Here is a 57,068-nt window from a genome sequence, read left to right on the forward strand (position 1 = left end):
GCTCCTACAGGGGTGTAGGTCAGTCGATGTATTCGAACAGCTTCACGATCTTCTGCACGCCGGAAACGCTTTGCACCAGATTGGTCGCCTGTTGAGCTTCCTGCTTGGTCAGCAGGCCCAGCAGATAGACGATGCCGTTCTCGGTCACGACTTTGATGCGCGAGCCGGGAATGTTGGCGTCGGTCAGCATCTGAGTCTTGATCTTGGTGGTCAGCCAGGCGTCGTTCTGGCGTGCCAGCAGGGAGGAAGGTTGCAGCACTTGCAGCTCGTTGTGCACCTTCTTCACGCGCTGGACGTTGGCGGCGGCCTGTTCGGCCTTGGCTTTGAGGTCTTCGCGCGGCGTCTGGCCGGCGAGCAGCACCACGCCGTTGAAGCTGGTGACGACGATGTGCGAATCGTTGTCCAGGGCCGGGTCGGCCTTGGCCACGTTGACGCCGACTTTGGTCTCGATCAGCGAGTCATCGATTTTGCTACCGAAGGTTCGGGTGCCGCGGTCGTCTTCAATCGGCGCTTCACGGCTGGCATTCACCACCGAGGTGCAGCCACTGATGCCGAGGCACAGGGTCAAGGCCAGAAGGCCAAGGCGATTAGGGGTCATTCTTCACTCCCGAACAGTTGGCTGTCGATCAGATCGCAGAGGCAATGGATCGCCAGCAGATGGACTTCCTGAATACGTGCAGTGACATGGGCCGGTACGCGAATCTCGACGTCTTCAGGCAGCAGCAGTGATGCCATGCCGCCGCCGTCGCGGCCAGTCAATGCTACGACAATCATTTCGCGATCATGTGCGGCCTGGATCGCTTGAATAATGTTTGCCGAGTTACCGCTGGTCGAAATGGCCAGCAACACATCGCCTGGCTGACCGAGCGCGCGGATCTGCTTGGAGAACACTTCGTTGTAGCTGTAGTCATTGGCGATCGAGGTGATCGTCGAGCTGTCGGTGGTCAGGGCGATGGCGGGCAGGCTCGGACGTTCGCGCTCGAAGCGGTTCAGCAGTTCGGATGAGAAGTGCTGGGCGTCGCCGGCAGAGCCACCGTTGCCGCACGAAAGCATTTTGCCTTCGTTGAGCAGGGCATTGACCATGATCTGGCTGGCTTGCTCGATGTGCGGTGCAAGTACGTCCATCGCCTGTTGCTTGGTGTCGATACTGGCCTGGAAAAGCTGGCGAATTCGGGATTGCATGTCCATCTGTGTGACCTTAAGTAGCGCGGCTGTTCGGCACGTGAATGTGCAGCCCGCAAAGCAAAGAGCAAAAGTTGTCGGTGAAAGTGTCCGGGGTGGTGTGCAGAGAATCAACCATCGAACGCATTCTGCAGCCAGTTCAACTGATCCGGGTGCCTGTCGATGGCCACCACGTCGAAGCGGCAAGGGGAGTCGGCCCAGCGCGACTCGCGCTGAAGAAAATACTGTGCGGCGAAAATCAGTTTCTGCCGTTTGCGCTCATCGATGCTAGCGAGCGCGCCACCCCATTGAGTGTTTTTTCTGTAACGGACTTCCACGAATACTACTGTATCGCCATCAAGCATGACCAGATCAAGCTCGCCGCGTTTGCATGACCAGTTCTGCGCCAACAGGCGCAGACCCTGATGTTGCAGATGATCGAGCGCCTGGCGCTCGGCATCTTTACCGCTTTGCAGGTGCGAGCTGTCGGGCATTAGCGCGGGGTGTCCGGCAGGCGTTGAACCTGACCGTTGACGAACTGCGCCCAAGGCAACTGGCGTACCACGCGTTGGGTCTGGGTCATGCCCAGGCTGCCCGACTGACCTTCGATGCGGCTGTCCGGCAGGGCCTTCAACTGACCCAGGCGCGGTGCCAGGCGGTAGGCGTCGACACCCATCGCGTACAAACGGCCGAGGCTGCCGGCCGCTTGTGGCCATTGTGCGGTGACTTGTTGGCGCAGCGGGTCATTGGCTTCGAGCAACCATGGGGTTTCGCAGAAGCGAACGCCGTTCATGTCGTTGTACTGGTTCACATCACCGCTGGCGCTGTAGACGTGAGAGGTGGCGTAGACCGGAACGTCACCGGCGTACTGGAAGTTCAGGGTCGGCTTGATCTGCTGCGCCTGTTGCGGAGTGGCAGCCAGGAAGATGAATTCGATGTCCTGACGACGCGAAGGCTGTGCGGCTACGTTGGTGCCGGCGGCATTCTGCAGACTCTTGGCGCGGGCTTCGCTTTGACGCAGCTGGAACATGTCGGCGATCTGCTGGGCCAGTTGCACCGGCTGATCGACACGCTCGGTGGCAACGATGCTGCCGCCATTGGCCTGCCAGTCCTGGCTGAACGCACGCAATACGCGGTCGCCCCATTCGCCCTTCGGCACCATGATCGCTGCGCGGTGCAGGCCGTCGGCACGGGCCCGACGCGAGACTTCGCGGGCTTCGTCTTCAGCGGCCAGACCGAACTGGAACAGTTGTGCCGGGCCTTGATCGCCCTCGCTGTAGTTCAGCGCGAGGGTAGTGATCGGCAGTTGCGGGCGAGTGCTCAGTTGTTTGACCAGCGGTTTTTCCAGCGGGCCGACTACCAATTGCACGCCATCGGCCTGGGCCTTGCGGTAGAACTCGTCCATCGAGGTCAGCTTGGAGCTGTCGTAGAACTCAATGGCTGGCGGCTTCTGACCGGCCTGTTGCGCCTGGTAGTGCGCCGCCATGAAGCCTTCACGAAGCGCTTTGCCGACCGAAGCCAGCGGGCCGTCTTGCGGCAGCAGCAGTGCGATCTTGCTCAGGGGCTGGCTGGCCAGTTCCTTGAGTTTGGTCAGCGGCAACGGCAGGTTGATCGCGGCCGGGTGTTTTGGATTCTGCGCGCGCCAGGCATCGATCGCGGCTTGCTGCTGCTCCAGGGTGCCGGCCGTTTTCACCGCCAGGGCCAGGCCCATCCAGCCACCGAGATCGTCGGCGGTGTTGGGTTGCAGTTGATCTGTCGGCAGCGAGGCGATCAGGGTCCAGATCGCTTCGTGGTTCTTGCTGGCGGCTTCGCCTTTGAGCATTGGCGCGATAAAGATGCGCTCGCGAGCGGCTGCCAGGGTCTGGCCGTCGGCTTCCAGCGCGCGGGCATGCACGGTGCCCGTGCGCACCTGCTGCTCTTCCGGCATCTCGCTCAGGTGTTGCAGGCTCGGATGGCTCAGGGCGGTCAGCGCAGCCTTGGGCTGATTGCGCGTCATCGCCAGTTCAGCAGACAGGGTGCTGGCGAAGATCTGCTGGCCAGGCTTCAACTGCTCCATCGGCACTTGTTGCAAGATCTGCGCGGACTGGCCGGCGTTGCCTTGGCGATAAGCCAGGTCTGCCGCGCTCAGGCGCAACAGGGCGGCTTTTTCCGGCGTCTTGGCCTGGGTCGCCTGTTCGAGCAGTTGCTCGATGCTGGCATCCGGAGTCCGTGGAAGTTCGCCAAGGCTGGAGGAAGGGGAGCTGGCGCAGGCCGCCAGCAAGGCAGCGAAGCAGAGGGCAGTGAACAGCCGCAGGCAAGCGATCATGTAAGTGTTCCTGATACTCGATCAAATTAGCGTGGAATTGTACCCAAGCGCTGGCCGGGGCGCGATGTTACTGGCGTGAAACCGTCAATTTAGCTGAAGCAAATGTTGCGGCATCGCACAAAGACGCGCAAAACCGGCGTCGGCCGGAACGCATCGCAAGTCTCGTGACGCGTTACAATGCCGGCTTTTACCGATCATGAGGTGTGCGCTTTGACTGCTCCAGGTCCTTTGAATTCCGCTGCTGGCTCGCTTTATGTGGTGGCGACGCCCATCGGCAACCTGGACGACATCAGCGCCCGGGCCCTGAAAATCCTTCGCGAAGTAGCGCTGATCGCCGCTGAAGATACGCGTCACTCGGCGCGGTTGATGCAGCACTTCGGGATTGCCACGCCGTTGGCCGCGTGCCATGAGCACAACGAGCGTGATGAAGGTAGCCGTTTTATTACCCGCTTGCTGGCGGGCGACAACGTTGCGCTGATCTCCGATGCCGGTACCCCGCTGATTTCCGATCCGGGTTATCACCTGGTGCGTCAGGCGCGGGCGGCAGGGATCAATGTGGTGCCAGTACCGGGTGCCTGTGCGTTGATCGCGGCGTTGTCGGCGGCGGGGCTGCCGTCCGATCGCTTCATCTTTGAAGGGTTTCTGCCGGCCAAGTCGGTGGGGCGCAAGGCGCGTCTGGAAGCGGTCAAGGAAGAGCCGCGCACGCTGATTTTCTATGAAGCCCCGCATCGCATTCTTGAATGCCTGCAGGACATGGAGGCGGTGTTCGGCGGCGAGCGTCAGGCGTTGCTGGCCCGTGAAATCACCAAGACTTTCGAGACGCTTAAAGGTTTGCCGTTGGCCGAGCTGCGGGCGTTTGTCGAATCCGACAGCAATCAGCAGCGCGGCGAATGCGTGGTGCTGGTGGCCGGCTGGTCCGCGCCGGAGTCCGAAGACGCCGTCAGCAGCGAGGCGATGCGCATCCTTGATCTGCTGCTGGAAGAGATGCCGCTCAAGCGTGCCGCGGCGCTGGCTGCGCAAATTACCGGTGAGCGCAAAAACGTGCTGTACCAGGTCGCACTGGACAAGCAGAAGGGCGAGTAGCCCGTCGCGCAGACAGGTTTCGCGGCTATTAGCGCTTGTTCTTCGGGCGCTCTGCCGTTAACCTGCGCGGCGGAGAGTCGATCGGACAGTCGCTGCCCTCTATGAAAATTAGGGGGGGGAGGAAAGTCCGGGCTCCATAGGGCGAAGTGCCAGGTAATGCCTGGGAGGCGTGAGCCTACGGAAAGTGCCACAGAAAATAACCGCCTAAGCGCTTCGGCGCCGGTAAGGGTGAAAAGGTGCGGTAAGAGCGCACCGCACGTCTGGCAACAGTTCGTGGCTAGGTAAACCCCACTTGGAGCAAGACCAAATAGGGTCCCAAGGCGTGGCCCGCGCTGGGACCGGGTAGGTTGCTAAAGATGTCCAGTGATGGCCATCGTAGACGAATGACTGTTCAAGACAGAACCCGGCTTACAGATCGACTCTCCACCTTTTTCTTTCCCTGCTTGAATCAAAGGCATCAGGGCTGTGTATTATCGGCAGGCCTGCGCTAAAGTTCGGCAGCGGCAAATGCAGTAATAGCCATTTCCCACCTTGCTTCAATCAACAGCAGAAGCGCTTTTGTAATACCGAAAAAATCTTACTCTTAACAAATTACTTTAACTTTCGAGCGCAGCTCTCAGTGCTGCATCAAGTTATTGGTCAAAAGTATCCGTCAGATTCTCGTTACCCCTCCTTTTAAGCTCCTAAATCTCCGTTCTGTAAGGGTTTTCCTTTAATCCGCGCCTTGACGGTGTGGTGGGCGCATTCCTATAGTGTGCGCAAGTGGCGGAAAGTGGCATGAAGTGGGTTTTTTGAGCTCAAAACGATAAAAATTGGAGAAACGCTGACGTGTTTCGCGGAGCTAACGCTATCAGTCTCGATGCAAAGGGCCGTCTCGCCATGCCGAGCCGGTACCGTGACGAGCTCGTTTCGCGTAGTTCCGGCCAATTGATCGTGACCATTGATGCCGTTGATCCATGCCTGTGTGTCTACCCGCTCGACGAGTGGGAAATTATTGAAACCAAGTTGCGTGCACTCCCTTCGCTTCGCGAAGAGAACCGTCGCCTGCAACGTTTATTGATTGGTAATGCCGTCGACCTCGAACTCGATGGCAGTGGTCGTTTTCTGGTTCCACCGCGTCTGCGCGAATACGCCAAGCTGGACAAGCGCGCGATGCTGGTAGGCCAACTGAACAAGTTCCAACTGTGGGACGAGGATGCATGGAACGCGGTATCTGCCGCTGACCTTGCTGCTATTCAACAACCGGGCGCCATGCCTGACGAACTGCGTGATTTGATCCTGTGACTATTGATAGCGGCTTTAACCACATCACCGTACTGCTTGACGAAGCCGTCGAGGCTCTCGCCGTACGTCCTGATGGCTGCTATCTGGACGGTACGTTCGGGCGCGGCGGGCACAGTCGGTTGATCCTCAGCCAGCTCGGGACGGACGGTCGGCTCATCGGATTCGACAAAGATCCACAAGCGATTGCCACCGGGCAAACGCTAGCGGCCGAAGACGGCCGCTTTGTCGTTGTGCAGCGCAGCTTTGCCGAGCTGGGTTCGGAAGTGGCCGAGCGCGGTCTGGCCGGCAAGGTCAGCGGGATCCTGCTGGATCTGGGCGTGTCTTCGCCGCAGCTTGACGACGCCGAGCGCGGCTTCAGTTTTCTCAACGACGGCCCGCTGGACATGCGCATGGATCCGTCCCGAGGCATCAGCGCCGCCGAATTCGTCAACACCGCACCGGTGGAAGAAATCGCCCGGGTGTTCAAGGAATACGGCGAAGAACGTTTCTCCGGCCGGATGGCCCGTGCCGTGGCCGAGCGCCGCGATATCAAACCGTTCGAGCGCACCGCCGACCTGGCCGAAGTCTTGAAAGTCGCCAACCCGGCGTGGGAGAAGGGCAAGAACCCGGCTACCCGTGCGTTCCAGGGTTTGCGCATTCACGTCAACAACGAACTGGGCGATCTGGAAACCGGCCTCGAAGCCGCGCTGGATGCGCTGGAGGTGGGTGGCCGTCTGGTGGTCATCAGCTTCCACTCGCTGGAAGACCGCATCGTCAAGCTGTTCATGCGCAAGCTGGTGAAAGGCGAAGCCGACAACTTGCCGCGCAATCTGCCGGTTCGCCACGTGGCGTTCGAACCGAAAATCAAGATCCATGGCAAAGCGCAGACGGCCTCCGACGCCGAACTCAAAGCCAACCCACGTTCCCGTAGCGCTGTCATGCGTGTCGCGGAGAAGTTGCGGTGAGCAAGCTTTTCGCCAAACCCCTGCCGGGCGGCAGCTTTATCATGCTGCTGCTGTTTATCGGCGTGCTCGTGTCGGCCATCGGCGTGTCTTACAGCGCGCACTGGAACCGCCAGTTGCTCAACACTCTTTACAACGAACTCAGCGTGCGCGACAAGGCGCAGGCCGAGTGGGGGCGCCTGATTCTCGAACAAAGTACCTGGACCGCCCACAGCCGGATCGAAGTGCTGGCCACCGAACAACTGAAAATGCACATCCCGGGCGCGGCTGACGTGAAGATGGTGGCGCCATGATGAAACTCGAAGGGGCACTCTTTCCGTGGCGCTTCCGTCTGATGGTGGCACTGCTTGGCGTCATGGTCGCGGCGATCTGCTGGCGCATCATCGACCTGCAAGTGGTTGACCGCGATTTCCTCAAGGGGCAGGGCGACGCGCGCAGTCTCCGTCACATTCCGATTCCGGCTCACCGTGGTCTGATCACTGACCGCAACGGCGAGCCTTTGGCCGTGAGTACCCCGGTGACCACCCTGTGGGCCAACGCCAAGGAAATGCAGACGGCCAAAGAGAAGTGGCCGGCATTGGCGGCAGCGTTGGGTCAGGATCCGAAAGCCCTGGCAGAACGCCTTGAAGCCCAGGCTAACAAAGAATTCATTTATCTGGTGCGCGGGTTGACCCCCGAGCAGGGCCAGACCGTGCTCGACCTGAAAGTGCCGGGCGTGTACGGCATCGAAGAATTCCGCCGCTTTTATCCGGCCGGTGAAGTCACCGCGCACATGGTCGGCTTTACCGACATCGACGATCACGGGCGCGAAGGCGTCGAACTGGCCTACGACGAGTGGCTGGCCGGGGTGCCGGGCAAGCGGCAGGTCATCAAGGATCGGCGCGGTCGGCTGATCAAGGATGTCCAGGTCACCAAGAACGCCAAGGCCGGCAAGCCCTTGGCGTTGTCGATTGACCTGCGTCTGCAATACCTGGCCAACCGCGAACTGCGCAACGCGATCATCGAGAACGGCGCCAAGGCCGGCAGTCTGGTGATCATGGACGTGAAGACCGGCGAGATCCTCGCCATGGTCAACCAGCCGACCTACAACCCGAACAACCGTCGCAACCTGCAACCGGCGATGATGCGTAACCGCGCGATGATCGACGTGTTTGAACCGGGTTCGACCATGAAAGCGATCTCGATGAGCGCTGCCATCGAGTCCGGCCGCTGGAAACCGACCGACACCGTCGAGGTGTATCCGGGCACGTTGCAGATCGGTAAATACACGATCAAGGACGTTTCCAAAAGCGAAGGTCCGGTGCTGGACATGACCGGTATTCTGATCAATTCCAGTAACGTCGGCATGAGTAAGGTCGCGTTCGATATCGGTGGTGAAACCATTTACCGCCTCGCACAGAAAGTCGGCCTGGGCCAGGACACCGGCCTCGGCTTCCCGGGCGAGCGCGTCGGCAACCTGCCGAACTACCGCGACTGGCGCAAGGCTGAGACTGCAACGCTGTCGTATGGCTACGGTATTTCCGTGACTGCGATTCAACTGGTGCACGCGTTCTCGGCGCTGGCCAACAACGGTCGTCTCGCGCCGCTGACCCTGATCAAAACCGACAAGGCGCCGCAGACCACCCAGGTGCTGCCGGAATCGGTCGCGAAAACCATGCAGGGCATGCTGCAGCAAGTGATCGAAGCACCGCGCGGCGTGTTCCGTGCGCAGGTGCCGGCGTATCACGTGGCTGGCAAGTCCGGTACTGCACGTAAAACATCGGTGGGCACCAAGGGCTACGCCGAAAACTCCTACCGCTCGCTGTTCGCCGGTTTCGGTCCGATGAGCGATCCTCGTTACGCCATCGTTGTGGTGATCGATGAACCGTCCAAGGCCGGCTACTTCGGTGGTCTGGTTTCGGCGCCGGTGTTCAGCCGTGTGATGTCCGGCACCCTGCGTCTGATGAACGTGACCCCGGACAACCTGCCGACCACCCAACAGGCCAACGCTACGCCGGTCGTTCCGCTGAAAGCCAATGGAGGGCGCGGCTGATGTCTCTGAGTCTGAACAAGATATTTCCCCACGCCGGCCACGATCTGTTGATCCGTGAATTGGCGCTGGACAGCCGCAACGTACGCGCCGGTGATTTGTTCCTCGCCGTGCCGGGCGGCAAATTCGATGGCCGTGCGCACATCGCCGATGCCTTGCAGCGCGGCGCGGCGGCGGTTGCCTACGAAGTGGAAGGCGCCACCGTGCTGCCGATCACCGAAGTGCCGTTGATTCCGGTCAAGGGTCTGGCTGCGCAGCTGTCCGACATTGCCGGGCGTTTTTATGGCGAGCCGAGTCGTCACCTGAACCTGGTCGGCGTCACAGGCACCAACGGCAAAACCAGCGTGACCCAACTGGTCGCGCAGGCACTGGATCTGCTCGGTCAGCATTGCGGCATTGTCGGGACTCTGGGTTCCGGCTTCTATGGCGCGCTGCAAAGCGGTCTGCACACCACGCCGAACCCGATTGCCGTGCAAGCCACCCTGGCCGACCTGAAAAAGGCCGGGGCCAAAGCCGTGGCCATGGAAGTTTCGTCCCACGGTCTGGATCAGGGCCGGGTCACCGCGTTGGCGTTCGACGTGGCGGTGATGACCAACCTGTCCCGCGATCACCTGGATTATCACGGCACCATGCAAGCGTACGCCGAGGCCAAGGCCAAGCTGTTCGCCTGGAATGACTTGAAGTGCCGGGTGGTCAACCTCGACGACGATTTCGGCCGGCAACTGGCCGCTGAAAAACGTGACTCGCGTCTGATCAGCTACAGCCTGCTCGACAGCAGCGCCTACCTTTATTGCCGTGAAGCGCAGTTCGATGATCACGGCGTGCGCGCCACGCTGGTCACGCCACAAGGCGAGCATCATCTGCGCAGCACACTGCTCGGCCGTTTCAATCTGAGCAACGTGCTGGCAGCCGTCGGCGCCTTGCTCGGTCTGGACTATGCCCTCGACGAAATTCTCAAGGTGCTGCCGAAACTCGAAGGCCCGGCCGGACGCATGCAGCGTCTGGGTGGCGGTACTCAGCCGCTGGTGGTGGTCGATTACGCCCACACCCCGGATGCCCTGGAAAAAGTTCTGACCGCGCTGCGCCCACACGTCAAAGGCCAGTTGCTGTGCCTGTTCGGCTGCGGCGGTGACCGCGATCGTGGCAAGCGTCCGCTGATGGCCGAAGTGGTCGAGCGTCTGGCTGACCGCGTACTGGTCACCGATGACAACCCGCGCACGGAAGATCCGGCGCAGATTTTCGATGACATCCGCGCAGGCTTCACCGCTGTGGATAAAGTCACCTTCGTTGCCGGTCGTGGTCAGGCGATTGCCCAGTTGATCGCCGGTGCTTCGGCGGATGACGTGATTGTCCTGGCCGGTAAAGGCCACGAGGACTATCAGGAAATCAACGGCGAGCGTCACGATTTCTCCGATCTGGTCGAAGCCGATCATGCCCTCACTGCATGGGAGGTGGCCCATGCTTAAGGCCCTGACATTGAGCGAACTGAGCAACGTGCTCGACGCACGTCTGGTCAGCAGCGATGCCAGTTTCGACGGCGTCAGCATCGACAGCCGCGCGATCAAGCCCGGGCAGTTGTTCATTGCCCTGACCGGTCCGCGTTTCGACGGTCATGACTACCTGAACGAGGTTGCCGGCAAAGGCGCCGTCGCGGCGCTGGTCGAGCGCGAAGTGCCCGACAGCACCTTGCCGCAATTGCTGGTCAAGGATACCCGTCAGGCCCTCGGCCAGTTGGGGGCGTTGAACCGTGCCGCGTTCACACAGCCGGTCGCTGCCATCACCGGCTCCAGCGGCAAGACCACGGTCAAGGAGATGCTGGCGAGCATCCTGCGTACGCGTGGGCCGGTACTCGCTACCCGTGGCAACCTGAACAATGATCTGGGCGCACCGCTGACCCTGCTCGAACTGGCCCCGGAACATACCGCGGCCGTGATCGAACTGGGTGCCTCGCGCCTGGGCGAAATCGCCTACACCGTCGGGTTGACCCGGCCGCATGTGGCGATTCTGAACAATGCCGGCACCGCACACGTCGGTGAATTCGGCGGCCCGGAAAAAATCGTCGAAGCCAAAGGCGAGATCATCGACGGGCTGGCGGCGGATGGCGTTGCCGTGCTCAACCTCGACGACAAGGCCTTCGGTATCTGGAAGACCCGCGCCGGCGCACGCAAGGTGCTGACCTTCTCCCTGAGCAATTCTCAGGCAGATTTCTACGCCAGTGACCTGAGCACCGACGCCCGTGGTTGCCCGGCCTTCAAACTGCATACACCTGAAGGTGTCGAGCACGTTCAGTTGAACCTGCTCGGCACGCATAACGTCGCCAACGCCATGGCTGCTGCCGCTGCCGCTCACGCCTTGGGCGTGTCGCTGTTCGGCATTGCCACCGGGCTTGGCGCCGTGCAACCGGTCAAGGGTCGCACCGTCGCGCAACTGGCGAGAAACGGCATGCGCGTGATCGATGACACTTACAACGCAAACCCCACCTCCATGTGCGCTGCCGTTGATATACTCGCCGGCTTTTCCGGCCGCACCGTCCTGGTGCTCGGAGATATCGGCGAGTTGGGCGACTGGGCGGAGCAGGGGCACCGCGACGTGGGCGAGTACGCCCGGGGCAAGGTTTCCGCGCTTTACGCGGTCGGACCGAACATGGTTCACGCCGTAAACGCATTCGGTAAAGAGGCGCATCACTTCGGCACGCAAGCCGAACTGATCCAGGCCCTCGACGCCGAGCAGGACACAAACACCACCATTTTGATCAAGGGTTCGCGCAGTGCAGCGATGGAAAACATCGTTGCGGCTCTGTGCGGGTCCAGTCTGGAGAAACATTAATGCTGCTGCTGCTAGCGGAGTATCTGCAACAGTTCTACAAAGGCTTCGCGGTCTTCCAGTACCTGACCCTGCGCGGGATCCTCGGTGTGCTGACTGCGCTGGTCTTGTCGCTGTGCTATGGCCCGTGGATGATCCGCACCCTGCAGAAGCGTCAGATCGGCCAGTCCGTTCGCAATGACGGCCCGCAATCGCACCTGTCCAAGTCGGGTACACCGACCATGGGCGGCGCACTGATTCTGTCCTCCATCGGTGTCAGCACCCTGCTGTGGGCTGACCTGAGCAACCGCTACGTGTGGGTCGTATTGTTGGTGACCCTGCTGTTCGGCGCCATCGGCTGGGTCGACGACTACCGCAAGGTGATCGAGAAGAACTCCCGTGGCCTGCCAAGCCGCTGGAAATATTTCTGGCAATCGGTGTTTGGTCTGGGCGCGGCGATCTTCCTTTATATGACCGCTACCACGCCGGTGGAAACCACGCTGATCCTGCCGATGCTCAAGGACTACAGCATTCCGCTGGGTGCCGGTTTCATCGTGCTGACCTACTTCGTGATCGTCGGTTCGAGCAATGCGGTCAACCTGACTGACGGCCTCGACGGCCTGGCAATCATGCCAACCGTGATGGTCGGCGGTGGCCTGGGCATTTTCTGCTACCTGTCGGGTAACGTGAAATTCGCCGAATACCTGCTGATCCCTTACGTGCCGGGCGCGGGCGAACTGATCGTGTTCTGCGGCGCGTTGATCGGTGCCGGCCTCGGTTTCCTGTGGTTCAACACCTATCCGGCGCAAGTGTTCATGGGCGACGTCGGTGCACTGGCGCTGGGCGCGGCACTGGGCACCATCGCGGTGATAGTGCGTCAGGAAATCGTGCTGTTCATCATGGGCGGTGTGTTCGTGATGGAAACCCTGTCCGTGGTTATCCAGGTTGCTTCCTTCAAGCTGACCGGTCGCCGTGTGTTCCGCATGGCACCGATTCACCACCACTTTGAACTCAAGGGCTGGCCCGAGCCACGCGTGATCGTCCGTTTCTGGATCATCACCGTGATTCTCGTGCTGATCGGCCTTGCCACCCTGAAGCTGAGGTAGAACGAGTGTCTCTGATCGCTTCTGACCACTTCCGCATCGTTGTCGGCCTCGGCAAGAGCGGCATGTCCCTGGTTCGCTTCCTGGCGAACCGGGGCGTGTCGTTTGCCGTCGCCGATACGCGGGACAATCCACCGGAACTGGCCACGCTCAAGCGTGACTATCCGCACGTGGAAGTGCGTTGTGGCGAGCTGGACGTCGAATTCCTGTGCCGTGCCGACGAGCTCTACGTGAGCCCCGGCCTGGCGCTGGCGACCCCGGCCCTGCAAGCCGCTGCGGCCCGTGGCGTGAAAATGTCCGGCGACATCGAGCTGTTCGCGCGTAACGCACGGGCGCCGATCGTGGCCATTACCGGTTCCAACGCGAAAAGCACCGTCACCACCCTGGTCGGCGAGATGGCGGCTGCGGCCGGCAAACGCGTCGCGGTGGGCGGCAACCTCGGTACGCCGGCGCTTGAGTTGCTCAGCGACGACGTCGAGCTGTACGTGATGGAGCTGTCGAGCTTCCAGCTGGAAACCACCGACCAGCTCAACGCCGAAGTGGCCACCGTACTCAACATCAGCGAAGACCACATGGACCGCTACAGCGGCCTGCCGGCGTACCACCTGGCCAAGCACCGGATTTTCCGTGGGGCGAAGCAGTTCGTGGTCAACCGCCAGGACGCGCTCAGCCGTCCGTTGATCGGCGAAGGTCAGCCATGCTGGACCTTCGGTCTGAACAAGCCGGATTTCAAAGCCTTCGGCCTGCGTGAAGAAAACGGCGAGAAATACCTGGCCTTCGAATTCCAGAACCTGATGCCGGTGCGCGAACTGAAAGTGCGCGGTGCGCACAACCAGGCCAACGCCCTCGCGGCGCTGGCGCTCGGTCATGCGGTCGGTCTGCCGTTCGACGCCATGCTGGATGCGCTGCGCAACTTCACCGGCCTCGAACATCGCTGCCAGTGGGTTCGTGATCTGGACGGCGTCGGCTACTACAACGATTCCAAGGCCACCAACGTCGGTGCGGCGCTCGCGGCTATCGAAGGCCTGGGTGCGGACATCGACGGCAAGGTCATTCTGATCGCCGGTGGCGACGGCAAAGGCGCCGAGTTCAACGACTTGCGTGATCCGGTGGCGGCCAACTGCCGCGCCGTGATCCTGATGGGTCGTGATTCCGACAAGATCGGCGCCGCCATCGGCGACGCTGTGCCGCTGATTCGCGCCACGTCGCTGGTCGACGCCGTCGAGCAATGCCGTGCGGTCGCCCAACCAGGTGACGTGGTGCTGCTGTCGCCGGCCTGCGCCAGTTTCGACATGTTCAAGAATTACGAAGACCGTGGTCACCAGTTCGTCCGCGCCGTGGAGGATCTGGCATGAGCCTGCGCAATATCATCAAGCCGTACCCGTCGCCGATCATCACTGGCCGTGGCATTGACCTCGACTTCCCGATGCTCGCTGGTTGCCTGGCGCTGCTGGGCCTGGGCCTGGTCATGATTGCCTCGGCGTCCACCGAAGTGGCGGCGGCGCAATCGGGCAGCGCGCTGTACTACATGATTCGCCACCTGATCTATGTGGCGCTGGGCCTGGGTGCCTGCATCGTTACCATGATGATTCCGATCGCCACCTGGCAGCGTCTGGGCTGGATGATGCTGATCGGCGCATTCGGTCTGCTGGTGATGGTGATCGTCCCCGGGATCGGCCGCGAAGTGAACGGTTCGATGCGCTGGATCGGTTTCAGCTTCTTCAACGTGCAGCCGTCCGAGATTGCCAAGGTGTTCGTGGTGATCTACCTCGCCGGTTACCTGGTGCGTCGGCAGAAAGAAGTGCGCGAGAGCTGGATGGGCTTCTTCAAGCCGTTCATCGTGCTGCTGCCGATGGCGGGCCTGTTGCTGATGGAGCCGGACTTCGGTGCCACCGTCGTGATGATGGGGGCTGCGGCAGCGATGCTGTTCCTCGGTGGGGTCGGGCTGTTCCGTTTCTCGCTGATGGTGGTGTTGGCGGTCGGGGCCGTGGTCTTGCTGATTCAGATGCAGCCATACCGGATGGCGCGTCTGACCAACTTTGCTGACCCGTGGGCCGACCAGTTCGGCGCCGGCTATCAGTTGTCGCAAGCGTTGATTGCCTTCGGTCGCGGTGAGTGGCTGGGCGTTGGCCTGGGCAACAGTGTGCAGAAACAGTTCTACCTGCCTGAAGCGCACACCGACTTCGTGTTCTCGGTGCTCGCCGAAGAGCTGGGCGCCGTCGGTTCGCTGTGCACCGTGGCGCTGTTCGTCTTCGTGTGTATCCGTGGCATGTACATCGGTCTGTGGGCCGAGAAGGCCAAGCAGTTCTTCGCGGCCTACGTGGCCTACGGTCTGTCGTTCCTGTGGATCGGCCAGTTCCTGATCAACATCGGGGTGAACGTCGGCCTGCTGCCGACCAAGGGGCTGACCCTGCCGTTCCTCAGTTATGGCGGCAGTTCCCTGGTGATCTGCTGCGCCTGCCTTGGCTTGTTGCTGAGGATCGAGTGGGAGAGTCGAACCCACCTGGGCAGTGAAGAGATGGAGTTCCATGAGAGCGACTTCGCCGAGGAGCCGAACCATGGGCGCTAACGTATTGATCATGGCCGGCGGTACCGGCGGCCACGTGTTCCCGGCGCTGTCCTGTGCCCGCGAATTCCAGGCGCGCGGCTACACCGTGCACTGGCTCGGCACGCCACGCGGGATCGAAAACGATCTGGTGCCGGCTGCAGGTCTTGAGCTGCACCGCATCAATGCCACGGGGTTGCGTGGCAAGGGCAAGCTGTCGCTGCTCAAGGCACCGTTCATGCTGCTCAAGTCGGTGTGGCAGGCGCGGGCGGTGATTCGCAAGCTGCGTCCAGTCTGCGTGGTCGGCTTCGGTGGTTATGTGACCGGTCCTGGTGGTATCGCCGCCAAATTGGCCGGTGTGCCGGTGATCGTTCACGAGCAGAACGCCGTGGCCGGCACCGCCAATCGGTTGCTGGTGCCGTTCGCCGCCCGGGTGTGTGAAGCGTTCCCCGACACCTTTACTCTGTCGGACACCCGCCGTACCACCGGAAACCCGGTGCGCAGCGAGCTGTTCCTCGAAACATCGCGACCTGCCCTGGCCGGTCGCAAAGCGCGTTTGCTGATCCTTGGCGGAAGCCTGGGCGCAGAACCGTTGAACAAGTTGCTGCCTGAAGCCCTGGCGCAAGTCCCTGCCGATTTGCGCCCGGAAGTGTTTCATCAGGCCGGCAAAAACCACGATGAAGTGACTGCAGAGCGCTATCGCGCCGCCGGCGTGGATGCGCAGGTGCAGCCGTTCATCAAAGACATGGCCCAGGCCTATGGCTGGGCTGACCTGGTGGTGTGCCGCGCTGGCGCGCTGACCATCAGTGAGCTGGCTGCCGTCGGTCTGCCCTCGATACTGGTGCCTTTGCCCCACGCGATCGACGATCACCAGACCCGCAACGCCGATTATTTGGCCCGTGAAGGCGCAGCCTTCCTGATGCCGCAAAGAACGACTGGTGCCGCGGACCTTGCCGCGCGCCTGACAGAGGTCTTGATGCAACCGCAACGACTCGAAGAAATGGCCCAAGCGGCCCGCCGTCTGGCCAAACCCGATGCCACCCGTAGCGTGGTCGATACCTGTCTGGAGGTGGCCCATGGTTGAGAATCAGAAAGCCATGCCGCAACCGGAAATGCGCCGCATCCGTCGCATTCACTTCGTCGGTATCGGCGGCGTGGGCATGTGCGGTATCGCGGAAGTGCTGCTGAACCTCGGCTATGAAGTGTCCGGTTCCGACCTGAAAGCTTCGCCGGTGACCGAGCGTCTGGAATCGTTTGGTGCGCACATTTATATCGGCCACCACGCCGAGAACGCCGCGACCGCCGATGTGCTGGTGGTCTCGAGCGCCGTCAACACCTCCAACCCGGAAGTGGCGACCGCGCTGGAGCGCCGCATTCCAGTGGTCCCGCGTGCCGAAATGCTCGCCGAGCTGATGCGCTATCGCCACGGCATCGCCGTCGCCGGTACCCACGGCAAAACCACCACCACCAGCCTGATCGCTTCGGTGTTCGCGGCCGGTGGTCTGGATCCGACCTTCGTCATCGGTGGCCGTCTGAATGCTGCGGGCACCAATGCCCAGCTCGGCACCAGCCGCTACCTGATCGCCGAAGCCGACGAAAGCGATGCCAGTTTCCTGCACCTGCAACCGCTGGTGGCGGTGGTGACCAACATCGACGCCGACCACATGGCGACTTACGACGGTGACTTCAACAAACTGAAGAAAACCTTCGTCGAATTCCTGCACAACCTGCCGTTCTACGGTTTGGCGGTGATGTGCCTGGACGATCCGGTGGTGCGTGAAATCCTGCCGCTGGTCAAGCGTCCGACCGTGACCTACGGCTTCAGCGAAGACGCTGACGTGCGCGCAATCAATGTGCGCCAGCAGGGCATGCAGACGTTCTTCACCGTGCTGCGCCCGGACCGTGAGCCGCTGGATGTGTCGGTGAACATGCCGGGCAACCATAACGTGCTCAACTCGCTGGCAACCATCTGCATCGCCACCGACGAAGGCGTCAGCGATGAAGCCATTGTCCAGGGCCTGTCCGGGTTCCAGGGCGTTGGCCGACGCTTCCAGGTCTACGGCGAACTGCCGGTGGACGGCGGCAACGTGATGCTGGTCGACGACTACGGTCACCACCCGACCGAAGTCGCCGCCGTGATCAAAGCCGTACGCGGTGGCTGGCCGGAGCGCCGTCTGGTGATGGTCTACCAGCCGCACCGCTACAGCCGCACCCGTGACCTGTACGACGATTTCGTCAATGTACTGGCCGACGCCAACGTGCTGCTGCTGATGGAAGTCTATCCGGCCGGCGAAGAGCCGATCCCGGGTGCGGACAGCCGCAAGCTGTGCAACAGCATCCGTCAGCGCGGTCAGCTCGACCCGATCTACATCGAGCGCGGTGTCGACCTGGCGCCGCTGGTCAAACCGCTGCTGCGTGCCGGCGACATCCTGCTGTGCCAGGGCGCCGGTGATATCGGCGGTCTCGCGCCGAAGCTGTTGAAAAGTGAATTGTTCGCCGGCGCCGTGGCCGCGTCGGTCGAGGGGAAGTTGAAATGACTGCTGCCTACGCCAACCTGTTCTCCACTATCGCGCCGAAAGACTTCGGCCGTGTCGCCGTGCTGTTTGGTGGCATGAGTGCCGAGCGTGAGGTTTCGCTGAAATCCGGTAACGCTGTACTCGACGCGCTGCAAAGCGCCGGCGTGGACGCGTTCGGGATCGATGTCGGCGAGGATTTTCTGCAGCGTCTGCTGAATGAAAAGATCGACCGCGCGTTCATCATCCTCCACGGTCGTGGCGGTGAAGACGGCTCCATGCAGGGCCTGCTCGAATGCGCCGGCATTCCGTACACCGGCAGCGGCATTCTTGCCTCGGCACTGGCGATGGACAAACTGCGCACCAAGCAGGTCTGGCACAGCCTCGGGATTCCGACGCCGCGTCACGCCGTACTGTGCAGCGAAGCCGATTGTATTTCCGCCGCGACGGAACTGGGCTTCCCTTTGATCGTCAAACCGGCGCATGAAGGTTCAAGTATCGGGATGGCCAAAGTGAGTTCTGCGTCCGAGTTGATCGACGCATGGAAAGCGGCCAGTACCTACGATTCGCAAGTCTTGGTTGAGCAATGGATTCAAGGTCCGGAGTTCACCATCGCCACCCTGCGTGACCAGGTGTTGCCTCCTATCGCCCTGGGTACACCGCACACGTTCTACGACTACGACGCCAAGTACATCGCCAACGATACCCAGTACCGCATTCCGTGCGGGCTGGATGCCGCCAAGGAACAGGAACTCATGGATCTCACGGCCAAGGCCTGTGAGGCGCTGGGTATTGCCGGTTGGGGCAGGGCGGACGTGATGCAGGACGCCGACGGGCAGTTCTGGTTCCTGGAAGTGAACACCGCACCGGGCATGACCGATCACAGCCTGGTGCCGATGGCGGCGCGTGCTGCCGGTCTGGATTTCCAGCAACTGGTCCTGGCCATTCTGGCCGCCAGTGTTGAAGGCTCCGGTAATAAAGAGGCGCGAGGTTAAGACCATGCAAGGCGCTCAGCTCAGACATCAGCCACCCGCACCCGGCCGCAAGCCGGTGCCGCGGGGTGCCAGCCGAATGGTGGCCAAAGAGCCGATGTCTGCGCGCCTGCCGAAAGCCAATTTCGGTTTTCTGAAAAGCCTGTTCTGGCCGGTGCTGCTGGTGGCGCTGGGGTTCGGTACCTACGAAGGCGCGCAGCGTTTGCTGCCGTACGCCGACCGGCCGATCACCAAGATCGCCGTGCAGGGCGACCTGAGCTACATCAGCCAGCAAGCGGTGCAGCAGCGAATCGCCCCGTACGTGGCGTCGAGCTTCTTCACCATCGACCTGGCCGGCATGCGCACCGAGCTTGAGCAAATGCCATGGATCGCCCACGCCGAAGTACGCCGGGTGTGGCCGGACCAGGTGGTGATCCGCCTCGAAGAGCAACTGCCAGTGGCCCGTTGGGGCGACGAGTCGCTGCTGAACAACCAGGGCCAGGCGTTCACGCCAAAGGAACTGGCGAACTACGAACACCTGCCACAACTGTTCGGCCCTCAACGGGCCCAGCAGCAAGTGATGCAGCAATACCAGGTGCTGAGCCAGATGCTCAGGCCGCTGGGCTTCTCGATTGCACGCCTGGAACTGCGTGAACGCGGCAGCTGGTTCCTGACCACTGGTGCCGGCAGTTCGGGCCCCGGCATCGAGTTGCTGCTGGGACGCGGCAACCTGGTGGAAAAGATGCGCCGCTTCATTGCCATCTATGACAAGACGCTTAAAGACCAGATTACGAACATTGCGCGCATCGATCTGCGCTACGCCAACGGCCTCGCTGTTGGCTGGCGGGAACCAGTAGCGCCGACGACAGCCCAACCCGCTGTCGCAAAGAATTAAGAAGAGGCAGGACCCATGGCAAACGTGCAAAGCGGCAAAATGATCGTCGGTCTGGATATCGGCACCTCCAAGGTGGTGGCGCTGGTAGGCGAGGTCGCGGACGACGGCACGCTGGAAATCGTCGGTATCGGTACTCACCCATCCCGCGGCCTGAAGAAGGGCGTGGTGGTGAACATCGAGTCCACCGTGCAATCGATCCAGCGCGCGATCGAGGAAGCCCAACTGATGGCGGGCTGCCGCATTCACTCGGCGTTCGTCGGCGTGGCCGGCAATCACATCCGCAGCCTGAACTCCCACGGCATCGTGGCGATTCGTGATCGCGAAGTCAGCTCGGCTGACCTTGAACGTGTACTCGACGCCGCCCAGGCCGTGGCGATCCCGGCTGACCAGCGCGTGCTGCACACCCTGCCGCAGGATTACGTGATCGATAACCAGGAAGGCGTTCGCGAGCCACTGGGCATGTCTGGCGTACGTCTGGAAGCCAAGGTTCATGTGGTCACCTGCGCCGTCAACGCTGCACAGAACATTGAAAAATGCGTGCGCCGCTGCGGTCTGGAAATCGACGACATCATTCTCGAGCAACTGGCTTCGGCCTACTCGGTGCTGACCGACGACGAAAAAGAACTGGGCGTGTGCCTGGTCGACATCGGCGGCGGCACCACTGACATCGCGATCTTCACCGAAGGCGCGATCCGCCACACCGCGGTGATCCCGATTGCCGGTGATCAGGTGACCAACGACATCGCCATGGCGTTGCGCACCCCGACCCAGTACGCCGAAGAGATCAAGATCCGCTACGCCTGCGCCCTGGCCAAACTGGCCGGTGCCGGCGAAACCATCAAGGTGCCGAGCGTGGGCGACCGTCCACCGCGCGAACTGTCGCGTCAGGCCCTGGCCGAAGTGGTCGAGCCGCGTTACGACGAACTGTTCACCCTGATCCAGGCCGAACTGCGTCGCAGCGGCTACGAAGACCTGATCCCGGCGGGCATTGTCCTGACCGGCGGTACGTCGAAGATGGAAGGCGCCACCGAACTGGCCGAGGAAATCTTCCACATGCCGGTTCGTCTGGGGGTGCCGCATGGCGTGAAGGGCCTGGATGACGTGGTCCGCAACCCGATTTATTCCACTGGCGTTGGCTTGTTGATGTACGGCCTGCAGAAGCAGTCCGACGGGATCTCGTTCTCGGGCATCGGCAGCCGCGACAGCTACAGCAACGATGAGCCACAGGCGCCGTTGCTGGACCGATTGAAGAAGTGGGTTCAAGGCAACTTTTAAAAGCAGCTCGGAGCTTCAAGCTTCAGGCGGCAAGCAGTAGCAGTAGATGCACCGCAACAAAAATGCAGTAGGCGAAAAAACTAGAGAATGTAAGGAGAGGGAAAATGTTCGAACTCGTAGACAACATCCCCGCAAGCCCGGTAATCAAAGTTATCGGTGTTGGCGGTGGCGGCGGCAACGCTGTCAACCACATGGTCAAGAGCAACATCGAAGGCGTTGAATTCATCTGCGCCAACACTGATGCTCAAGCGCTGAAAAACATCGGCGCGCGGACCATCCTGCAACTGGGCACCGGCGTGACCAAAGGCCTGGGCGCCGGCGCCAACCCGGAAGTCGGCCGTCAGGCTGCGCTGGAAGATCGCGAGCGCATCGCTGAAGTGCTGGCCGGCACCAACATGGTGTTCATCACCACTGGCATGGGCGGCGGTACCGGTACCGGTGCTGCGCCGATCATCGCCGAAGTGGCCAAGGAAATGGGCATCCTGACCGTTGCGGTCGTGACCCGTCCGTTCCCGTTCGAAGGCCGCAAGCGTATGCAGATCGCCGATGAAGGCATCCGCATGCTCTCCGAAAGCGTCGACTCGTTGATCACCATTCCTAACGAGAAGCTGCTGACCATCCTCGGTAAAGACGCCAGCCTGCTGTCGGCTTTCGCCAAGGCTGACGATGTACTGGCCGGTGCCGTGCGCGGTATCTCCGACATCATCAAGCGTCCGGGCATGATCAACGTCGACTTCGCCGACGTGCGTACCGTGATGAGCGAAATGGGCATGGCGATGATGGGCACTGGCTGCGCCAGCGGTCCGAACCGTGCACGTGAAGCCACTGAAGCGGCGATCCGCAACCCGCTGCTGGAAGACGTGAACCTGCAAGGCGCGCGCGGCATCCTGGTGAACATCACCGCCGGTCCTGACCTGTCTCTGGGTGAGTACTCCGACGTGGGTAGCATCATCGAAGCCTTCGCTTCCGAGCACGCAATGGTCAAGGTCGGTACCGTTATCGATCCGGACATGCGCGACGAGCTGCACGTGACTGTGGTTGCCACCGGTCTGGGCGCGAAAATCGAGAAGCCTGTGAAGGTCATCGACAACACCGTTCACACCTCCATGGCCGCCGCTCAGGTTCAACAACCGGCCCCTGCGCGTCAGGAAGCACCGGCGGTGAACTACCGTGACCTGGACCGTCCGACCGTCATGCGCAACCAGGCTCAGGCCGGTGCTGCGACTGCCGCGAAGATGAACCCGCAGGACGATCTGGACTACCTGGACATCCCGGCATTCCTGCGTCGTCAGGCCGATTGATGGAATGTATCAGGGCTATGACGGTGATTGGTGTTCAGCAAAGGCTCGGTCTGCTATTATCGCCAGCCTTTGTTGATACCAGTTCGCAATTTGCGCTGAAGCGGCCCAAGCCATGATTAAACAACGCACACTGAAAAATATTATCCGTGCCACAGGTGTAGGCCTGCATTCCGGGGAGAAGGTCTACCTGACCCTCAAGCCTGCGCCTGTCGACACTGGCATTGTGTTTTGTCGCGCTGACCTCGACCCTGTGGTGCAGATTCCTGCCCGCGCGGAAAACGTCGGTGAAACCACTATGTCGACGACGCTGATTAACGGCGACGTCAAAGTGGACACGGTAGAGCACTTGCTCTCGGCCATGGCTGGCCTGGGCATCGATAACGCCTACGTCGAGCTCTCCGCGTCCGAAGTCCCGATCATGGATGGCAGCGCTGGACCGTTCGTATTCCTGATTCAATCGGCAGGCCTGGAAGAGCAGGACGCCGCCAAGAAATTCATCCGCATCCTGCGTGAAGTGACAGTGGAAGACGGCGACAAGCGCGCCACTTTCGTCCCTTTCGAAGGGTTCAAGGTGAGTTTCGAGATCGACTTCGATCACCCGGTTTTCCGGGACCGCACCCAAAGTGCAAGCGTGGATTTTTCCAGCACTTCGTTCGTAAAAGAAGTCAGCCGCGCCCGTACTTTCGGTTTCATGAGTGACATCGAGTACCTGCGCAAGCACAACCTCGCACTCGGCGGCAGCGTTGAAAACGCGATCGTGGTAGATGCCGATGGTGTACTGAACGAAGACGGCCTTCGCTACGAAGACGAATTCGTGAAGCACAAGATCCTCGATGCGATTGGCGACCTGTACCTGCTGGGCAACAGCCTGATTGGTGAGTTCAAAGGCTTCAAGTCCGGTCATGCACTGAACAACCAGCTGCTGCGCAAGTTGATTGAGCAGACAGATGCGTGGGAAGTCGTGACGTTCGAAGACGCGAGCACTGCACCGATCTCTTACATGCGCCCGGTTGCGGCAGTGTAAGTAAAAAACCTCTCTAGTTTTTTGAAGGCCATCCTCGGATGGCCTTTTTTTATGCCCCTGTTAAAAGCAAAAGATCACAGCCTTCGGCAGTTCCTACAGGGAAATGTATTCCAAAAGTAGGAGCTGCCGAAGGCTGCGATCTTTTGATCTTACGAACTGACTACGCGATTGCGACCACTCTCTTTGGCCTGATACAACGCCTTGTCCGCCGCAAACAGCAGTTGCTCCAGCGACATCTCGACCGCCGCCGTCCAGGTGCTGATGCCGATGCTGACGGTCATCGCCACATCCGCGCCCTCGACCCTCGGCATTTGTTCGACCGCCTGGCGAATATGCTCGGCAATCTGCCGAGCGCCGGTGCTGCCGGTTTCGGCGAGGATCACCGAGAACTCTTCGCCGCCATAGCGGGCGACCAGGTCTGCCGGTCGTCGCACGTTCGCTGTGATCACCTTGGCCAGTTCGCGCAGCGCCTGATCACCGGCCTGATGCCCATGGCGATCGTTGAAGGCCTTGAAGTGGTCGGCGTCGATCATCATCACCGACAACGGCTGCCCCGAGCGCTGGGCGCGGAACCATTCGTGGCGCAGCGACTGGTCGAGCATCCGCCGGTTGGCTAAGCCGGTCAGCGCATCGGTGGCGGCCAGTTGCGCCAGTTCGCGTTCGGCGCGTTGGCGCAAACGCAGTTCGCGGGCGAGCAGCCAGGTCAGCCACAGCAGACCCGAACAGAGCACGCCGGTGGCTCCGCTGATCAACATCGCGGTACGGCGCCAAGTACCAAACACCTCTTCGCTGGAGAGCGCAACCATCACCGTCAGCGGCAAATTACCGACCCGCGAATAGGTGTAGAGGCGCTGCTGATGGTCCATGCTCGAGGTGCTGGTGAAACTGCCATTGCCATCCTTGTCTGCGAGGATCCGCACCACGTTGGGCCGGTTGCCGAAGTTCTTGCCGATGGAATCGCTTTGCAGGTACGGCTTCTGCGCCAACAGGATGCCGTCGCTGTTGATGATGTTCAGTGTGCTGTCTTTGCCGATGTCGAGGCTGTTGAACAGCTGATCGAAATAATCGAGCTTCATCGACGCCACGGCCACGCCGGCGAATTCGCCGGTGTCCGAGGAGATCCGCCGGCTGAAGCTGATACGCCACTGGTTGGCTTCGTCGCAACTGCAGCGCGTCTTGAAGGGGCGGCTGATGAACATGCCGGTGTCGCGGTTGAACGCGTGGGCGAGGAAGTATTCGCGGTCGGCGAAGTTGCCCGGTTTGGGTTCGATCCGCGATGAATCGGCGATCACATCGCCATGCTTGTCGAGCAACAGGATGTCGCCCTTGAAGCGCGCAGCGGTCGAGCGGTCGAACAAGGCCAGATGGCGGATCTGCGGGCTGACGTCGCGCAAGTCATCGCGCTGCGCGGCGGCGATCAAGCCTTGCAGGGTCAGGTCGTACAACTCGACGGTGCGCAGGACGTCAGCGTCGATCAACTGCGCGATGGTGGTGGCGCTGCGGGTGGCCGACTCCTGAGCGTTGGCGTGCTCGCGGATCAGCAAAAACGTGACGATGCACAGAATCGCGATCACCGTCAGCGAACTGCCGCAGATCAGCAGCAATTCGGGACGTCCGGTCTTGCCCGCAGCAGGTGGGGTACGGCTCGCGATCATGGTGGGGTTGTCGGTTGGGGAAGTCTTATAAGCGTAGTTGCACAAACACTGAACCATCTGTGGCGAGGGAGCTTGCTCCCGCTGGGGCGCCTGGCGGCCCCCGTTTTTGAAGAGGGGGCTGCTGCGCAGTCCAGCGGGAGCAAGCTCCCTCGCCACAGGTTCTGTGCCAGTCGCGACTGACTTTGGTGGATCTTAGAAGACGTTGATCGGGTAGTCGACAATTACACGGTATTCATCTGTGTCGGTGTCGATCGCGCCGTAGCCGTTGCCGCCACGGTTGGTCGCCCACTGCAGGCGTACTGCGAGATCTTTCGCCTGACCGCTCTGCACCACGTATTTCAAGTCGATGTCGCGCTCCCAGTGCTTGGCGTTGCGACCGTCGGCGCTATACCACGAAGCATAGCCCTTACTGTCCGGATCGACCTTGGTCAGGTCCACGGTGCCGCGCGAATAAGAGACCGCCGAGGTCAGGCCCGGCAGGCCGAGACCGGCGAAGTCGTAGGCGTACTTGAGCTTCCACGAACGCTCGTTCGGGCCGTTGAAGTCCGAGTACTGCTGGGAGTTGTCGAGGTAAACGCTGTCGCCCTGGCTGATGTAGTCGAACGGCGTGTTGCCGTTGACCCGCTGATACGCAGCAGTAACGCTGTGGCTGCCGATGCCGACGGTGAAGTGCAGACTGTAGGTGTTGTTGTCGATGTCGCCCAGCAGCGCGTCACCGGTGTCTTGCGTGTGATAGAAGTGCAGGCCCGGGTTGAGGCTGACCAGATCGCTCAACTGCCACGTGTAGTCGAGGTCGTAGTAGTACTGGTTCCAGATGTCCTTCAGCTCGGCGGCGTACAGGTTGCTGGTCAGGCCTTCGACGCCACTCCAGGAAACCCCGGCCCAGTTCAGGTGGCGGCTTTCGTCGCCGTCGGCGAGTTTGCCGTACGAGGTGCCGATGCGCTGGCGACCGCTCTGGTTGTAAGGCTTGGTGAAGCTGGCCTGGCCACCTTCGAACATCCAGCCGTCGAAGCTGTGGTTGGTCAGGCTGACGCCACGAAAGGTCTGCGGCAGCATGCGGCTGTCACCGCCGGCAATCACCGGGTTGGTCAGGAACAGGTCGCCAGCCTTCAGTTCAGTATCAAACGCACGCATTTTCAGCGTGCCGCCGGCGGTCGAGAACGCGCCCGGGGCTTTGCCGTTGCCATCGCTGATCGGCAGGATGCTCGAACCATCGGTACCGCCACCGCCGTCGAGTTTCAGCCCGAGCATGGCGTGGGCATCGATGCCGAAACCGACCGTGCCTTCGGTGTAACCCGACTTGAAGATCCCGAGAAACCCCTGGCCCCACTCGATGTTGTCGTCCGTCTGCTGCAGACGGTTGCGATTCATGTAGTAGTTGCGAGCGTTGAGGTTGAGGCTCGAGCCTTCGACGAAACCTTCCCTGGCGGTTTCGTCGGCATGGGCGGTGGGGGCAATCGTTGCGGCAATTGCAATGAACAGCGGGGTGAAGCTGACTGGGTAACGCACTTGCGATGGAGCTCCTTGGGTCAACTGACACTCAATGTCTTGAGGGGCGGGATATTTCTTGTTGTTACAGACGAACCAAACGGCTTTCAGACCACAACGAAAAAAAGGCCGCTGAAAGACAGCGGCCTGGAAGGACGACGGTTGAACGGGAAGAGCCGAACCACCGCGTCGAGGGAAATTTTTCGTGGTGCGCGACTCAGCTGTCTTTCTCAGACGCTTGAGCTTGGGAAGTGGCGGCCTGTGGGGCTTGCGAGGCGTCTTGCGACTCGGCCATCACGTCTGCCTGAGACTGTTCGAATGCGTGAGCGCGAGCGGCATTGTGCGCTACGAACGACTGCGATTCTTCAGCCATCGCCATCGGCGACAGGAACAATGAGGACAAAACGAAAGCGCTGGCAATACCCATACTGTTGGACATCTTGAAAACCTTCTTGCTTGGCAAGTGCTGTTTGGTGCGGGCAAAGATAAGGTTGCCGGGCGCCGGGAAACAGCATGATTTTCATAAATGACTGTTACAGCAGAAGCAAAGATAAAGTGCCGAAGCGTACAGAACTCTGTGGCGAGGGGGCTTGCCCCCGTTGGGATGCGAAGCCGCCCCAAAACCTCAAACGCGATTCACTTGAGTAATCGGGGAAATCGGATTCTACGACGGCTTCGCCATCGAACGGGGCAAGCCCCCTCGCCACAACGTCTGGCTGTCACTGGAACATACACCGTCAGACCGGCAGGTGAATCCCGAAGGTATTCATCCCGCGATCACTGCGCACAAACACATCGCCGCCATGCATCAGCGCAATCGCCTTGACGATCGCCAGCCCCAGCCCATGGTTATTGCCGCTGTTGCTGCGCGACGCATCGACCCGGTAGAAGCGCTCGAACAGACGCGGCAAGTGCTCGCTGGCAATCGGCGATCCCGGGTTGGCCACGCCGATGCTGACCTGATGTGCTTCAACCTCAATGTGCACCTCGATCACCTTGCCCGGCTCGGTGTGCTGCACCGCATTGCTCAGCAGATTGATCAACGCACGGCGCAGATGCGCGATCTCGATCCGCACCTGCGCATCGCCACTGACGTGTACCTGCACTTGCGCGTCTTCGAGGATGAAATCCAGATACTCCAGCGTGGTCGCGACTTCATCGGCCAACGAAGTTTCGGTGAGTTTGGTCGCTTTGCTGCCCTGGTCGGCGCTCGCGAGAAACAGCATGTCGTTGATGATCGAGCGCAGGCGCTCCAGCTCTTCGAGATTGGATTGCAGCACTTCGAAGTAGTGTTCGGCGGAGCGTCCACGCGTCAGTGCGACCTGGGTCTGGCCAATCAGGTTGGTCAGCGGCGAGCGCAGTTCATGGGCCACGTCGGCGTTGAACGACTCCAGGCGCGAATAGGCCTGTTCGACCCGCTCCAGCGTCGAGTTGAACGACTCGACAAACTGCTCAAGCTCCGGCGGCAAGGGTGACATTCGCAAGCGCCCGGCCCGTAGTGGCGGCGCCAGGCGCTGGGCTTCGTGGGACAGTTTGATCAGCGGTTTGAGGCCGATCCGTGCGACCCAGTAACCCAATGCCGAGGCCATCAGCACACCGATAATTGCCAGGCTGACCAAGGCGATCAGCAGGTTGTGTTGGGTCTCGTGAAAGGTCTCGGTGTCGATGCCGATCATGAAGCGCAGCGGCGGGCGCTGATCCTTGGCCGGCAATTCAGTCAACAGCACTTTCAGCGGATAAGGATGTTCGGGCAACTGCAGGTCATGCATGCCCGTCGGGCCCTTGGCGAAGTCGCGGATCCGCGCGTCCGGCTCGCCATACTCGTAACCGGGATTACCGCTGACCACCCAGAAACGGATGCGTTTGTCTTCCTCGCCGAGCAGCTTGAGCTTGGCATTGATCTTCACCCAATGCTCGGGGGTGCCATAACGATTGAGGGCCGATTCGAGCACGCTGTAACGCGCGTCCAGCTCGGCTTCCGGCAGCAGGCCCAAGCCCTTGTCGACCTGCTGATACAGCGCGCCGCCGATCAACAGAAACACCAGCAGCGCCACCAGGGTGAACATGCCGCTCAAACGCAGGGCAATCGAATTACTGGACACCACGGCTCTCCAGCACATAACCCATGCCGCGAATGGTGTGCAGCAGTTTTTCGTCAAACGGTCCGTCGAGCTTGGCCCGCAGGCGTTTGATCGCGACTTCGACGACGTTGGCGTCGCTGTCGAAATTGATGTCCCAGACCATCTCGGCAATCGCGGTTTTCGAAAGGATTTCACCCTGACGTCGGGCCAATACGCTGAGCAGCGAGAACTCTTTCGCGGTCAGATCCAGCCGGGTGCCGGCGCGCGTCGCCTTGCGGCTGATCAGATCGATCCACAGGTCGGCGATGCTCACCTGCACCGGTTCATGGCCACCGCTGCGCCGGGTCAGCGCTTGCAGGCGCGCCACCAGTTCGAGGAAGGAGAACGGTTTGCCGAGGTAATCGTCGGCGCCGTCGCGCAAGCCCTTGATCCGGTCTTCGACCCGTTCGCGAGCGGTGAGCATGATCACCGGGGTCTGCTTGCGCGCCCGCAACGCGCGCAGCACGCCAAAGCCATCCAGGCCCGGCAACATCACGTCGAGGACGATCACCGCGTAGTCGCCTTCCAGCGCCAGGTGCAGGCCCTCAACGCCGTCGCGGGCCAGGTCCACGGTGTAACCCTGTTCCGTCAGACCGCGGTGCAAATAATCCGCAGTTTTTTCCTCGTCTTCGATAATCAGAACGCGCATGACCCTGCCTCAGTCTGTGGTCGCCAGTGCCGCCGTGGGCATTGGTTTGGGCCGGTGGAACAGCCGCTCAAGCCACAAGTATATGACCGGCGTAGTAAACAGCGTCAGCATCTGGCTGACCAGCAAACCGCCCACTACCGCGATCCCCAACGGTTGACGCAGTTCGGCGCCGGTGCCGTAGCCGAGCATCAGCGGCAGGGCGCCGAGCAGGGCGGCGAGGGTGGTCATGATGATTGGCCGGAACCGCGTGATGCACGCCTCGTAAATCGCATCCTGCGGTGGCAGTCCACGATTGCGCTGCGCCTCGAGGGCGAAGTCGATCATCAGGATGCCGTTTTTCTTGACGATACCGATCAGCAGCACCAGCCCGATCAACGCCATGATCGAGAAGTCCTGGCCGCAGATCCACAGCATGATCACCGCGCCAAGACCGGCTGCCGGCAGCGTCGAAATGATCGTCAGCGGATGCACGAAACTCTCATAAAGCACGCCGAGAATGATGTACACCGCCACCAGCGCCGCGAGAATCAGCCACGGCTGACTGGCCAGCGAACTCTGGAACGCCTGCGCCGCGCCCTGGAAGTTGCCGCTGATGGCGGTCGGCATGCCGATCTCGGCCTTGGCCTGATTGAGCAGGATCACCGCATCGCCCAACGCCACGCCGGGCGCGAGGTTGAACGACAGGTTGGCGGCCGGGAACATACCGTCATGGGCAATCGACAGCGGGCCGATGGTCGGCGCATCGAATTTGGCCAGCGCCGACAGCGGCACCATCTCGCCACTCAGCGGCGAGCGCAGGTAGAAATAGTTGAGGCTTTCGGCCTTGCCGCGTTGTTGGGTGTTCAGCTCCAGAATCACGTTGTACTGGTTCACCTGGGTCTGGAACTCGTTGATCTGGCGCTGGCCGAAGGCGTCGTACAGCGCCTCGTCGACATCGCTGGCGGTGAGGCCGAAACGCGCGGCGGCGCTGCGGTCGATGCTGATGTGAGTGATGCTGCCGCCCAGTTGCAGGTCGTTGGAAATGTCGCGGAACGCCGGGTTGCTGCGCAGTTTTTCCGTCAGACGCTGGGTCCAGGTGGCGAGGGTCGCGCCGTCATTGCTCTTGAGCACGTATTGATACTGCGCACGGCTCGGGCCGGAACTGAGGTTGATGTCTTGCCCTGCGCGCAGGTACAGGACGATGCCGGGGACTTTCATCAGCTGCGGACGAATCCGGTCGATGAACTGGCTGGCCGAGACATCACGGTCACCACGTTTTTTCAGGGCGATCCAGAAGCGCCCGTTGGCGATGGTCTGGTTACTGCCGGACACACCCACCGAGTGGGAAAACGCCTGCACGGCCGGGTCGGCAGCGACGATTTCGGCCATCGCCAGGTGTTTTTTCACCATGTCGCCGTAGGAGATATCCGCAGCGGCTTCGGTGGTGCCGAGGACAAAACCGGTGTCCTGTACCGGGAAGAAACCTTTGGGGATAAAAATGTAACCGCCAATCGCCATCGCCAGCGACAGGCCGAACACGCCAATCATCAGCTTCTGATGGGCGAGGGCGCGGCGCAGGCCTTTTTCGTACCAGCCCAGCAGGCGTTCGCTGAAGCCCGGTTTGTCGTGGGTGTGATGCACCGGTTTGCGCATGAACAGCGCTGCCAGCGTTGGCGCCAGGGTCAGCGACACCACCACGGAAATCATGATGGTCGAGGTCGCGGTCAGGGCGAACTCCTTGAACAGCCGTCCGACCACACCCCCCATGAACAGCAGCGGAATGAACGCCGCCACCAGCGAGAAGCTGATCGAGACCACGGTGAAGCCGATCTCCCCGGCGCCCTTGATCGCCGCTTCGCGCATGTTGTCTCCGGCCTCCAGATGCCGGTGGATGTTCTCCACCACCACAATCGCATCGTCCACCACAAACCCGACCGCCACGACAATCGCCACCAGCGTCAGGTTGTTCAGGCTGAACCCCAAGAGGTACATCAGGGCGAAACTGGCGATCAGCGACACGCCGAGCACCGCCGACACAATCAGCGTCGCCGACAACTGACGCAAGAACAACGCCATCACCGCGACCACCAGTAGGATCGCGATCAACAGGGTGATTTCGACTTCATGCAGCGAGGCGCGGATGGTCTGGGTGCGGTCGATCAGGGTTTTCACCTGCACCGACGCCGGCAGCATGGCTTCGAGACCGGGCAGGGCGGCTTGAATGCGGTCCACGGTTTCAACAATGTTCGCGCCCGGTTGACGGGAGATCACCAGATTCACCCCCGGCTGATCACCGGCCCACGCTTGCACGTAGGCATTTTCCGAACCGTTGACGACTTTGGCGACATCGCGCAGATGAACCGGGGCACCGTCCTTGTAGGAAACGATGAGCTGGCTGTAGTCCTCGGGGTGGAACAACTGGTCGTTGGTTGACAGCGTGGAGATGCTCGATTCGCCGTACAACGCACCTTTGGCGAGGTTGAGGCTGGTCTGCTGGATCGCCAGACGAATGTCGGCCAGGGTCAGGCCGATGGCGGCCAGCTTGTCGGCCGAAACCTGCACGCGGATCGCCGGACGTTGCTGACCGGTGATGTTGATCTGGCCGACACCGTCGATCTGACTGATCTGACGCGACAGTAGGGTTTCCACCAGGTCGCTGAGTTCGGTGCCGGGCATTTGCGTCGAGCTGACGCTGAGGATCAGCACCGGGCTGTCGGCCGGGTTGACCTTCTTCCAGGTCGGTAGCGTCGGCATGTCCTTGGGCAGTTTGCCGGCGGCGGTGTTGATCGCCGCTTGTACTTCCTGGGCGGCGGTGTCGATGCTCTTGTCGAGGGTGAATTGCAGGGTCAGCAAGCTGGAGCCGAGCGCGCTGCTGGAGGTCATCTGGGTCATGCCGGGGATGGCGCTGAATTGCACCTCCAGTGGCGTAGCCACGGACGAGGCCATGGTGTCAGGGCTGGCCCCGGGCAACTGCGCCGAGACCTGAATCGTCGGAAATTCCGCTTCCGGCAGTGGGGCGATTGGTAATCGCGGGAAGGCAATCAACCCGACCAGCACCAGAGCGATGGTCAGCAGAATCGTCGCGACCGGGTGATCGATGCACCAGGTAGAGACGCCTTTGTGCGCGTTCATGGTTTCGGCTCCGCTTGCACCACTTGCGGCGGCTCGCTCATGACTTGCACGGTCGAACCGGGTTTGAGCCGCGACTGGCCGTCGGTCACCAGCACATCACCGGCCTTCACGCCTTTGATGATGTCCTGGCCGCTGCCCTGATAAACCATCTGCACTTGTACGGCTTCGACCTTGTCGCCGTTCACGCGGTAAGCGAAATGTTGGTCGAGACCGCGTTGTACGACGGTGGGCGGTACCACCAGCGCATCCTTGTCCAGCGCCGTCTGAATTTTTACCGTCACCAGCAGGCCCGGCCAGAGCTTCTGGCTGGCGTTGTCGAACTCGGCCTTGGCGCGGATGGTGCCGGTGTTGGCGTTGATCTGGTTGTCGATCAGGGTCAGGTGACCTTCGCCGAGCAGGTTGCCGGTTTCGCCATCGGTATCGGCGCCGATGTACGCCTTGACCTGCGCGTGTTGCGGGTCGTTGATCAGGCCTTGCAGGGTCGGCAGCATTTGCTGGGGCAGGGAGAACTCGACGGCAATCGGGTCGATCTGGGTCACGGTGAACAGGCCAGTGGTGTCGGTCATGCGCAGGAAGTTGCCTTCATCGACCGTGCGAATACCGACGCGGCCGGTGACCGGGGAGCGAATCTGCGTGTAGGAAAGTTGTACCTGCGCCGCGTCGATCGAGGCCTGGTTGCCTTGGGCAGTGGCTTTCAATTGGTTGACCAGCGCTTGTTGCTGGTCGTAGGTCTGCTTGGAGACGCCGTCGTCGACGCTGAGCAGTTTGTAGCGTTTGAGATTGACCAGGGCGACTTGCAGTTGCGCCTGGCTTTCGCCCAGTTGCGCCCGGGCCTGGTCGAGGCTGGCGCGGATCGAGCGGTCGTCGATGGTGGCCAGTAGGTCGCCGGCTTTTACCAGTTGGCCTTCCTTGACGAGGATTTTGGTGAGGATGCCGTCGACTTGTGGGCGCACGACCACGCTGTGTAGCGAGAGCACCGAGCCGATGCCGCTGGTGTAGCGGGGGACGTCTTTTTCGCTGACGGCGACGACGCGCACCGGGATGGCGGTCGGGGTTGTCAGTTTGGTCGGAGCGGGTTTGCTTGCCCACCATATGCCTGCGGCGGCCAGGGCGATCACCAAGGCTGGCAGGGCTTTGTTTTTCTGGATTCGCATGCGATTGGGGCGCCAGGGTCTGGAGTTTGGGCAGGTTGGGTCTTTATAAACTTGTTTGGGGGTCAGGAGGGTGACGGCTGGCTGTCAGCGCTGTCAGTTTCGTTGTGTACATATCCGTTGCTGCGGTAACGGCGGCTTAGGGTTTCGCCCTTACGGCGACTCACTTTTTTTCAAACGCCAAAAAAAGTAAGCAAAAAACGCTTGCTCCTACGTGCGGCCCGCTCGCTGGGGCTCGGGGTTCCTTCGCTCCGGGATCGATCCGGGCGCAGCGTCTCCGGTTTGCTTCGCTGCACCTCCTCTCGCTGTGTTTGGCTGCGCCAAACGGTCGCTGCGCTCCCACCCCCGGATCAATCCCTCCACTCAGCCTTCCGACGTCGCCGGTGGATCAAGAGCTGCAGCCGAGCTAACGCTCATCCTGTTGAGTGGGGCGGCTGCGCCGTGTTCGGGGCACACAAATCTAAATTGTGGGGCCTGCCAGCTGACCAATCTCTAATTGAATACACCCAGTCCCCCTGTAGGAGCTGCCGAAGGCTGCGATCTTTTGATCTTGCTTTTGAGTTGTGAAAGCCAAAGTCAAAAGATCGCAGCCTTCGGCAGCTCCTACAGTGAGTGTGGTTGTGTTTAAAAATGTGTGGAATAACCAGATCCTTCCCACAAGGTTTTCAGGTTGTCCGTCGGACATGCGCTCTCTAGTCTTGGGTCGTCGCCGAAAACTCGGCGATCGGGTGTGAGAACCCTGAAAAATTAGTGATTCAGTCCATCAGTCCGCATAATTGCCGGCGGCTATCCGCTGCCTGCAAATACGTTATGGCGGCTATGTGCGGGCAGACTTCGGTCTGGCCGGTTTCCTATTTTTCCGGTTTCTCACCCCGCACATAGCTGCCACCCACTTCGCCGCGTGAGAAACGGCAAGGGATGGCTCCCATTTGCAAAATAGGGTTTCCAATGACTAAGCCAGTTCCAGATCCACCCATCGATCCCACCACCCCACTCGAAGACGCCATCCGCGCTGACGATCAGATCAAAACCCGTGAAGCCATCAAGCGCGCCCTCGATTTCTACCTCTGCCCCGAACCGGTCAAGCCGCGTCAGCCCAGTACGATGTTCCTCATCCACCCGAATATCGACACCGAAAACCTGCTCGCCCACGCCTGCGAATCGCTGGCTTCAGCCAATGTCGTGGCCGGTGATCTGGCCGATCAGCTCAGTCGTCCGCAGCGCAGTACGGCGCTGGCGATCCAGCAGATCGTCATGCTCGCCGAACTGGCGGTGAACCGGGCGCTGGATCGGGTTGATCCTCGCACTTAATCCAACTGAAGACCGCGTCATCGTTCTTCGCGAGCAGGCTCGCACAGGGAAGCGCCGTCCACCTGTAAGCGAGCCTGCTTGCGAAGACGTCTGGTCGGGCGACACATCTCTAGCGGCCATTTTTGTTAAGTGGTCCTCAAAAGGGACCGATCATCCCCAATTCGGGACTCATTTGCCGACTACGCTTCTCAAGATCGAGCCCTGTGCGCGGATAAACATCGTGTAGCCCGGGTTTCGCTGGGCCTCACTTCGGGAGTGTCTAGATATGAAGCTGAAAACCGCAACGTCGTGTGTGCTTCTCCTGCTTCCACTTACCGCGTTTGCCGCGCCTGGCAGTCAATCCGGCGAGATCCGTTTCACCGGGCAAATCGTCGATCCCGGCTGTGCAATAGGACGTGCCGGGACGTCGTCTTCCAGCGAGTTCCGTCGGGTTGAAATCAAGCCCGGTGTGCAAGTCGATGTGGACACGTATCGCAACGCCTGCAGCCATCAGACGCTGCCGGTTTCCATGTCCTATAAACCGTTGAAGACCTCAACCGACCAAGGCATCGTCACCATCACCTACCTGTAAACCGTTCGGCGTGCGCTGCAAATCTTCAGGTGCCGAGGCCGGGCGCGCAGGTATACTGCGCGCCTTCGCGGCTCATTGTTCGGGCCCGCCTTTTTGCTTTGCGGAGCTTTTATGACTTCCCCGACCCAACCACCGGTTGACGACGCCGTGAGCGATGTCCCGGCCGAGCTGACTGACGCCAGCGAAACCAAACCCGAGATCCCGACTTTCAAGTTCCCGTTCAAACCGGGTGAGCTGGCGGCTGCCAAGGGTTCGAACCAGCCGTGGTACAAGAACGGCGCCAAGAATGGCCACACCAAGACCCCGGGCATGGCGCCGCCGGGCACCCGTCGGTCGATGGGCAAGCGCTGAGTTTTCATCCCGCCTTCAGTCATCGACTGCGATTTTCCGTCGCAGTGATGGCTAAGTGCTCATCCCCTGAGCCAGATCAATATTTAACCAATTGGTGCGCTTAGAGTCAGCAGCCCTGCCGACTCTTTCAATAAAACGAGCGCGCTATTGCATGAAGATCAATCTCCCGGTAACTGGCCGTAATGTCGATGTGGCGCTGGACGCGAACATTCTTTCGACCACCGATCTGACCAGCGCGATCACCTACGCCAACGACGACTTCATCAGGATCAGCGGTTACAGCCGCGACGAATTGCTCGGTACGCCACACAACCTGTTGCGTCACCCGGACATGCCGACGCAGGCGTTTGCGCACATGTGGCAGACACTCAAAAGCGGGCGCTCGTGGATGGGGCTGGTGAAGAATCGCTGCAAGAACGGTGATCACTACTGGGTCAGCGCGTATGTCACGCCGGTCACGCAGAACGGTGTGGCGGTGGAGTATCAGTCGGTGCGCACCCGGCCGGATGCGCGGCTGGTGCCGGTGGCCGAGCGGGTGTATGCGCAGTTGCGCGGTGAGTTGAAGGGGCGGCGGCCACTGCCACGCCTCGGTTTGCGTGGCAGGATCACGACGTTGGCCAGCGTGTTGCTGGGGCTGGTGTTGGGGATCGAGGCGTGGTTGCGCCCGGAGTCGGCGTGGATCGATGGGCTGGCGTTTGTTGCCGGCAGCAGTCTTTGTGCGTTGGGCGTGCGCTGGATCTTGCGGCCGCTGGAGCGGCTGACCGAGCGGGCGCGTGAGGTTGCGGACAATCCGCTGAGCCAGAGCATCTACACCGGGCGCCGCGATGAATTCGGCCAGATCGAGTTTGCCCTGCAGATGCTCGAAGCCCAGGTTGGCGCGGTGGTCGGGCGTATCGGCGATGCGTCGCAGCAGTTGGCCGGACACGCAGCGCAATTGGTTGATCATCTGCAAAGCAGCCACAGCAGCTCGCTGGCCCAGCAGGCGGAAACCGATCAGGTGGCGGCGGCGATTCATCAGATGGCCGCGAGTGTGGCGCAGGTCGCCAGCCATGCGCAGCAGGCATCGGACGCGGCGGACATGGCGGGTACGGAAACCCGTGAGGGGCATTTGCTGGTCGGTGAAAGTCGCAGTGCGGTGTTGCGTCTGGCGGAAGAACTTGGGCGGGCGACCCAGGTGATCCATCAGCTCGAAGGCCACAGCAGCGAGATTTCCGGGGTGCTGGAGGTGATCCGCAGCATCGCCGAGCAGACCAATCTGCTGGCGCTCAACGCAGCGATCGAAGCGGCGCGGGCCGGGGATGCCGGGCGCGGGTTTGCGGTGGTGGCCGATGAGGTGCGCGGGCTGGCGCAACGTACGCAGCAATCGACCAACGAGATTCAACGGATGATCAGCACCCTGCAGAACGGCGCGCGGGACGCGGTGCTGGTGATGCAGCAGAGCAGCGAGCATGTGGATAACAGTGTCGAACAGGCGCAACGCGCGGCGCGGGCGCTGGACGGGATCAGCGAACGGGTCGAGCAGATCACCGAGATGAGCCTGCAGATCGCCGCCGCGGTGGAGCAGCAGAGCGCGGTGAGCGAAGACATCAACCGCAACATCGTCAGCATTCGGGCGGCGTCGGAGTTGACGGTGGATGAGGGGCGGCAGAGTCAGCGCAATTCTGAAGATGTGGCGGGGTTGGCGGGGGATTTGCGGTTGCTGGCGCGGGAGTTTTGGGGGCGGCGCCGGGTTCGGGATTGAGGTTTTGTTCAGACTGGCCCTATCGCGAGCAGGCTCACTCCTACAGAAGAATGCATTTCAAATGTGGGCGCGAGCCTGCTCGCGAAGGGGCCAGCCCCGGCGAAAATTCTGGATCAAGCCGTGCGCAGAGAGATAAACGCATACGTCTGCGCCGGCTCCGTCACCACCTGCGCCCCGGCCGCCAACAATTGCCCGGCCACGTCATCACCGGACAAATGAAACAGCCATTCACTGGGTGTCTCGCCCGGCGGCTGTACTGAAACCTGATCGATCACCGACGCAAACGCGCTCATGTCCGGCAAATACGCGGTAAACCCATCACCCTTGAGCGCCGTGGTGCGAATGCCCAGCGCGGCGCAGATCGCATCTTTGATGCGGATGTCATCCCGATCCGCCTGGCGCGAACGCTGGATCAGATCCAGTAACTCTTTATCGACCAACTCGCCGCCGACAATCAACAGCGGCCCCTGTTGCCACGACTCCGGCGGGCAATCCTTGGCGGCCGGGTTGAGCGGGATGTGCGGGTTGATTTCCGCAGGATAAATCCTGCACACCAGCGGCCGGCGTTCGTAGATGCGGCACAGGTTGTCTTCGTCAAGATTCCGGCAGCGGCCGACGTTGTAGGCGGCAAAGGTGATTGCCACGTGGGCATCCGTGGTGCCGCTGCGCACTACCAGCGAACGCCGCTCGGCGTGCTCACGCTGCTGCGCCGGCAAACCCAGGCCGTTGCCGAGAAAAGCCTCCACCAGCACGATCACCTGACCGCCATCCGCCGCCCACATGCGGGCTTCGGCGAGGGTCAGGGGGACATGGTGGTCGGTGCAGCATTTGCCGCAACCGACGCAGGAAAACGTCGTATTCATCGAACGATCAATCTTCAATCAGGGTGTGAAACGGCGACGTAAAATCGCCGTGCAGAACCTGGTCGAAGCAAGTTATGCGCCATTCATTGTGCCTTGGCGCTCGGGCGGATCGAGTCCCACTCGGTGATGAACGCGGTTTTCGACTTTTTGTTGTACAGGCACAGCTCGGTGCCTTGCTGACCCTTCATGTGCTTTTGCGGGTATTGGCCTTGCAGCAGCACGGCGGTGTAGCCGACGCGGTCATCGAATTGCGCGGGTGTGCCGACGGGTTTGACGTCTTTGAGGCCACTGGCCTTGGTGCAACTGGCGAGGACGGTTTTGTCGTAGGCGGCCCAGGCGTCGGGGCTGGAGGCGTGGGCCTGGGAGGCGAGGGCGGTAAGGCAGAGCAGGCTGAAAGTGAGGAGCTTCATGGGCGGCATCCTTGGTCTTGAGTGTCCAAGCGTTGGAGTATGGCTAAAGAGTTTTGTTGCCTGGGGCACCGCTAAAAGATCGCGGCCTTCGGCAGCTCCCACAGAGATCCGTGTAGGAGCTGCCGAAGGCTGCGATCTTTTGACTTTGAGTCAGTCCGGCACCAACTCCCGGCGAACCACATACATCCCGGCACTTTCATACAAACGCTGCGCCCGCAGGTTGTCTTCCAGCACCTTCAGATCGACAAAACCTTCACGGCGCTGCTGAAACACCTTGAATGCATTCAGCAGCAACGCCCGTCCCAGACCACGTCCCTGCAGACGCGGATGCACCACCAGATTTTTGATATACGAACTGGTCCAACACTGCGCCACACCGATCACGCCTTCGGCATCGCTGACGATGAAGCACAACTGGGGATCGTATTCGGGGTCGCTTTCAAACCGTTGTTGCCACTCATCAAGCGTCGGCACCCGACCGCCGCCTTCGCGGTAGCCGAGCTGCATCAGTTGATGCACGGCCGACGCCAGTTCCGGACGGTAGGTGCTCAGTTCGACATCATCCGGCCAGTCGATCGGCGGCACGCCTTGGCGAAGGTCGCGCCGCATCAGCAAGCAATAGATCTGGGCCAAGACTCAGTGACCGTTGGCCGCGACGTGTTTGGCCGCTTCGATCAGGCGCTGGGTCAGTTCTGGCGAGGAGAACTTGGTCAGCACTGCGTTGGCGCCGGCCAGACGGGCCTTTTCGCTGTTCATCGCGCTGTCGAGCGAGGTGTGCAGCAGCACGTAGAGGTGGGCAAAATCCGGGGTTTCGCGCAGGGTGCGGGTGAAGGCGTAGCCATCCATCTCGGACATTTCGATGTCGGAGACGATCAGGTTGATCTGCTGCGCGGTGCCTTGCAGATCGAGCAGGCAGTCGATGGCTTCTTTGGCACTGCGCGCGGTGTGGCACTGCAGACCGAGATTGCGCAGGGTGTGCACCGATTGCTGCAACGCCACCTGGCTGTCGTCGACCACCAGAATCCGCGCATTGCCGAGGACTTCGGCGTCTTCCATGCTCAGGTCGGTCGGGACCATTTCAATTTGCGCCGGGGCGATGCTGTGGATGACTTTCTCGATGTCCAGCACTTGCACCAGCGTGCCGTCGACCGAGGTCACGCCGGTGATGTAGGCGCGCGAGCCGCCGGAGCCGAACGGCGGTGGTTTGATGTCGGTGGTCAGGCAATGGACGATTTTGCTCACGGCCTGCACATGCAGACCCTGCTTTGAGCGGCTGACGTCGGTGACGATCAGGCAACCGCCATTCGGGTCTTCCAGCGGCCGCTCGCCGATGGCGCGGCTGAGGTCGATCACCGACAGCGACGCGCCGCGCAGGGTGGCGATGCCTTTGACGTGCGGGTGCGACTCCGGCAGTTTGGTCAGCGGCGGGCAGGGGATGATTTCACTGACTTTCAGCAGGTTGATCGCCATCAGCTTGCCGCTGCGCAAGGTAAACAGCAGAAGCGAAAGTGAGTCTGCGCGGGCTTTGGTGGAAGACATATAAACCTTCTGTTGAAAAAGGTGATGGGCGAGGGTGCAAATCGCCAAAAACTATTGATGCCGGGTTATCGACTTGTCGGGGGCAGGCTTTAGGCTCAATCCCCAATCTCGGCCAAACGGCGGCGAATGCTCTGTGGCGAGGGAGCTTGCTCCCGCTGGAGTGCGAAGCGCTCCGTGTCGGTTGATTGTGCGACTGCTGCGCAGTCGAGCGGGAGCAAGCTCCCTCGCCACAATGGAGGCTTATCTCAGTCCAAGGCGTTTAGCCATGCGCCCAAGATTCGCCCGATCCAGCCCCAACTCCCGCGCCGCACTCGCCCAGTTATCCTGATGGCGCGCCAGTGCCGCGCTAATCAATTGCCGCTGATATTGCTCGGTGGCACTGCGCAAGTCGCCGGTCGGCAACGGGGCGGTATTCAAGTCAGTGACAGGCTCGGACGAGTTATCCACAACCTCGCGCGGTAAATCCAGATCCGCCGCGCTCAGGCTGAGTATCTTCGGCCGTACCTTGCAGTTGCCCAGCGCCTTCAACGCGCTGCGACCAATCAAATGCTCCAGCTCTCGCACGTTGCCCGGCCAAGTGTAGGCGAGCAACGCTTCCTGGGCGTCGCTGCTCAGGCGCAGGCTGTTGAGGCCCATGCGCGACCGGTTCTGTTCCAGAAAGAAGCCGCTGAGCAGCAACACGTCGCGCCCGCGATCGCGTAGCGCCGGGACCCGCAGCGGGTACACGCTCAAGCGGTGATAGAAGTCGGCGCGGTAACGGCCGCTGCGCACCTCTTCGGCCAGATCGCGGTTGGTCGCGGCGATCAGACGCACGTCGACCTGATGTTCCCTGTCCGAACCCAGACGCTGCAATTGGCCGCTTTGCAGCACCCGCAGCAACTTGGCCTGCACGGTCAGCGACAGCTCGCCGACTTCATCGAGAAACAGCGTGCCGCCATTGGCCAGTTCGAACTTGCCGCGACGGTCGCTGGTGGCGCCGGTGAAGGCTCCGCGCACGTGGCCGAACAGTTCGCTCTCGACCAGAGTGTCGGGCAGCGCGGCGCAGTTGAGGCTGATGATCGGTTTGTCGGCGCGCGGGGAGGCGGCGTGGATCGCCTGCGCCACGAGTTCCTTGCCGACCCCGGTTTCGCCGGTGATCAGCACGGTCAGGTCGCTGCCGCCGACCAGATTGATTTCCTCCACCAGACGTTTGTGCGTCTTGCTCTGGCCGATCATTTCACGCTGCTGCTGGCCGCTGGCCTGGCGGTAGACCTCGGCGCGCTGGTGCTCGTCCTCGGCGCGCAACGCCAGGCGTTCGATGCGCTCGGCGGCGTTGACCGTGGCCGAGGCAAGGCTGGCGAAGGCTTGCAGGACATCGAGTTCGATCGGCTCGAAACGCTCCGGGTCGAGGGCATCGAGGGTGATCAGGCCCCAGAGTTTTTCATCGACGAACAACGGGCAACCGAGGCAGTCGTGCACTTCGAGGTGATCGCCGTGACCATCGACCAGGCCGTCATACGGATCAGGCAAGTCGCTGTCGGCGGCGAACCGCGTCGGCCCGGCGCCGTCGAGCAGGATCGCAAAGCGTGGGTGTTCGCTGACCTTGAAGCGCCGGCCGAGGGTGTCGGTGCTCAAACCATCCACCGCCAGCGGCACCAGCCATTCGCCGTCCAGGCGCAGCAACGCGGCAGCGTCGCACGGCAGCAGGGCGCGCATGGCTTCGAGCAGGCGCCGGTAGCGCTCGCCTTCGGGCAGTTCGCGGGACAGGTCGGAGACCAGCGGCAGTAAAGCGGTGAGCAGAGGTTTGGCGGTCATGATCCTGCAGTCAAAGAGACACGATGTAGTCGCTATGACTATAAAGCGCTTTGAGTCTAAATGACTACGTAAAAAATAAGCTATTGATTTATATGGATAAAAAACATGGCACGAAAACTGAAGAGCCTAAGATAATTCTCAGAAAGCTCAGGAGTCACTCTTATGCTTAGCGTCCAGGATCGTGCCATCATCAAATCCACTGTGCCCCTGCTGGAAAGCGGTGGTGAAGCGCTGATCACCCACTTCTACCGCATGATGCTCTCTGAATACCCAGAAGTTCGCCCGCTGTTCAACCAGGCGCACCAGGCCAGTGGCGACCAGCCGCGTGCCTTGGCCAATGGTGTGTTGATGTACGCCCGGCACATCGACCAGCTCGACCAGTTGGGCGATCTGGTGGCGAAGATCATCAACAAGCATGTGGCCCTGCAGATCCTGCCGGAGCATTACCCGATTGTTGGTTCGTGCCTGCTGCGCGCCATCTCCGAAGTGCTGGGCGACGAGATCGCCACGCCTGAAGTGATGAGCGCATGGGGCGCCGCTTACGGGCAACTGGCCGAGATCCTGATCGGTGCCGAAGCGGCGATCTACGACCAGAAAGAGCAGGCGGTCGGCGGCTGGCGTGGGGCGCGGGAGTTCATCGTGGTGGACCGGGTCGAGGAGAGCGCGGAGATCACTTCGTTTTACTTCGAGCCAGCGGACAAAGGTCCGATCCTCGCCGCCGAGCCGGGCCAGTACATCGGTATGAAGCTGATCCTCGACGGCGAAGAAGTCCGCCGCAACTACTCGCTGTCGGCGCTGGCCAATAAAGGTCAGTACCGCATCAGCGTCAAACGCGAACCGGGTGGTCGTGCGTCCAACCACTTGCACGATCAACTGCACGTCGGCGCGAGCATTCAGCTGTTCCCGCCATCGGGCGAGTTCACCCTGACTGCCAGCGACAAACCGCTGGTGCTGATCAGTGGCGGTGTCGGCATCACGCCGACCCTGGCGATGCTCGAAGCGGCGCTGCAAACCGAGCGCCCGGTGCACTTTATCCACTGCGCGCGCAACGGCAGCGTGCATGCGTTCCGCGACTGGATCGACGGGTTGGCGGCGCGTCATCCGCAGCTCAAGCGCTTCTATTGCTATGCCGAGGATGACGGCGTGAGCCCGGCGGCGGACAAGGTCGGGATCTTGAGTCAGGAACAGTTGGGCGAGTGGCTGCCGGCGCAACGGGATGTCGACGCTTACTTCCTTGGGCCGAAAGGTTTCATGGGCGCGATCAAGCGCCATCTAAAAGCCTTGGGTGTGCCTGAGAAGCAGAGCCGTTACGAATTCTTCGGGCCGGCGGCTGCTTTGGAATAATCCTTAAAACCGAGTCGCCTTCATCGCGAGCAGGCTCACTCCTACAGGGGCGGTGGTGTACATGAAAATGGTGTACCACGCAGATCCCTTGTAGGAGTGAGCCTGCTCGCGATGGCCGTTACGCGGTCTCTATTATTAAATTCTGTTTAAAGGTTAATCGTTTCTTAACCGGTTTATCGTTTATTCCCCGATGCTGATGATAGGCGCTCGTTCGTTTAACTGATCAGGATCGCCCCCATGTCGCACGTCATCTTCTCCTCTCGTTTGAGCCTGGCAACCCTGGGCCTGTCGGCCGCGTTGCTGGCCAGTCCGTTTGCTTCTGCCGAATCGGCCTTGATCACACCGCAGAGCCTGATTGTCGATCAGAGTCTGCCCAAGGCCCAACGAGAGGCGATGGAGTTGGCGGCGCGGCGTTACGGCAGTTTCTGGAACAGTGGGGAAGAGGCCCTGGCCACGGCAGCCTTGTCGCCGCAGTTTGTCGACAAGACCCCGCCCGAAGGTCGGGTGCAGGGGCCGACCGGGCCGTTGCTGGCGTCGAAGTTCTTTCGCACGGCGGTGCCGGACCTGAGCTGCGAGATCGAGCAAATGATCATCGCCGGTGACCGCGTGGTGGTGCATCTGCACTTTCGCGGCCACTTCAACGGCACGTTCAAGGCTCTCAAAGGGCAGGGCCAGCGTGTAGACTTCCGGGCAACCGATATCTATCAGATCGACAACGGTCGCATCGCGGCCAATTGGCATATCGAAGACAACATCAGCCTGATGGCGCAACTGCAAGCGCAGCCGCCGGCCAGCTGAACCATGGACATACAAGGGAAACGCGATGAGCGAGGAAACGATTCGACTGGGGCGTGAGCGGCGCTTTCTGGTGCTGCTGGGCATTATCTGCCTGGCGTTGATTGGTGGCGCGCTGTACATGCAGATCGTGCTGGGCGAGGCGCCATGCCCGCTGTGCATTCTGCAGCGTTATGCATTGCTGCTGATCGCGCTGTTCGCCTTCATTGGCGCGGCCATGCGCACCCGGCGCAGCATCACGGTGTTCGAAGTGCTGGTGGTGATCTGCGCGATCGCCGGTGCCGGCGTCGCCGGGCATCACGTTTACACCCAGTTCTATCCGGCGGTGAGCTGCGGCATCGATGTGTTGCAGCCGATTGTCGATGACCTGCCGCTGGCGAAGATCTTCCCGCTGGGCTTCCAGGTCGACGGTTTCTGCTCGACGCCGTATCCGCCGATCCTCGGTCTGTCGCTGGCGCAATGGGCGCTGGTGGCGTTCGTGCTGGTGGTGATCCTGGTGCCGCTGCTGACCTCGCGTAACCGAAAAGCCCTGCGCTGAATCAACTCTTCGGCTGATTGGCCGATACAGAAAACGCCCCGATTTGCGGATCAGCCGATCGGGGCGTTTTGCATTTCAGAGTGTTTGTGAAATCACCGTGACGGACGGCAATAGAGAGTGCGGCAGGTGTGCGACATGTTGTCACACGCGCCGTGTCGCAGGGCATTTCGCCGACGCGGATTGCTGCGCTGTTACAAAAAAGGATTGGTCTGATTCGGCATTTTTCTGGTTTTGCACGCGTGTGCCAGAGCAGGCAGTTTTAACAAGCGCTGGCAGATGGCCAGAGGCCTTGGAATATCGGGCTTTGCGCCGTTTTGGATCTGGGAAAAAGCCTTCGGAGCTGTCTGAACTGAGGTGGATAGACCTACGTTTTTTGGTGTTTTTGTTGAGAATCGATTTCGATAACATGGGTCACTTTTGCAAAAACGGTGATGGATTGTTGCTCTGAGCGATAAAAATTATTTCGGGATAAGACATGGTGTATAGGGCGCTACCTATCTACAATCGCCCGCACTGAATTCCCGGCACTGTTCAGCCTTTATTAAGGAACTTTTTAATAAGGCGCTGCGCAGGAAGTCGGGTGTCGAGGGGCCGAAAGGCTGCGAGACACCCAGGTGTCGGTGCCTTCCAACTTTCCGCACCAAATGGAATTGGTCTGTAACAAGGCCTTTGACCACGAATTCGAATAAGAACTGACCGCTGTCCCAGGTTTTGTCGAGCGTCTGACGCGCGACGGGCGGCCCTTATTCAATCCAAAGAAAATGCCAACCCTTGGCAGGGTGAAGTGTTGGCGATCAAAACCCAACTGCATTGCGCAAGCTGCTTTAGAGGTCGTGAGATGAGTAAAAACAGGTACCCCAGATTACTAGGCCTAGTGCCGCTGCTCGGCACGTTGTTGCTGGGAGGCTGCAACATGACCCTGCTCAATCCAACGGGCCAGGTCGGCCTGGAACAGCGCAACCTGATCATCACCGCCACGCTGCTGATGCTGTTGGTCGTTGTGCCGGTTATCGTCATGACCTTCCTGTTCGCCTGGAAGTACCGCGCATCCAACAAAGATGCCGTCTACACCCCGAAATGGTCGCACTCGACCAAAATCGAAGTGGCAGTCTGGACCATCCCGGTCCTGATCATCGTTGCCCTGGGTTACATCACCTACATTTCGACCCACAAGCTGGACCCGTATCGTCCGATCGAGTCTGACGTCAAGCCTGTGACCATCGAAGTGGTCGCGCTGGACTGGAAGTGGCTGTTCATCTACCCGGAACAAGGCATTGCCACGGTCAACAAGATCGTGTTCCCGGCGCACACCCCGGTCAATTTCCGGATTACTTCCGACGCCGTGATGAACTCGTTCTTCATCCCGGGCCTGGGCGGCCAGATCTACGCGATGGCGGGCATGACCACCAAGCTGCACCTGATCGCTGACCGCAACGCTGAAATGGACGGTATCTCCGCCAACTACAGCGGCGCTGGTTTCACCGGTATGAAATTCAAAGCGATCGCAACTTCTCAGGAAGATTTCGACGCCTGGGTAAGTGAAGTCAAAAAGGCACCTAAACAGCTTGAACAAGCTGAATACGCAGCCCTTGCCAAGCCAAGCCAGAACAATCCAGTCGAGCTCTACTCCTCGGTCACGCCGAACCTGTTCCAGACCATCGTCGACAAGTACGAAGGCATGAAACCGGGCAAGCCGCTGAAGCACGAGAAGAAAGAGAAAGAAGTGGCGGCAACGGACATGGACTCGAATTCGCATTCAGCTGCCGGGGCAGAGGAGTAAACGATGTTTGGTAAATTAAGTTGGGAAGCGATCCCTTTCCACGAGCCGATTGTCATGGTGACCATCTCCATGATCGCGCTCGGTGGTCTGGCGTTGTTCGCTGCAATCACCTACTTCAAGAAGTGGACGTACTTGTGGACCGAGTGGCTGACGTCGGTCGACCACAAGAAAATCGGCGTGATGTACATCGTCGTTGCCATGGTCATGCTGCTGCGTGGCTTTGCCGACGCCATCATGATGCGTACCCAGTTGGCCATGGCCACCGAGGGTTCGCCTGGCTACCTGCCACCTGAACACTATGACCAGATCTTCACCGCTCACGGTGTGATCATGATCATCTTCATGGCGATGCCATTCTTCACCGGCCTGATGAACCTTGCAGTGCCGCTGCAGATCGGCGCGCGTGACGTTGCCTTCCCGTTCCTGAACTCCCTGAGCTTCTGGCTGCTGGTGTCCGGCGTTGTGCTGATCAACCTGTCCCTGGGCGTCGGCGAATTCGCCAAGACCGGTTGGGTTGCCTATCCGCCGCTGTCGGGTCTGCAATACAGCCCTGGCGTGGGTATGGACTACTACATCTGGGCGCTACAGCTATCCGGGTTAGGTACGACGCTGACGGGGGTCAACTTCCTGGCGACCGTGCTGAAAATGCGTACCCCTGGCATGAAGCTGATGGACATGCCGATCTTCACCTGGACCTGCACCTGGGCTAACGTCCTGATCGTGGCTTCGTTCCCGATCCTGACCGCTACCCTGGCACTGCTGACCCTCGACCGTTACATGGATTTCCACATTTTCACCAATGAACTTGGTGGCAATCCGATGATGTACGTCAACCTGTTCTGGGCCTGGGGCCACCCTGAGGTTTACATCCTGATCCTGCCGGCATTCGGCATCTTCTCGGAAGTGATCTCGGCATTCACCGGCAAGAAACTGTTCGGCCACCACTCGATGATCTACGCTTCGGGCGCGATCTCGGTACTGGGCTTCATGGTTTGGCTGCACCACTTCTTCACCATGGGTTCGGGTGCCAGCGTCAACGCCTTCTTCGGTCTGGCGACGATGCTGATTTCCATCCCGACGGGTGTGAAGCTGTTCAACTGGCTGTTCACCATCTACCAGGGCCGTCTGCGCTTCACCAGCCAGGTGATGTGGACCCTGGGCTTCATGGTGACCTTCGCCATCGGCGGCATGACCGGCGTACTGCTGGCCATCCCGGGTGCTGACTTCGTTCTGCACAACAGCCTGTTCGTGATCGCGCACTTCCACAACGTGATCATCGGCGGTGCGGTATTCGGCTACATCGCAGGTTTCGGCTTCTACTTCCCGAAAGCGTTCGGCTTCAAGCTGCACGAAGGCTGGGGTAAAGCAGCGTTCTGGTTCTGGATCTCGGGCTTCTTCGTCGCGTTCATGCCGCTCTATGCACTGGGCTTCATGGGCATGACCCGTCGTCTGAACGCCACCACCAACCCTGAGTGGGTACCGTACCTGTACGTTGCCATGTTCGGTGCGGTGATGATCGCTGTCGGTATCGCCTGCCAACTGATCCAGCTGTACGTCAGTGTGCGTGACCGCAAGAAGCCAGAGAACGTTTGCGATCACGGTGACCCGTGGAATGGCCACACTCTGGAATGGTCGACCTCGTCGCCACCTCCGTTCTACAACTTCGCTGTGCTGCCTAAGGCTGACTGCATCGACCCGTTCACCGAAGCCAAGGAAAACGGTACCGCGTACCAGGCTCCGGCCAAGTACGAGCCGATCCACATGCCGAACAACACCGCCACTGGCGTGGTGATGGGCGCACTGCTGACCGTCTTCGGTTTCGCGATGATCTGGCACATCTGGTGGTTGGCGATCGCCAGCCTGGCCGGCACTGTCATCTACTTCGTGATCCACGCGGCACGTGACGACCAGGGCTATATGGTTCCGGTTGAAACGATCGAACGCATCGAAGCCGAGCAGCACAAGCGTCTGGTCGCGGCAGGGAAAATCCCGGCCAATGCCACCCGTGTAACCTCGTTGGAACAGGCTTAAACCATGTCGAACTTAGTGACCAATGTTGGACACGCCCATGGTGACCATGGGCACGATGACCATCACCACGACTCGGGCGAGATGACCGTATACGGTTTCTGGCTCTACCTGATGACCGACTGCATTCTGTTTGCGTCGATCTTCGCGGTGTACGCAGTACTGGTAAACAACGTCGCCGGTGGCCCGTCGGGCCACGACATCTTCGAGCTGCCATACGTGCTGGGCGAAACCGCTCTGCTGTTGTTCAGTTCGATCACCTACGGCTTCGCCATGCTGGCGTTGTACAAAGGTAAAAAGCAGCAGGTTCTGGGCTGGTTGTTCATGACCTTCCTGCTCGGCGCAGGCTTCATCGCCATGGAGATCAACGAGTTCCACCTGCTGATCTCCGAGGGCTTCGGTCCTAGCCGTTCGGGCTTCCTGTCGGCGTTCTTCACCCTGGTCGGTACCCACGGTCTGCACGTATCCGCGGGTCTGATCTGGATGGGCATCATGATGTACCAGGTCAACAAGCACGGCCTGACGGCGACCAACAAGACCCGTCTGAGCTGCCTGAGCCTGTTCTGGCACTTCCTGGACGTGGTGTGGATCTGCGTATTCACCGTTGTTTACCTGATGGGGACTCTGTAATGGCTAATGCACACTCCCATGACAGCCATGATGCTGGCCACGGCAGCGTAAAGTCGTACGCCATCGGCTTCATCCTGTCGGTGATCCTGACTGCCATCCCGTTCGGCCTGGTGATGTTCCCGACCTTGCCGAAGTCGACCACGCTGGCAATCGTCCTGCTGTTCGCGGTAATCCAGGTGATCGTTCACCTGTACTACTTCCTGCACCTGGACCGTTCGATTGCACAACGTAACAACGTGATCGCGTTTGTCTTTACGGCCATCGTGATCCTGCTGCTGGTTGGCCTGTCGCTGTGGATCATGTTCAGCATCCACACGTACATGATGGCGAAGTGAGGTAGACCCGATGTCGCTCAAGCACTTTATCCAAATCACCAAACCGGGGATCATTTTCGGTAACGTGCTTTCTGTGGCAGGCGGGTTCTTCCTGGCCTCGAAAGGGCATGTAGATCTGGCGGTGTTCCTGGCCGCCATGATCGGCACATCCCTGGTTGTGGCCTCCGGTTGCGTGTTCAACAACTGCATCGACCGCGACATCGACCTGAAGATGGAACGCACCAAGAACCGGGTGCTGGTCCAGGGCTTGATCTCCCTGAAACTGGCCCTGGTCTACGCGACCATCCTGGGTGTTCTCGGCGTTGCCTTGTTGTACAAGGTGGCCAACCCGTTGGCCGCCCTGTTCGCGGTAATCGGCTTCATCATCTACGTCGGCTTCTACAGCCTGTACCTCAAGCGCAAGTCGGTTCACGGCACGCTGGTGGGCAGTCTGTCGGGCGCCATGCCGCCAGTGATCGGTTACGTTGCCGTAACCAACAGCTTCGACATGGCCGCACTGACCCTGCTGGTGATGTTCAGCCTGTGGCAGATGCCGCATTCCTACGCCATCGCGATCTTCCGCTTCAACGACTACCTGGCCGCATCGATTCCGGTGTTGCCCGTCAAGCGCGGAATCGAAGTGGCCAAGAAGCACATCCTGCTCTACATCCTGGCGTTCCTCGTGGCGACCTTGATGCTGACCTTCAGCGGTTACGCTGGCATGAGCTACCTCGCCGTTGCCGCGGCCATGGGCATGTACTGGTTGTACATGGCCTGGACCGGCTACAAGGCGGTGGATGACACGGTCTGGGCACGCAAGCTGTTCGTGTTCTCGATCTTCACCATCACCGCACTGAGCGTCATGATGTCCCTGGACTTCAAGGTGCCGGCCGAGCTGCTGCTGACGTACGCGCCGTAAGGCTGGATGGCTTCAAGAAAAACCCCGCACATTGAGAGATGTGCGGGGTTTTTTGTTGGGTGAATTATGCTGAATCGAGGTGACACCATCGCGAGCAGGGGATTTGTGAACGACGCCAATCAAATGTGTGGGAGCCTGCTCGCGATGGCGTGCGCCGCCGATTTCGAAGGTTGCGGAGTACTGTCAAAACACCTAGATTTGGATCCAACCTTCAGTGGTAGCGCCATGCCATTCCCTCGGCGTTCAACTGTTCTACTCCACGATACTGCTTGCATAGATCAAGAGGCTGGGCGAAATGACTGAGAGGATGACCTGTGATGAACGCTTCATTGCCCTGGCAGAAGAGCTGAACTACGACATCTATGGCGAGAACACCGCCGGCGGCAATTACGCGCCGCTGATCCGCCATCGCGATGAGTTGTACATCAGCGGCATGGTGCCACGGGTCAATGGCAGGATTCTGTATCCCGGTCGTGTGGGGCTGGAGTTGACGCTCAAGGATGCTCAGGCCGCTGCGAGCATCAGTGCCATGCGTTGCCTGGCGCTGATCGTCGATGCGGTAGGGTCGCTGGACAAGATTCGGGCGTTGTTGCGGGTCACGGTGTATGTGAAGTCCACCCCGGACTTTGTTGACCTGAGCGAGGTGGCCAACGGTGCGTCGGACGTGTTCAGCCATGTGCTCGGTGACGCTGGCCGACACACCCGCACCACGGTCGGTGTGTATCAGTTGCCGAAGAACGCGGCAATCGAGGTCGACATGATCGTTGCGGTGCAGCCGGAAGCCTGACGCCCGCGCCGCCCGACAAAAAGCCCCGCCTGAACCTCAGAGCGGGGCTTTTTTTCTGCGCCGGGGCTTACTGCGCGGCGATGCTGTAGCCATCGAACGCGGTCTGCTGTTGCAGGGCGGTGATGATGTTCTTGCGGTTGATCGCGTGTTCGGTGCCGGCGTTGTCGACGAAGGTTTCGCCGTCCAGCTCGGCTTCTTCGCCTTCACCGACGAAGCTGAAACCGAGGAACTCCAGCGCTTCACGGTCAACGTTCAAGCGCGAACGTGGCGTGCGCAGGGGCAGGGTCACGCTGGTGCCGTCCTTGCTGATGGTGAAGATTTCGAGTTCCTTCTTCTTGGCAGCCTTGCCCTTGCCGCCGCTCGGGTTGCTGATCGCCTGATGGGTCTGGTTCAGCACTTTGAGGGCCAGGCCGTAGACGATTTCCTGGAACGCCGGATCGTCCTTGAAGCTGGACAGGATGCGGCCGATCGAGAACTTGCTGCTCAGGTCTTCCAGGGCGGCGACGTCGGCGGCTTCCGCGTCCTTCAGGCGCTTGAGTTCGCCCATCAGCTCGTAGGCCTTGTCGTCATCGAAGCTGTCGTGCGCCTGACGGATCGCGGCGCGCAGCTCGCGGATCTGGTCGCTTTCGCGGGTCGACTGGAAAGCATCCAGCACCATCTCGCTGATGATTTTGGCTTGTGGAAGGTGTTGTGAAAGATTGATGGAGTTTTCGTATTCCGCTTTGGACGATTCGGTGACTACGGATTCAGCGGTGTTGAAATCGGACATTGAAATTTCACTACTTTTTTAACTTGAGTGGAGATGAGAAAGCGCGAGGTCTTTTTCAGGCCGGTTAATTTAGGGGAGCGGGGCTGTGTTGTCACGGAGCAACAGGCCGGCGGTGCGGATTATTTGTCCGGCGTGTCCGAATTCATCGAGCGCATCATCCACTGTTCAGCGGTTTGCTGATCGGTCGGCAACGAGAAGCGAAAAGTCGCGCCGCGCCCCGCGACATCCAGCAGCTGAATCTCACGCCCGTGCAATTGCAGGATGCGATGCACGATGCGCAGCCCCAATCCACCGTCGCGCCGCGCCCCGCCGATATTGAATGGCCGCAGGAACAGACCTTCGCGCAACTGGGGTGCGATGCCGGGGCCGGTGTCGCTGACCGTCACTTCGACCAAGGCGCCACGGGGCTTCAAATCCAGCTCAATCTCGCCGCCCTGAGGGGTATGGCGCAAGGCGTTGTCCACCAGGTTGGTCAGCACCCGCTCGATCAGCCCGAGGTCGGTGCAGACGGTCGGCAGGTTCGGCACGAAACTGGCCTTGAGTTCGACGTGGCGGGCTTCGGCGGCCAGTTCGAACTTCTGGAAGATGTCCTGCAGCAGATCGATCAGGGAGAAGCGCTCCAATACCGGCTGCACAAAACCGTGTTCCAGGCGCACCAGTTCCAGCAGCGATTGCGCCAACCCGCCGACCTTGCGGCTTTGATCGAGGGCGATACCCAGATAACGCCGGCGTTCTTCGGCGGTGAGTGTGGCGTCCTTGAGTGACAGGGTTTCCAGATAGCCGTGCAGCGAAGCCAGCGGCGTGCGCAGGTCATGGGAGATGTTCGCCACCAGCTCGCGGCGCTCCTGATCCTGGCGGGTCAGCGAGCGCCATTGCTCACCGAGACGGTTTTGCATCTGCCGGAAGGCGCTATCGAGTACGGCGATTTCATCCGGGTCAGCGCTTTTATCCACAGCGGTGGAAGGGGCAGGCAGCGGTTGCGGCGCACCGTCGATGTCGAAGCGGCTGACAGTCTCGGTCAGCCGACGTAACGGACGGGTGATCAGGTTGAATGCCGTGAGGCCGGCAATCAGGCACAGCAGCGCGACCAGGGCGATGGACAGCAGAGCCGTATTGAGTGCGGCGCTGGTGGCACCGCGTTCGGCATAACGATCGTGTTCTTCACTGAGCAGCACCACGTACAGATAGCCGGCCGGTTTGCCGTTGACCCGCAACGGCGCGGCACTGAACACCTTGCGCCCGTCGACGCTGCGCGGGTCATCGCCGAGGATCGGCAGCGGCTGGTCATTGAGCAGCCGGCGGATTGGCGCCAGATCGACTGTCTCCCGACGCAGCCGTCCCTGCGGCGCCGCGTTGCCGACAATCCGCCCCTCAGGGTCGAGCAGGTACACCTCGACGCTCGGGTTGACCAGCATCAGCTTGCTGAACAGCTCGCGCACGGCACCGGGCATCAGGCCGTTGCTGTCCATCAGCACCGTGTCATGGGCGATGTGCTGCGCCAGATCCCGAGACAGACCTTGCACCACTTCCAGCTCATGCATCTTGCTCGAGCGCACCTGCAGCCATGCCGAGGTGCCGCAGCACACCAGCAGCAACACGGCGAACACCAGTGACAGGCGCTGCGACAGGGTCAGTTTCATGGTTGTTCCGTGCCGAATTTATAGCCGCGGCCCCACACGGTGAGGATGCGCGTCGGTTGCGCCGGATCGCTTTCGATTTTCGCCCGCAGGCGGTTGATGTGGGTGTTGACCGTGTGCTCGTAACCTTCATGGCTGTAGCCCCACACCGCGTTGAGCAGGTCCATGCGCGAGAACACCTTGCCCGGTTGCCGGGCGAAGAAATACAGCAGATCGAATTCCCTCGGCGTGAGGTCCAGGCGGGCGCCATTGAGGGCGACGTCGCGGGTGATCGGGTCGATGTTCAGGCCATCGAGACTCAGGCTGCCGGCGTCCATTTTCAGGTTGCGCGCCATGGCGTCAACCCGGCGCAGCAAGGCTTTGACCCGCGCCACCAGCTCCAGCATCGAAAACGGTTTGGCGAGGTAATCGTCGGCCCCCAGTTCCAGACCGAGGATGCGGTGCAGTTCACTGGAGCGCGCGCTGGTGATGATGATTGGTGTGTAGCGCGCCATCGCTCGGGCGCGGCGACAGATTTCCAGGCCGTCGACGCCCGGCAGCATCAGATCGAGGATCAGCGCATCCCATTGTCCCTGTTGCAACAGGCGCATGCCTTCGTCGCCGTCGGCGCAGTGCACGACGTCGTAATGCTCGTCGCGCAGGTGCAGGCAAATCAGGTCGGCGATGTGTTGGTCATCCTCGACCACGAGGATGCGTCTGGTCGGTTCCATCAAGCTCAATCCTTCGGCGCAGTGAACGCATTGTGCGGCTTTTCCCCGGGGCGAGTTATCACGAATTCGTTAACTTCCCGTGAGGATTTGGCGATCAACCCAAGCCTAGGCTGTGTTCCATGACAGGCACCTGGAATTTTTGGAGACGGCCATGTTTACACGGCGACAGATTCTCGTAGCGAGCGGCGGGCTGGGCGTTGCAGCCCTGGTGGCCGGTGTATTGCCAAAATTGTCCCCGGGCGCTGCGCTGATTGATCAGGCCCATGCCGATGAGGTGTTTGAGGTCACCCACAGCGACAGCGAGTGGCGAGCGCGGCTCTCCGATGAGCAGTACGCCATCCTGCGCGAAGAAGGCACCGAGCGGGCCTATACCAGCCCGCTCAACAACGAGCATCGCAGCGGCACGTTCGCCTGCGCGGGCTGTGACCTGGTGTTGTTTTCATCGGCCACCAAGTTCGACAGCCGCACCGGCTGGCCGAGTTTCTGGGCGCCGCTGGAGCACGCAGTGGCCACGCGGCAAGACCGTTCCTTCGGCATGTCCCGCAATGAAGTCCACTGTCGACGCTGTGGCGGGCACCTGGGGCATGTCTTCGACGACGGCCCGAAACCCACCGGCCTGCGCTATTGCATGAATGGCCTGGCGATGACCTTCAAACCCGTGGCGGCATAAGCCATGGCCCGTATTCGATTTTCACTTTCTACAGGACGACACCATGTGGCTCTTGGTTCTCGCTTATCTGGGCGGTGTGCTGACGATCGTCAGTCCGTGCATCCTGCCTGTTCTGCCTTTTGTCTTCGCTCGCACCGGGCAGCCGTTTATCAAGAGTGGCTTGCCGCTATTGGCCGGGATGGCGCTGACCTTCGCCCTCGTCGCCACGCTGGCGGCGGTGGGCGGCGGTTGGGTGGTGCAAGTCAATCAGTACGGTCGCTGGCTCGCGTTGCTGTTCGTTGCACTGTTCGGGCTGACGCTGCTGCTGCCGCACCTCGCCGAGCGCCTGACCCGGCCGCTGGTGGCGGCCGGCAGCCGCTTGTCCGAGGCCGCCGGGCAGGACAATCGTCCGCGTCCCGGCGCGTCGTTTCTGATCGGCGTCGCCACGGGACTGCTCTGGGCACCGTGCGCCGGGCCCATTCTCGGCTTGATTCTGACCGGGGCCGCGCTGCAAGGGGCAAGCACCGCCACCACGTTGTTGTTGCTCGCCTACGCGGCGGGCGCCGCGACTTCGCTGGCGGCGGCGCTGTTGCTGGGCGGTAAGGTGTTTGCGCTGATGAAGCGCTCGATCGGCACCGGGGAGTGGATCCGGCGTGGGTTGGGTGCGGCGATGCTCGCGGGTGTCGCGGCGATTGCGCTGGGCCTCGATACCGGATTGCTGGCACGGCTGTCGACAGCGTCCACTGGCGGGATTGAACAAGCATTGGTCGGCAAACTGTCCGGCAAGTCTGCGTCTGATAACGGCACGATGATGGCGCAGATTCCTGCCATGGGCGGAGCAATGAAAGTTGCCGACAAGGCACCGGGAACACTCCCGGTTGAAGGCCAGTTGCCGCCGCTCAATGGCGCCGTGCAATGGCTCAACTCGCCACCGCTGGACGCCCAGGCACTCAAGGGCAAAGTGGTGTTGGTGGATTTCTGGACCTACTCCTGCATCAACTGCCTGCGCACGCTGCCGTACGTCAAAGCCTGGGCCGAGAAATACCGTGATCAGGGCCTGGTAGTGATCGGCGTGCACGCCCCGGAATTCGCCTTCGAACGCGATGTGGGCAACGTCACCAAAGCCATGAAGGCGCTGGGCATCAACTACCCGGTGGCGATCGATAACGACTACAGGATCTGGCGCGCCTTCAACAATGAATACTGGCCGGCGCATTACTTTGCCGATGCCCAGGGACGCATTCGTTATCACCATTTTGGCGAAGGTGACTACGCCGAATCGGAACGGGTCATCCAGCAGTTGCTGCGTGAGGCCGGAGCGAAAACCGTGGCCGACGGTTTGATCAACGCCGATGCCAAAGGTGTGCAACAGGCGCCGGACATGAATCAGGTGCTGTCGCCGGAAACCTATGTCGGCTACCAGCGCGCGGAACATTTCGTAGCGCAAAGCGGCCTGGTGCCTGACAAGGTCGCGACCTATAACCCACCGGCTAACCTGGCCCTCAATGACTGGAGCCTCGGCGGCCAATGGGCCGTCGGTGCCGAGCGCGCCACCGCCAGCGCGCCGGCCAGTCGCATCGTCTACCGCTTTCACGCCCGCGATCTGCATCTGGTGCTGGGGCCGGGCGCGGATGGCAAACCGGTGCGGTTCAAAGTGTCGATTGACGGTCAGGCGCCGGGTGACGCCCACGGTGTGGATGTCGCTGCGGATGGCAGTGGCCGCGTGACCGAGCAGCGCCTGTACCAGTTGGTGCGGCAAACCGATGCGGTGAGGGATCGAACCTTCAGCATCGAATTTCTTGACCCGGGCGTATCGGCCTACGCCTTCACCTTCGGCTGATCGGGAGTGCGCAACATGAAATCTCAAAACAATTGGCGGCGTGGGTTATTGGGCGTCGCGATGGCCGGGGTGATTGGTCAGTGCTCGGCGTTTTCTTTCGGGGCCGAAGACGCGGTGGTCATTCCGCCGCCGGCGCTCGACGAAACCCCTCAGGCGCACAGTGAAACGGCGGTGTTCGCCGGTGGTTGCTTCTGGGGCGTGCAAGGGGTTTTTCAACACGTCAAAGGCGTGCAGAAAGCCGTTTCCGGTTACGCCGGCGGTGCCGCGAACACGGCGCAATACGAGCGGGTCAGCGATGGCGACACCGGTCATGCCGAGTCGGTACAAGTCACCTTCGACCCG

At 60.9% G+C, this 57,068-nt stretch carries 52 protein-coding genes and 1 other RNA gene (1 of these 53 cut by a window edge); 34 read left to right on the forward strand and 19 right to left on the reverse strand.

Annotated elements, in window-relative coordinates:
- Positions 1-19: 19 nt before the first annotated feature.
- The 4 genes from NN484_RS24680 to NN484_RS24695 form a co-directional block, all read right to left on the reverse strand.
- On the reverse strand, positions 20-598 hold the full coding sequence (locus tag NN484_RS24680; RefSeq protein ID WP_127648157.1) for a BON domain-containing protein: 579 nt from the start codon (positions 596-598) through the stop codon (positions 20-22).
- Positions 595-1,188, reverse strand: coding sequence for a phosphoheptose isomerase (locus tag NN484_RS24685; RefSeq protein ID WP_007961622.1), 594 nt, complete (start codon positions 1,186-1,188; stop codon positions 595-597). Before NN484_RS24685 ends, NN484_RS24680 begins: the two co-directional genes overlap by 4 nt.
- A gap of 104 nt (positions 1,189-1,292) precedes the next feature.
- Complete coding sequence (locus NN484_RS24690) at positions 1,293-1,655, reverse strand: YraN family protein (RefSeq protein ID WP_274658137.1); 363 nt, start codon at positions 1,653-1,655, stop codon at positions 1,293-1,295.
- Positions 1,655-3,466, reverse strand: a complete 1,812-nt coding sequence (locus NN484_RS24695; RefSeq protein WP_274658138.1) for a penicillin-binding protein activator — start codon at positions 3,464-3,466, stop codon at positions 1,655-1,657. Before NN484_RS24695 ends, NN484_RS24690 begins: the two co-directional genes overlap by 1 nt.
- 177 nt (positions 3,467-3,643) lie before the next feature.
- Here NN484_RS24695 and rsmI point away from each other — a divergent pair, with 177 nt between their 5' ends.
- The 18 genes from rsmI to lpxC all read left to right on the forward strand — a co-directional run bounded on the left by rsmI (position 3,644) and on the right by lpxC (position 23,232).
- Complete coding sequence (gene rsmI, locus NN484_RS24700) at positions 3,644-4,549, forward strand: 16S rRNA (cytidine(1402)-2'-O)-methyltransferase (protein ID WP_127648159.1); 906 nt, start codon at positions 3,644-3,646, stop codon at positions 4,547-4,549.
- A gap of 73 nt (positions 4,550-4,622) precedes the next feature.
- Positions 4,623-4,976, forward strand: an RNA gene (gene rnpB, locus NN484_RS24705) — RNase P RNA component class A.
- Positions 4,977-5,377: 401 nt separating this feature from the next.
- Positions 5,378-5,833, forward strand: coding sequence for a division/cell wall cluster transcriptional repressor MraZ (mraZ, locus tag NN484_RS24710; protein ID WP_003205355.1), 456 nt, complete (start codon positions 5,378-5,380; stop codon positions 5,831-5,833).
- On the forward strand, positions 5,830-6,777 hold the full coding sequence (rsmH, locus tag NN484_RS24715) for a 16S rRNA (cytosine(1402)-N(4))-methyltransferase RsmH (protein ID WP_164747831.1): 948 nt from the start codon (positions 5,830-5,832) through the stop codon (positions 6,775-6,777). The genes mraZ and rsmH overlap by 4 nt, the downstream gene beginning before the upstream one ends.
- Complete coding sequence (ftsL, locus tag NN484_RS24720) at positions 6,774-7,067, forward strand: cell division protein FtsL (protein WP_003228022.1); 294 nt, start codon at positions 6,774-6,776, stop codon at positions 7,065-7,067. The genes rsmH and ftsL overlap by 4 nt, the downstream gene beginning before the upstream one ends.
- On the forward strand, positions 7,067-8,806 hold the full coding sequence (locus tag NN484_RS24725) for a peptidoglycan D,D-transpeptidase FtsI family protein (protein ID WP_174823762.1): 1,740 nt from the start codon (positions 7,067-7,069) through the stop codon (positions 8,804-8,806). Before ftsL ends, NN484_RS24725 begins: the two co-directional genes overlap by 1 nt.
- Entirely contained in the window at positions 8,806-10,269 is a 1,464-nt protein-coding gene (locus tag NN484_RS24730) for a UDP-N-acetylmuramoyl-L-alanyl-D-glutamate--2,6-diaminopimelate ligase (RefSeq protein ID WP_127648161.1), read from the forward strand. Before NN484_RS24725 ends, NN484_RS24730 begins: the two co-directional genes overlap by 1 nt.
- A complete protein-coding gene (locus NN484_RS24735; RefSeq protein ID WP_274658139.1) occupies positions 10,262-11,629 on the forward strand; it encodes a UDP-N-acetylmuramoyl-tripeptide--D-alanyl-D-alanine ligase in 1,368 nt (455 codons plus the stop codon). Before NN484_RS24730 ends, NN484_RS24735 begins: the two co-directional genes overlap by 8 nt.
- On the forward strand, positions 11,629-12,711 hold the full coding sequence (mraY, locus tag NN484_RS24740) for a phospho-N-acetylmuramoyl-pentapeptide-transferase (protein WP_215502350.1): 1,083 nt from the start codon (positions 11,629-11,631) through the stop codon (positions 12,709-12,711). Before NN484_RS24735 ends, mraY begins: the two co-directional genes overlap by 1 nt.
- A 5-nt stretch (positions 12,712-12,716) precedes the next feature.
- Positions 12,717-14,063 (forward strand): UDP-N-acetylmuramoyl-L-alanine--D-glutamate ligase, encoded by a 1,347-nt coding sequence (murD, locus tag NN484_RS24745; protein WP_215502349.1) that lies wholly within the window; start codon positions 12,717-12,719, stop codon positions 14,061-14,063.
- A complete protein-coding gene (ftsW, locus tag NN484_RS24750; protein ID WP_127648164.1) occupies positions 14,060-15,277 on the forward strand; it encodes a putative lipid II flippase FtsW in 1,218 nt (405 codons plus the stop codon). The genes murD and ftsW overlap by 4 nt, the downstream gene beginning before the upstream one ends.
- Positions 15,267-16,337: an undecaprenyldiphospho-muramoylpentapeptide beta-N-acetylglucosaminyltransferase gene (gene murG / locus NN484_RS24755; protein ID WP_127648165.1), complete on the forward strand. Its 1,071-nt coding sequence runs from the start codon at positions 15,267-15,269 to the stop codon at positions 16,335-16,337. Before ftsW ends, murG begins: the two co-directional genes overlap by 11 nt.
- Positions 16,330-17,790, forward strand: a complete 1,461-nt coding sequence (gene murC / locus NN484_RS24760; protein ID WP_127648166.1) for a UDP-N-acetylmuramate--L-alanine ligase — start codon at positions 16,330-16,332, stop codon at positions 17,788-17,790. Before murG ends, murC begins: the two co-directional genes overlap by 8 nt.
- Positions 17,787-18,761 (forward strand): D-alanine--D-alanine ligase, encoded by a 975-nt coding sequence (locus tag NN484_RS24765; RefSeq protein ID WP_127648167.1) that lies wholly within the window; start codon positions 17,787-17,789, stop codon positions 18,759-18,761. Before murC ends, NN484_RS24765 begins: the two co-directional genes overlap by 4 nt.
- A 4-nt stretch (positions 18,762-18,765) precedes the next feature.
- Entirely contained in the window at positions 18,766-19,632 is an 867-nt protein-coding gene (locus NN484_RS24770) for a cell division protein FtsQ/DivIB (protein WP_041073143.1), read from the forward strand.
- A gap of 15 nt (positions 19,633-19,647) precedes the next feature.
- Positions 19,648-20,907, forward strand: a complete 1,260-nt coding sequence (gene ftsA, locus NN484_RS24775) for a cell division protein FtsA (RefSeq protein WP_003228014.1) — start codon at positions 19,648-19,650, stop codon at positions 20,905-20,907.
- Positions 20,908-21,011: 104 nt separating this feature from the next.
- Positions 21,012-22,208, forward strand: coding sequence for a cell division protein FtsZ (gene ftsZ / locus NN484_RS24780; protein ID WP_025109282.1), 1,197 nt, complete (start codon positions 21,012-21,014; stop codon positions 22,206-22,208).
- Positions 22,209-22,320: 112 nt separating this feature from the next.
- A complete protein-coding gene (gene lpxC / locus NN484_RS24785; protein WP_007916984.1) occupies positions 22,321-23,232 on the forward strand; it encodes a UDP-3-O-acyl-N-acetylglucosamine deacetylase in 912 nt (303 codons plus the stop codon).
- Positions 23,233-23,381: 149 nt separating this feature from the next.
- Here lpxC and NN484_RS24790 read toward each other — a convergent pair whose 3' ends face one another.
- The 7 genes from NN484_RS24790 to NN484_RS24820 form a co-directional block, all read right to left on the reverse strand.
- Positions 23,382-24,887, reverse strand: a complete 1,506-nt coding sequence (locus tag NN484_RS24790) for a sensor domain-containing diguanylate cyclase (protein WP_274658140.1) — start codon at positions 24,885-24,887, stop codon at positions 23,382-23,384.
- Between the two features lie 192 nt (positions 24,888-25,079).
- Entirely contained in the window at positions 25,080-26,396 is a 1,317-nt protein-coding gene (locus NN484_RS24795; protein WP_274658141.1) for an OprD family porin, read from the reverse strand.
- A gap of 196 nt (positions 26,397-26,592) precedes the next feature.
- Complete coding sequence (locus NN484_RS24800) at positions 26,593-26,814, reverse strand: hypothetical protein (RefSeq protein ID WP_215502348.1); 222 nt, start codon at positions 26,812-26,814, stop codon at positions 26,593-26,595.
- Positions 26,815-27,112: 298 nt separating this feature from the next.
- Positions 27,113-28,477, reverse strand: coding sequence for a heavy metal sensor histidine kinase (locus tag NN484_RS24805; RefSeq protein ID WP_215502347.1), 1,365 nt, complete (start codon positions 28,475-28,477; stop codon positions 27,113-27,115).
- Positions 28,467-29,144 (reverse strand): heavy metal response regulator transcription factor, encoded by a 678-nt coding sequence (locus tag NN484_RS24810; RefSeq protein WP_025109277.1) that lies wholly within the window; start codon positions 29,142-29,144, stop codon positions 28,467-28,469. The genes NN484_RS24805 and NN484_RS24810 overlap by 11 nt, the downstream gene beginning before the upstream one ends.
- A 9-nt stretch (positions 29,145-29,153) precedes the next feature.
- The gene (locus NN484_RS24815; RefSeq protein ID WP_274658142.1) at positions 29,154-32,255 is read right to left on the reverse strand and encodes a multidrug efflux RND transporter permease subunit; all 3,102 of its coding nucleotides are present in this window, start codon (positions 32,253-32,255) and stop codon (positions 29,154-29,156) included.
- Positions 32,252-33,409, reverse strand: a complete 1,158-nt coding sequence (locus NN484_RS24820) for an efflux RND transporter periplasmic adaptor subunit (protein ID WP_274658143.1) — start codon at positions 33,407-33,409, stop codon at positions 32,252-32,254. Before NN484_RS24820 ends, NN484_RS24815 begins: the two co-directional genes overlap by 4 nt.
- A gap of 945 nt (positions 33,410-34,354) precedes the next feature.
- On the opposite strand from NN484_RS24820, the gene NN484_RS24825 reads away from it, so the two are divergent.
- The 4 genes from NN484_RS24825 (at position 34,355) to NN484_RS24840 (ending at position 37,380) form a co-directional block, all read left to right on the forward strand.
- The gene (locus tag NN484_RS24825) at positions 34,355-34,717 is read left to right on the forward strand and encodes a DUF6124 family protein (protein WP_274658144.1); all 363 of its coding nucleotides are present in this window, start codon (positions 34,355-34,357) and stop codon (positions 34,715-34,717) included.
- 265 nt (positions 34,718-34,982) lie between these two features.
- The gene (locus NN484_RS24830) at positions 34,983-35,288 is read left to right on the forward strand and encodes a type 1 fimbrial protein (RefSeq protein WP_274658145.1); all 306 of its coding nucleotides are present in this window, start codon (positions 34,983-34,985) and stop codon (positions 35,286-35,288) included.
- Positions 35,289-35,399: 111 nt separating this feature from the next.
- Complete coding sequence (locus tag NN484_RS24835) at positions 35,400-35,639, forward strand: hypothetical protein (RefSeq protein ID WP_127648177.1); 240 nt, start codon at positions 35,400-35,402, stop codon at positions 35,637-35,639.
- Between the two features lie 151 nt (positions 35,640-35,790).
- Positions 35,791-37,380: a methyl-accepting chemotaxis protein gene (locus tag NN484_RS24840; protein WP_215502342.1), complete on the forward strand. Its 1,590-nt coding sequence runs from the start codon at positions 35,791-35,793 to the stop codon at positions 37,378-37,380.
- 113 nt (positions 37,381-37,493) lie between these two features.
- Here the strand turns inward: NN484_RS24840 and NN484_RS24845 are convergent, their stop codons facing one another.
- From NN484_RS24845 to norR, 5 genes are all read right to left on the reverse strand, one after another.
- Positions 37,494-38,243 carry a YkgJ family cysteine cluster protein gene (locus tag NN484_RS24845; protein ID WP_274658146.1) on the reverse strand — a complete coding sequence of 250 codons (750 nt, stop codon included), beginning with the start codon at positions 38,241-38,243 and terminating at the stop codon, positions 37,494-37,496.
- 83 nt (positions 38,244-38,326) lie between these two features.
- Complete coding sequence (locus NN484_RS24850) at positions 38,327-38,653, reverse strand: hypothetical protein (protein ID WP_127648180.1); 327 nt, start codon at positions 38,651-38,653, stop codon at positions 38,327-38,329.
- A 150-nt stretch (positions 38,654-38,803) separates the two neighbouring features.
- Positions 38,804-39,262, reverse strand: a complete 459-nt coding sequence (locus tag NN484_RS24855; RefSeq protein ID WP_215502340.1) for a GNAT family N-acetyltransferase — start codon at positions 39,260-39,262, stop codon at positions 38,804-38,806.
- 27 nt (positions 39,263-39,289) lie between these two features.
- Positions 39,290-40,192 (reverse strand): chemotaxis protein CheV, encoded by a 903-nt coding sequence (locus NN484_RS24860; RefSeq protein WP_274658147.1) that lies wholly within the window; start codon positions 40,190-40,192, stop codon positions 39,290-39,292.
- Between the two features lie 240 nt (positions 40,193-40,432).
- Positions 40,433-41,986: a nitric oxide reductase transcriptional regulator NorR gene (norR, locus tag NN484_RS24865; protein ID WP_274658148.1), complete on the reverse strand. Its 1,554-nt coding sequence runs from the start codon at positions 41,984-41,986 to the stop codon at positions 40,433-40,435.
- A 162-nt stretch (positions 41,987-42,148) separates the two neighbouring features.
- Between norR and hmpA the strand changes: the two genes are divergently transcribed.
- The 9 genes from hmpA to NN484_RS24910 all read left to right on the forward strand — a co-directional run bounded on the left by hmpA (position 42,149) and on the right by NN484_RS24910 (position 51,121).
- Positions 42,149-43,330 (forward strand): NO-inducible flavohemoprotein, encoded by a 1,182-nt coding sequence (hmpA, locus tag NN484_RS24870; protein WP_274658149.1) that lies wholly within the window; start codon positions 42,149-42,151, stop codon positions 43,328-43,330.
- Positions 43,331-43,567: 237 nt separating this feature from the next.
- Complete coding sequence (locus tag NN484_RS24875) at positions 43,568-44,128, forward strand: ester cyclase (RefSeq protein ID WP_274658150.1); 561 nt, start codon at positions 43,568-43,570, stop codon at positions 44,126-44,128.
- A gap of 25 nt (positions 44,129-44,153) precedes the next feature.
- Entirely contained in the window at positions 44,154-44,663 is a 510-nt protein-coding gene (locus tag NN484_RS24880; RefSeq protein ID WP_025109264.1) for a disulfide bond formation protein B, read from the forward strand.
- An 838-nt stretch (positions 44,664-45,501) separates the two neighbouring features.
- The gene (gene cyoA, locus NN484_RS24885) at positions 45,502-46,443 is read left to right on the forward strand and encodes a ubiquinol oxidase subunit II (protein ID WP_127648185.1); all 942 of its coding nucleotides are present in this window, start codon (positions 45,502-45,504) and stop codon (positions 46,441-46,443) included.
- Positions 46,444-46,446: 3 nt separating this feature from the next.
- Entirely contained in the window at positions 46,447-48,474 is a 2,028-nt protein-coding gene (gene cyoB, locus NN484_RS24890) for a cytochrome o ubiquinol oxidase subunit I (RefSeq protein ID WP_127648186.1), read from the forward strand.
- A 3-nt stretch (positions 48,475-48,477) separates the two neighbouring features.
- Positions 48,478-49,101, forward strand: a complete 624-nt coding sequence (cyoC, locus tag NN484_RS24895; protein WP_003227982.1) for a cytochrome o ubiquinol oxidase subunit III — start codon at positions 48,478-48,480, stop codon at positions 49,099-49,101.
- Positions 49,101-49,436, forward strand: coding sequence for a cytochrome o ubiquinol oxidase subunit IV (gene cyoD / locus NN484_RS24900; protein WP_003227981.1), 336 nt, complete (start codon positions 49,101-49,103; stop codon positions 49,434-49,436). Before cyoC ends, cyoD begins: the two co-directional genes overlap by 1 nt.
- A gap of 10 nt (positions 49,437-49,446) precedes the next feature.
- Positions 49,447-50,334, forward strand: a complete 888-nt coding sequence (gene cyoE, locus NN484_RS24905) for a heme o synthase (RefSeq protein ID WP_003227980.1) — start codon at positions 49,447-49,449, stop codon at positions 50,332-50,334.
- A gap of 295 nt (positions 50,335-50,629) precedes the next feature.
- Entirely contained in the window at positions 50,630-51,121 is a 492-nt protein-coding gene (locus NN484_RS24910) for a RidA family protein (protein ID WP_127648187.1), read from the forward strand.
- 67 nt (positions 51,122-51,188) lie between these two features.
- Here the strand turns inward: NN484_RS24910 and NN484_RS24915 are convergent, their stop codons facing one another.
- The 3 genes from NN484_RS24915 to NN484_RS24925 all read right to left on the reverse strand — a co-directional run bounded on the left by NN484_RS24915 (position 51,189) and on the right by NN484_RS24925 (position 54,237).
- Positions 51,189-51,890, reverse strand: a complete 702-nt coding sequence (locus NN484_RS24915; RefSeq protein ID WP_127648188.1) for a hypothetical protein — start codon at positions 51,888-51,890, stop codon at positions 51,189-51,191.
- 119 nt (positions 51,891-52,009) lie between these two features.
- Positions 52,010-53,530, reverse strand: a complete 1,521-nt coding sequence (locus NN484_RS24920; protein ID WP_274658151.1) for a sensor histidine kinase — start codon at positions 53,528-53,530, stop codon at positions 52,010-52,012.
- Complete coding sequence (locus tag NN484_RS24925) at positions 53,527-54,237, reverse strand: response regulator transcription factor (RefSeq protein WP_274658152.1); 711 nt, start codon at positions 54,235-54,237, stop codon at positions 53,527-53,529. The genes NN484_RS24920 and NN484_RS24925 overlap by 4 nt, the downstream gene beginning before the upstream one ends.
- 151 nt (positions 54,238-54,388) lie before the next feature.
- On the opposite strand from NN484_RS24925, the gene msrB reads away from it, so the two are divergent.
- The 3 genes in view from msrB to msrA are tightly spaced (at most 43 nt apart) and all read left to right on the forward strand, a layout consistent with a single transcriptional unit that may run on beyond the window.
- Entirely contained in the window at positions 54,389-54,907 is a 519-nt protein-coding gene (msrB, locus tag NN484_RS24930) for a peptide-methionine (R)-S-oxide reductase MsrB (RefSeq protein WP_274658153.1), read from the forward strand.
- 43 nt (positions 54,908-54,950) lie between these two features.
- On the forward strand, positions 54,951-56,726 hold the full coding sequence (locus NN484_RS24935; protein ID WP_274658154.1) for a cytochrome c biogenesis protein DipZ: 1,776 nt from the start codon (positions 54,951-54,953) through the stop codon (positions 56,724-56,726).
- 15 nt (positions 56,727-56,741) lie between these two features.
- On the forward strand, positions 56,742-57,068 hold the 5' end (the start) of the coding sequence (msrA, locus tag NN484_RS24940; protein WP_274658155.1) for a peptide-methionine (S)-S-oxide reductase MsrA. The gene runs 378 nt beyond the window's last position; 327 of the gene's 705 nt are visible here — the first part of the coding sequence; it begins with the start codon at positions 56,742-56,744; its stop codon lies beyond the right edge, outside the window.

The organism is Pseudomonas serboccidentalis (assembly GCF_028830055.1).
In the GTDB taxonomy this organism is placed as follows: domain Bacteria; phylum Pseudomonadota; class Gammaproteobacteria; order Pseudomonadales; family Pseudomonadaceae; genus Aquipseudomonas; species Aquipseudomonas serboccidentalis.

Excerpts from the sequence above, each read along its gene's own strand:
- NN484_RS24680 (WP_127648157.1), bottom strand. The coding sequence starts at position 598 with ATGACCCCTAATCGCCTTGGCCTTCTGGCCTTGACCCTGTGCCTCGGC.
- NN484_RS24685 (WP_007961622.1), bottom strand. The coding sequence starts at position 1,188 with ATGGACATGCAATCCCGAATTCGCCAGCTTTTCCAGGCCAGTATCGAC.
- NN484_RS24690 (WP_274658137.1), bottom strand. The coding sequence starts at position 1,655 with ATGCCCGACAGCTCGCACCTGCAAAGCGGTAAAGATGCCGAGCGCCAG.
- NN484_RS24695 (WP_274658138.1), bottom strand. The coding sequence starts at position 3,466 with ATGATCGCTTGCCTGCGGCTGTTCACTGCCCTCTGCTTCGCTGCCTTG.
- rsmI (WP_127648159.1), top strand. The coding sequence starts at position 3,644 with ATGCCGGCTTTTACCGATCATGAGGTGTGCGCTTTGACTGCTCCAGGT.
- NN484_RS24725 (WP_174823762.1), top strand. The coding sequence starts at position 7,067 with ATGAAACTCGAAGGGGCACTCTTTCCGTGGCGCTTCCGTCTGATGGTG.
- NN484_RS24730 (WP_127648161.1), top strand. The coding sequence starts at position 8,806 with ATGTCTCTGAGTCTGAACAAGATATTTCCCCACGCCGGCCACGATCTG.
- NN484_RS24735 (WP_274658139.1), top strand. The coding sequence starts at position 10,262 with ATGCTTAAGGCCCTGACATTGAGCGAACTGAGCAACGTGCTCGACGCA.
- mraY (WP_215502350.1), top strand. The coding sequence starts at position 11,629 with ATGCTGCTGCTGCTAGCGGAGTATCTGCAACAGTTCTACAAAGGCTTC.
- ftsW (WP_127648164.1), top strand. The coding sequence starts at position 14,060 with ATGAGCCTGCGCAATATCATCAAGCCGTACCCGTCGCCGATCATCACT.
- murG (WP_127648165.1), top strand. The coding sequence starts at position 15,267 with ATGGGCGCTAACGTATTGATCATGGCCGGCGGTACCGGCGGCCACGTG.
- murC (WP_127648166.1), top strand. The coding sequence starts at position 16,330 with ATGGTTGAGAATCAGAAAGCCATGCCGCAACCGGAAATGCGCCGCATC.
- NN484_RS24765 (WP_127648167.1), top strand. The coding sequence starts at position 17,787 with ATGACTGCTGCCTACGCCAACCTGTTCTCCACTATCGCGCCGAAAGAC.
- NN484_RS24770 (WP_041073143.1), top strand. The coding sequence starts at position 18,766 with ATGCAAGGCGCTCAGCTCAGACATCAGCCACCCGCACCCGGCCGCAAG.
- ftsA (WP_003228014.1), top strand. The coding sequence starts at position 19,648 with ATGGCAAACGTGCAAAGCGGCAAAATGATCGTCGGTCTGGATATCGGC.
- ftsZ (WP_025109282.1), top strand. The coding sequence starts at position 21,012 with ATGTTCGAACTCGTAGACAACATCCCCGCAAGCCCGGTAATCAAAGTT.
- lpxC (WP_007916984.1), top strand. The coding sequence starts at position 22,321 with ATGATTAAACAACGCACACTGAAAAATATTATCCGTGCCACAGGTGTA.
- NN484_RS24790 (WP_274658140.1), bottom strand. The coding sequence starts at position 24,887 with ATGATCGCGAGCCGTACCCCACCTGCTGCGGGCAAGACCGGACGTCCC.
- NN484_RS24800 (WP_215502348.1), bottom strand. The coding sequence starts at position 26,814 with ATGTCCAACAGTATGGGTATTGCCAGCGCTTTCGTTTTGTCCTCATTG.
- NN484_RS24810 (WP_025109277.1), bottom strand. The coding sequence starts at position 29,144 with ATGCGCGTTCTGATTATCGAAGACGAGGAAAAAACTGCGGATTATTTG.
- NN484_RS24815 (WP_274658142.1), bottom strand. The coding sequence starts at position 32,255 with ATGAACGCGCACAAAGGCGTCTCTACCTGGTGCATCGATCACCCGGTC.
- NN484_RS24820 (WP_274658143.1), bottom strand. The coding sequence starts at position 33,409 with ATGCGAATCCAGAAAAACAAAGCCCTGCCAGCCTTGGTGATCGCCCTG.
- NN484_RS24825 (WP_274658144.1), top strand. The coding sequence starts at position 34,355 with ATGACTAAGCCAGTTCCAGATCCACCCATCGATCCCACCACCCCACTC.
- NN484_RS24830 (WP_274658145.1), top strand. The coding sequence starts at position 34,983 with ATGAAGCTGAAAACCGCAACGTCGTGTGTGCTTCTCCTGCTTCCACTT.
- NN484_RS24835 (WP_127648177.1), top strand. The coding sequence starts at position 35,400 with ATGACTTCCCCGACCCAACCACCGGTTGACGACGCCGTGAGCGATGTC.
- NN484_RS24840 (WP_215502342.1), top strand. The coding sequence starts at position 35,791 with ATGAAGATCAATCTCCCGGTAACTGGCCGTAATGTCGATGTGGCGCTG.
- NN484_RS24845 (WP_274658146.1), bottom strand. The coding sequence starts at position 38,243 with ATGAATACGACGTTTTCCTGCGTCGGTTGCGGCAAATGCTGCACCGAC.
- NN484_RS24850 (WP_127648180.1), bottom strand. The coding sequence starts at position 38,653 with ATGAAGCTCCTCACTTTCAGCCTGCTCTGCCTTACCGCCCTCGCCTCC.
- NN484_RS24855 (WP_215502340.1), bottom strand. The coding sequence starts at position 39,262 with ATGCGGCGCGACCTTCGCCAAGGCGTGCCGCCGATCGACTGGCCGGAT.
- NN484_RS24860 (WP_274658147.1), bottom strand. The coding sequence starts at position 40,192 with ATGTCTTCCACCAAAGCCCGCGCAGACTCACTTTCGCTTCTGCTGTTT.
- norR (WP_274658148.1), bottom strand. The coding sequence starts at position 41,986 with ATGACCGCCAAACCTCTGCTCACCGCTTTACTGCCGCTGGTCTCCGAC.
- hmpA (WP_274658149.1), top strand. The coding sequence starts at position 42,149 with ATGCTTAGCGTCCAGGATCGTGCCATCATCAAATCCACTGTGCCCCTG.
- NN484_RS24875 (WP_274658150.1), top strand. The coding sequence starts at position 43,568 with ATGTCGCACGTCATCTTCTCCTCTCGTTTGAGCCTGGCAACCCTGGGC.
- NN484_RS24880 (WP_025109264.1), top strand. The coding sequence starts at position 44,154 with ATGAGCGAGGAAACGATTCGACTGGGGCGTGAGCGGCGCTTTCTGGTG.
- cyoA (WP_127648185.1), top strand. The coding sequence starts at position 45,502 with ATGAGTAAAAACAGGTACCCCAGATTACTAGGCCTAGTGCCGCTGCTC.
- cyoB (WP_127648186.1), top strand. The coding sequence starts at position 46,447 with ATGTTTGGTAAATTAAGTTGGGAAGCGATCCCTTTCCACGAGCCGATT.
- cyoC (WP_003227982.1), top strand. The coding sequence starts at position 48,478 with ATGTCGAACTTAGTGACCAATGTTGGACACGCCCATGGTGACCATGGG.
- cyoD (WP_003227981.1), top strand. The coding sequence starts at position 49,101 with ATGGCTAATGCACACTCCCATGACAGCCATGATGCTGGCCACGGCAGC.
- cyoE (WP_003227980.1), top strand. The coding sequence starts at position 49,447 with ATGTCGCTCAAGCACTTTATCCAAATCACCAAACCGGGGATCATTTTC.
- NN484_RS24910 (WP_127648187.1), top strand. The coding sequence starts at position 50,630 with ATGACTGAGAGGATGACCTGTGATGAACGCTTCATTGCCCTGGCAGAA.
- NN484_RS24915 (WP_127648188.1), bottom strand. The coding sequence starts at position 51,890 with ATGTCCGATTTCAACACCGCTGAATCCGTAGTCACCGAATCGTCCAAA.
- NN484_RS24920 (WP_274658151.1), bottom strand. The coding sequence starts at position 53,530 with ATGAAACTGACCCTGTCGCAGCGCCTGTCACTGGTGTTCGCCGTGTTG.
- NN484_RS24925 (WP_274658152.1), bottom strand. The coding sequence starts at position 54,237 with ATGGAACCGACCAGACGCATCCTCGTGGTCGAGGATGACCAACACATC.
- msrB (WP_274658153.1), top strand. The coding sequence starts at position 54,389 with ATGTTTACACGGCGACAGATTCTCGTAGCGAGCGGCGGGCTGGGCGTT.
- NN484_RS24935 (WP_274658154.1), top strand. The coding sequence starts at position 54,951 with ATGTGGCTCTTGGTTCTCGCTTATCTGGGCGGTGTGCTGACGATCGTC.